This is a genomic window from Mycobacterium gordonae, from assembly GCF_002101675.1.
Classification (GTDB): Bacteria; Actinomycetota; Actinomycetes; order Mycobacteriales; family Mycobacteriaceae; genus Mycobacterium; species Mycobacterium gordonae.
Genome location: NZ_LQOY01000133.1, coordinates 1 through 45,627, shown reverse-complemented (window position 1 = coordinate 45,627; position 45,627 = coordinate 1). Strand labels below are relative to the sequence as shown.

General features: G+C 66.9%; 38 protein-coding genes and 2 pseudogenes. 24 read left to right on the top strand and 16 right to left on the bottom strand.

Annotated features, from left to right (window positions below):
• The 5 genes from AWC08_RS19680 to AWC08_RS19660 form a co-directional block, all read right to left on the bottom strand.
• On the bottom strand, positions 1 to 629 hold a 629-nt coding region (locus AWC08_RS19680), incomplete at its 3' end, for a PE family protein (protein ID WP_142283680.1).
• Positions 630 to 673: 44 nt separating this feature from the next.
• Positions 674 to 3,064, bottom strand: coding sequence for a PPE family protein (locus tag AWC08_RS19675; protein ID WP_065135283.1), 2,391 nt, complete (start codon positions 3,062 to 3,064; stop codon positions 674 to 676).
• A gap of 282 nt (positions 3,065 to 3,346) precedes the next feature.
• Positions 3,347 to 3,649, bottom strand: a complete 303-nt coding sequence (locus AWC08_RS19670; protein WP_065135282.1) for a PE family protein — start codon at positions 3,647 to 3,649, stop codon at positions 3,347 to 3,349.
• A gap of 104 nt (positions 3,650 to 3,753) precedes the next feature.
• Positions 3,754 to 6,612, bottom strand: coding sequence for an ATP-binding protein (locus tag AWC08_RS19665; protein WP_065135281.1), 2,859 nt, complete (start codon positions 6,610 to 6,612; stop codon positions 3,754 to 3,756).
• A 123-nt stretch (positions 6,613 to 6,735) separates the two neighbouring features.
• On the bottom strand, positions 6,736 to 7,965 hold the full coding sequence (locus AWC08_RS19660) for an alpha/beta hydrolase (RefSeq protein WP_216640304.1): 1,230 nt from the start codon (positions 7,963 to 7,965) through the stop codon (positions 6,736 to 6,738).
• Positions 7,966 to 8,216: 251 nt separating this feature from the next.
• Between AWC08_RS19660 and AWC08_RS19655 the strand changes: the two genes are divergently transcribed.
• The gene (locus AWC08_RS19655; protein ID WP_065135279.1) at positions 8,217 to 9,467 is read left to right on the top strand and encodes a KasA/KasB family beta-ketoacyl-ACP synthase; all 1,251 of its coding nucleotides are present in this window, start codon (positions 8,217 to 8,219) and stop codon (positions 9,465 to 9,467) included.
• Between the two features lie 10 nt (positions 9,468 to 9,477).
• Here the strand turns inward: AWC08_RS19655 and ctaD are convergent, their stop codons facing one another.
• Complete coding sequence (gene ctaD / locus AWC08_RS19650; RefSeq protein WP_065135278.1) at positions 9,478 to 11,223, bottom strand: aa3-type cytochrome oxidase subunit I; 1,746 nt, start codon at positions 11,221 to 11,223, stop codon at positions 9,478 to 9,480.
• A gap of 80 nt (positions 11,224 to 11,303) precedes the next feature.
• On the opposite strand from ctaD, the gene AWC08_RS19645 reads away from it, so the two are divergent.
• From AWC08_RS19645 to AWC08_RS19590, 13 genes and pseudogenes are all read left to right on the top strand, one after another.
• Positions 11,304 to 11,885 carry a mycothiol-dependent nitroreductase Rv2466c family protein gene (locus AWC08_RS19645; protein WP_065135277.1) on the top strand — a complete coding sequence of 194 codons (582 nt, stop codon included), beginning with the start codon at positions 11,304 to 11,306 and terminating at the stop codon, positions 11,883 to 11,885.
• A 65-nt stretch (positions 11,886 to 11,950) separates the two neighbouring features.
• Positions 11,951 to 13,288, top strand: a complete 1,338-nt coding sequence (locus AWC08_RS19640) for a phosphatase PAP2 family protein (RefSeq protein ID WP_069433834.1) — start codon at positions 11,951 to 11,953, stop codon at positions 13,286 to 13,288.
• Positions 13,289 to 14,110, top strand: coding sequence for an enoyl-CoA hydratase/isomerase family protein (locus AWC08_RS19635; protein ID WP_069433835.1), 822 nt, complete (start codon positions 13,289 to 13,291; stop codon positions 14,108 to 14,110).
• Positions 14,107 to 14,259, top strand: a complete 153-nt coding sequence (locus AWC08_RS37420) for a hypothetical protein (RefSeq protein ID WP_174900781.1) — start codon at positions 14,107 to 14,109, stop codon at positions 14,257 to 14,259. Before AWC08_RS19635 ends, AWC08_RS37420 begins: the two co-directional genes overlap by 4 nt.
• 40 nt (positions 14,260 to 14,299) lie before the next feature.
• Positions 14,300 to 15,724 carry a WS/DGAT/MGAT family O-acyltransferase gene (locus tag AWC08_RS19630; protein WP_065135274.1) on the top strand — a complete coding sequence of 475 codons (1,425 nt, stop codon included), beginning with the start codon at positions 14,300 to 14,302 and terminating at the stop codon, positions 15,722 to 15,724.
• 5 nt (positions 15,725 to 15,729) lie between these two features.
• A complete protein-coding gene (locus AWC08_RS19625; protein ID WP_065135273.1) occupies positions 15,730 to 16,377 on the top strand; it encodes a DUF1345 domain-containing protein in 648 nt (215 codons plus the stop codon).
• 11 nt (positions 16,378 to 16,388) lie between these two features.
• On the top strand, positions 16,389 to 16,805 hold the full coding sequence (locus AWC08_RS19620; protein WP_065135272.1) for a nuclear transport factor 2 family protein: 417 nt from the start codon (positions 16,389 to 16,391) through the stop codon (positions 16,803 to 16,805).
• Between the two features lie 35 nt (positions 16,806 to 16,840).
• Entirely contained in the window at positions 16,841 to 18,295 is a 1,455-nt protein-coding gene (locus AWC08_RS19615; protein WP_065135271.1) for an MFS transporter, read from the top strand.
• Between the two features lie 46 nt (positions 18,296 to 18,341).
• Positions 18,342 to 22,457: a SpoIIE family protein phosphatase gene (locus tag AWC08_RS19610; protein WP_085088118.1), complete on the top strand. Its 4,116-nt coding sequence runs from the start codon at positions 18,342 to 18,344 to the stop codon at positions 22,455 to 22,457.
• Positions 22,457 to 22,789, top strand: coding sequence for an STAS domain-containing protein (locus AWC08_RS19605; RefSeq protein WP_065135269.1), 333 nt, complete (start codon positions 22,457 to 22,459; stop codon positions 22,787 to 22,789). The genes AWC08_RS19610 and AWC08_RS19605 overlap by 1 nt, the downstream gene beginning before the upstream one ends.
• A 159-nt stretch (positions 22,790 to 22,948) precedes the next feature.
• Positions 22,949 to 23,974 carry an extracellular solute-binding protein gene (locus AWC08_RS19600; protein WP_069434385.1) on the top strand — a complete coding sequence of 342 codons (1,026 nt, stop codon included), beginning with the start codon at positions 22,949 to 22,951 and terminating at the stop codon, positions 23,972 to 23,974.
• Entirely contained in the window at positions 23,971 to 24,831 is an 861-nt protein-coding gene (gene cysT, locus AWC08_RS19595; protein WP_069434386.1) for a sulfate ABC transporter permease subunit CysT, read from the top strand. The genes AWC08_RS19600 and cysT overlap by 4 nt, the downstream gene beginning before the upstream one ends.
• Positions 24,828 to 25,645 (top strand): annotated as a pseudogene (locus tag AWC08_RS19590) (sulfate ABC transporter permease). The gene cysT and the pseudogene AWC08_RS19590 overlap by 4 nt, the downstream one beginning before the upstream one ends.
• Here AWC08_RS19590 and AWC08_RS19585 read toward each other — a convergent pair.
• Positions 25,602 to 26,564, bottom strand: coding sequence for a cupin domain-containing protein (locus tag AWC08_RS19585; protein ID WP_142283679.1), 963 nt, complete (start codon positions 26,562 to 26,564; stop codon positions 25,602 to 25,604). The pseudogene AWC08_RS19590 and the gene AWC08_RS19585 overlap by 44 nt on opposite strands.
• Positions 26,565 to 26,640: 76 nt before the next feature.
• Between AWC08_RS19585 and AWC08_RS19580 the strand changes: the two genes are divergently transcribed.
• Positions 26,641 to 27,321 carry a GntR family transcriptional regulator gene (locus AWC08_RS19580; RefSeq protein WP_069434388.1) on the top strand — a complete coding sequence of 227 codons (681 nt, stop codon included), beginning with the start codon at positions 26,641 to 26,643 and terminating at the stop codon, positions 27,319 to 27,321.
• 15 nt (positions 27,322 to 27,336) lie between these two features.
• On the opposite strand, the gene AWC08_RS19575 is transcribed toward AWC08_RS19580, so the two are convergent.
• The 3 genes from AWC08_RS19575 to galT all read right to left on the bottom strand — a co-directional run bounded on the left by AWC08_RS19575 (position 27,337) and on the right by galT (position 30,719).
• The gene (locus AWC08_RS19575) at positions 27,337 to 28,464 is read right to left on the bottom strand and encodes an endo-1,4-beta-xylanase (RefSeq protein ID WP_069434389.1); all 1,128 of its coding nucleotides are present in this window, start codon (positions 28,462 to 28,464) and stop codon (positions 27,337 to 27,339) included.
• 63 nt (positions 28,465 to 28,527) lie between these two features.
• Positions 28,528 to 29,631 carry a galactokinase gene (locus tag AWC08_RS19570; RefSeq protein WP_069434390.1) on the bottom strand — a complete coding sequence of 368 codons (1,104 nt, stop codon included), beginning with the start codon at positions 29,629 to 29,631 and terminating at the stop codon, positions 28,528 to 28,530.
• Positions 29,628 to 30,719 (bottom strand): galactose-1-phosphate uridylyltransferase, encoded by a 1,092-nt coding sequence (galT, locus tag AWC08_RS19565; protein WP_372513485.1) that lies wholly within the window; start codon positions 30,717 to 30,719, stop codon positions 29,628 to 29,630. The genes AWC08_RS19570 and galT overlap by 4 nt, the downstream gene beginning before the upstream one ends.
• 207 nt (positions 30,720 to 30,926) lie before the next feature.
• Here galT and AWC08_RS19560 point away from each other — a divergent pair, with 207 nt between their 5' ends.
• From AWC08_RS19560 to AWC08_RS19550, 3 genes are read left to right on the top strand one after another with little or no spacing between them, the layout of a single operon-like run.
• Positions 30,927 to 31,802 (top strand): SDR family oxidoreductase, encoded by an 876-nt coding sequence (locus tag AWC08_RS19560; RefSeq protein WP_142283678.1) that lies wholly within the window; start codon positions 30,927 to 30,929, stop codon positions 31,800 to 31,802.
• Positions 31,803 to 31,804: 2 nt separating this feature from the next.
• Complete coding sequence (locus tag AWC08_RS19555; RefSeq protein ID WP_069434392.1) at positions 31,805 to 32,515, top strand: acetoacetate decarboxylase family protein; 711 nt, start codon at positions 31,805 to 31,807, stop codon at positions 32,513 to 32,515.
• Positions 32,516 to 32,518: 3 nt separating this feature from the next.
• The gene (locus AWC08_RS19550; RefSeq protein ID WP_069434401.1) at positions 32,519 to 33,244 is read left to right on the top strand and encodes a hypothetical protein; all 726 of its coding nucleotides are present in this window, start codon (positions 32,519 to 32,521) and stop codon (positions 33,242 to 33,244) included.
• 8 nt (positions 33,245 to 33,252) lie between these two features.
• On the opposite strand, the gene AWC08_RS19545 is transcribed toward AWC08_RS19550, so the two are convergent.
• The gene (locus AWC08_RS19545; protein ID WP_069434393.1) at positions 33,253 to 34,749 is read right to left on the bottom strand and encodes a potassium/proton antiporter; all 1,497 of its coding nucleotides are present in this window, start codon (positions 34,747 to 34,749) and stop codon (positions 33,253 to 33,255) included.
• 80 nt (positions 34,750 to 34,829) lie between these two features.
• On the opposite strand from AWC08_RS19545, the gene AWC08_RS19540 reads away from it, so the two are divergent.
• Positions 34,830 to 35,522 (top strand): potassium channel family protein, encoded by a 693-nt coding sequence (locus AWC08_RS19540; RefSeq protein ID WP_065135285.1) that lies wholly within the window; start codon positions 34,830 to 34,832, stop codon positions 35,520 to 35,522.
• A 3-nt stretch (positions 35,523 to 35,525) separates the two neighbouring features.
• On the opposite strand, the pseudogene AWC08_RS39420 reads toward AWC08_RS19540, so the two are convergent.
• Positions 35,526 to 36,555: pseudogene (locus AWC08_RS39420) on the bottom strand (serine hydrolase domain-containing protein).
• Between the two features lie 20 nt (positions 36,556 to 36,575).
• Between AWC08_RS39420 and AWC08_RS19530 the strand changes: the two are divergent.
• A complete protein-coding gene (locus AWC08_RS19530) occupies positions 36,576 to 36,953 on the top strand; it encodes a nuclear transport factor 2 family protein (protein ID WP_069434394.1) in 378 nt (125 codons plus the stop codon).
• Between the two features lie 13 nt (positions 36,954 to 36,966).
• On the opposite strand, the gene AWC08_RS19525 is transcribed toward AWC08_RS19530, so the two are convergent.
• On the bottom strand, positions 36,967 to 38,334 hold the full coding sequence (locus AWC08_RS19525; RefSeq protein ID WP_069434395.1) for a flavin monoamine oxidase family protein: 1,368 nt from the start codon (positions 38,332 to 38,334) through the stop codon (positions 36,967 to 36,969).
• Positions 38,335 to 38,449: 115 nt separating this feature from the next.
• Here AWC08_RS19525 and AWC08_RS19520 point away from each other — a divergent pair, with 115 nt between their 5' ends.
• Entirely contained in the window at positions 38,450 to 39,424 is a 975-nt protein-coding gene (locus tag AWC08_RS19520) for an alpha/beta fold hydrolase (protein ID WP_065135255.1), read from the top strand.
• Here AWC08_RS19520 and AWC08_RS19515 read toward each other — a convergent pair.
• The gene (locus AWC08_RS19515) at positions 39,419 to 40,765 is read right to left on the bottom strand and encodes a flavin monoamine oxidase family protein (RefSeq protein WP_069434396.1); all 1,347 of its coding nucleotides are present in this window, start codon (positions 40,763 to 40,765) and stop codon (positions 39,419 to 39,421) included. The two genes, AWC08_RS19520 and AWC08_RS19515, sit on opposite strands and share 6 nt — an antisense overlap.
• Positions 40,766 to 40,838: 73 nt before the next feature.
• Between AWC08_RS19515 and AWC08_RS19510 the strand changes: the two genes are divergently transcribed.
• Positions 40,839 to 41,831, top strand: a complete 993-nt coding sequence (locus AWC08_RS19510; RefSeq protein ID WP_069434397.1) for a TIGR03617 family F420-dependent LLM class oxidoreductase — start codon at positions 40,839 to 40,841, stop codon at positions 41,829 to 41,831.
• Here the strand turns inward: AWC08_RS19510 and AWC08_RS19505 are convergent.
• Together AWC08_RS19505 and AWC08_RS19500 are read right to left on the bottom strand one after the other, a co-directional pair.
• Positions 41,814 to 42,938, bottom strand: a complete 1,125-nt coding sequence (locus AWC08_RS19505; RefSeq protein ID WP_065135252.1) for an Rv3169 family protein — start codon at positions 42,936 to 42,938, stop codon at positions 41,814 to 41,816. The two genes, AWC08_RS19510 and AWC08_RS19505, sit on opposite strands and share 18 nt — an antisense overlap.
• The gene (locus AWC08_RS19500) at positions 42,938 to 44,056 is read right to left on the bottom strand and encodes a phosphotransferase family protein (RefSeq protein ID WP_069434398.1); all 1,119 of its coding nucleotides are present in this window, start codon (positions 44,054 to 44,056) and stop codon (positions 42,938 to 42,940) included. The genes AWC08_RS19505 and AWC08_RS19500 overlap by 1 nt, the downstream gene beginning before the upstream one ends.
• 44 nt (positions 44,057 to 44,100) lie before the next feature.
• Here AWC08_RS19500 and AWC08_RS19495 point away from each other — a divergent pair, with 44 nt between their 5' ends.
• Both AWC08_RS19495 and AWC08_RS19490 read left to right on the top strand, forming a co-directional pair.
• Positions 44,101 to 44,703 carry a TetR/AcrR family transcriptional regulator gene (locus AWC08_RS19495; protein ID WP_065135250.1) on the top strand — a complete coding sequence of 201 codons (603 nt, stop codon included), beginning with the start codon at positions 44,101 to 44,103 and terminating at the stop codon, positions 44,701 to 44,703.
• Positions 44,700 to 45,497 carry an SDR family NAD(P)-dependent oxidoreductase gene (locus AWC08_RS19490; protein WP_069434399.1) on the top strand — a complete coding sequence of 266 codons (798 nt, stop codon included), beginning with the start codon at positions 44,700 to 44,702 and terminating at the stop codon, positions 45,495 to 45,497. Before AWC08_RS19495 ends, AWC08_RS19490 begins: the two co-directional genes overlap by 4 nt.
• Positions 45,498 to 45,627 lie beyond the last annotated feature (130 nt).

Below are 45,627 nucleotides of genomic sequence, written 5' to 3'. Positions count from 1 at the left end.
CCGCCGAGCAGGCCATTGGCCCCTCCTGCCCCGCCGCGTCCGCCTGATCCGCCGAAGAAGGGGAGGCCGGACCCGCCGGCCCCGCCGTCACCGCCGTGGCCCCATAAGCCCGCCGATCCGCCGTTCCCGCCGGCCTGCCCGGTGAAGGCCTTGCCCGAGCCCCCATTGCCCCCGTTGCCGATCAGCCACCCGCCGTTGCCGCCGTTCTGCCCGGTTCCCGGCGCCCCGTCCGCGCCGTTGCCGAACAGCGGGCGACCCGTCAACATCTTGACCGGGTCGTAATTGAAGACCCCCGTGGCCTGGATCTGACCGACCAGGCTCGTCAGCGGGTCCGCGACGGCCGCCGCATTGGCCGCCTCCGCGGTCGCATACGCCCCCGCTCCGGATGTCAGCGCCTGGACGAACTGCTCATGGAACACGGCCGCGTTCGTGCTGAGCGCCTGGTACTGCTGGCCGTAGGCGCCGAATAACACAGAGACCGCAGCCGAGACCTCGTCCGCTCCCGCCGCCAGTACCACCGTCGTCGAGCCCGACGCTGCCGCCTTGGCAGCCTGGAGCGCCGAGCCGACGTTGGCCAAATCCCCGGCAGCCGCACTAATTAACTCGGGTGCCACGGTCACAAACGACATCGTGTCCTACCTCCACATCAGCGCCACAGGAAACCGATACAGCACTAGGGCGTGGTGCCCTGCTGGAAGATGCCGGCGAGGTTGTGGCCGATGTTCTCCACGCCCGACACAAAGTTGTACGAAGCCCCGATGCCCAGTTCGCCGACGTTGGCGATGCCGGATACGGCGTTGCCGAGGTTGGAGAATCCCGAGGAAAGTTGGCCCGTGACGTTGAAGCCCGAGGTGCCGAAGTTCAAGAACGGGAACGGGTTCGTGTTCTGGTAGCCCGAGACGAAGCTGCCGGTGTTGAAGAAGCCGGAGCTGCCACCGGCGCCCGTGTTGAAGAATCCGGACGAGGGGGCGGCGGTGGTGTTGAAGAAGCCCGGCGCCGCCGGGATGTTGATCTGGGCGACCGTGACGGGCGCCGTCGTGACGCTCGGGACGTCAATGGCGGGCGCGTCGAAGGGGAAGATGTTGGCACTCGGAATCACCACCGTCGGCGTCAAGGGGCCGGGGGGGATAGTGATGGTCGGCGTGTCGAATCCGCCCAAGTTGATGGGTGGGACAGTAAATGGTTTCGTTGAAATAACCGGAGTGTCGTAGCCCCCAGGCGCTCCTATTGTGATGATCGGGGCGTTGAATGAAGTCAAACCGATCGTTGGCAGGTTAAAAGCGGAAATGAACCCATTGGAACCAAATTGAGTTATCTCGTTACCGCTGGAATTCATTGAATAGTACTTGATCGGAACCCCTGGATCACCGATGAGGATCGGTGGAATAAAAACGTTAGTGAGATTGATATAGGTGCCGAGGCCGTCCAATTTCCCGAATGTCTGGGCCGGGTCGCCACCGACTTCGAAGTTGGCGGCAAGGGGAAGATACATCGACGGCAGCTTGACGAAGGGCAGGTTGAACTGACCAATGGATATCGTGGGTGCCGTGAAACCGCCCACGGTGACCGGTGGTGTGGAGAACTGTGGAATATGTACACTCGGCAGGTTTATGCCGGGAATAGTGATCGACGGTGCCGCGAACCCATTTATATGGAATGAGGGTATCGTGAACTGGGAATTGTTGATGATCGACGGGATGACAATCTTCGGCGCGAAGAAGCCGCCAATGTGAGCGGACGGGATATGTATCGGAGGCAAGGTGAGGGCGGGTATCCCGATCTGGACGTGCAAACTGCCCTGGAAATTGCCGGTGTAGAACATCCCGTTGTTGAAATTGCCGCTGTTGAGGAAGCCGTTGTTGAAGTGGCCGGCGTTCAAAGCGCCGGTGTTGACGTTGCCTACGTTGTAGGTGCCGGTGTTGAAGCTGCCGATGTTGAAGTCACCGGTGTTCACCCAGCCGGGGTTGAAGGAGCCGGTGTTGTAACTGCCGGCGTTGAAGGCGCCGGTGTTGACAGCACCCGAATTGAAGATTCCCGTGTTGAGGTTCCCGGCGTTAAATAACCCGGTGCTGGCCAAGCCCGAGTTCGCGATGCCCGTGCTGAAGTCTCCCGAGTTGAAGAAACCGAAGCTGCCCTTGCCCGAGTTGAAGAATCCCACACTTCCGTCACCGGAATTGAACAAGCCAAAACTATTGGCGCCCGAGTTCAGCTGGATGCCGATCTGGTTGTTGCCCGTCAGCCCGATGCCGATGTTGTTGTTGCCCTTGTTGGCGATGCCGATGTTGGAGTTGCCGAGGTTGGCGATACCCTGGTTGTTGCTGCCCAGGTTGCCGAACAGGAAGTTGCGGCTGCCGATATTGGCCGAGCCGACGTTGCCCTCACCGATGTTCCCGGATCCGAGGTTGGAATTACCAAGGTTTGCGTTGCCGATATTTCCGAAGCCGAAGTTCCCCATGCCGATGTTGTTCATGCCGTTGTTTGCCAGGCCGATGGCAAAGTCAATCGACCTGGTGGTCGCGGCAGGTGCGGCCGCGGCGGTAGCGGCCGCCGGCGATCCGGCCATCGGCAGCAAGGCAGCAACAGCACTCGAGGCGTCGGCGTAATAGCCGACCATCGCGGCCACGTCCTGGGCCCACATCTCGGCGTAATCGGCCTCGACAGCCGCGATGGCCGGGAAGTTCAGACCGAACAGGTTCGTCCGCGCGAGCGATGACATCACCAAACGGTTCAGCGCGATCAGGTCAGGGTGAACCGTCGCCGCCTGCACCGTGTCGAACGCGGCCACCATGGTGCGCGCGGCTGCGGCTGTCTGATCGGCTTGCGCGGAAACCGCACTGAGCCAGCCGACGTACGGCGCAGCGGCCTCCATCATCGCCTGCGATGCCGCGCCCTGGTAGGACGCGCTGGTCAGTGCTGACGTCACTCCGTTGAAAGACGTTGCTGCCGAGCTTAATTCCGCAGCCAGACTGTCCCAGGCCTGCGCCGCGCCGAGCATCGGCTCGGACCCTGCGCCCCCGAATATCTGGGCCGAGTTGATCTCCGGTGGCAACACTAGGAAGCTCATCGCCTCAAACCTTCCTTCTCCCAGCACTTTCGGCGTGCAGCTCGCTGCAAGACCGCACCGAGCTTCCTCAGGGTTTCGCGATCGACCCCCGTGGTAAAGGGGTCGAAATACCCAATCAGCGGGGGTGGTGAGGGCTCGGGTCGAGTCGTGCGCGCGTTGCCGGCCGGCCGGGGTGGGTATTTGTGACGACGCGCTTGCCCGACAAACACAGCTCAACGGCCATGAGGGCAAACACATTGCCCCGCACAGAGTTCCAGGCTTGCCGAGGGAGCAAGCCCGGCGTCAGACAGTCTGCAGTGGCGAGGCGTTGACGGCCTCCGCGGCGGCATACGCGCCTCCGGAAGCATGAAGAATTTGCACGAACTTGTCGTGGAACGCTGCCGCCTGGCCGCTCACCTGTCGGTACGCCTGGGCGTGCCCGCAAAACAAGGTCGCGATGAAGGCCGACACCTCGTCGGCTCCCGCGGCTGCGACTTCAGTGATCGGGGCCGCGACGGCCCAGTTGGCGGTGTGAAGCTCCGAACCGATACGAAGCAGGTCTGCGGCGGCCGCAGTCAACGCAGCGGGCGCTGTAACGACGAACATCCGAAGCCACCTCACAATTCACGGGTTCACAGCGCTCACCAGAATGTCGCCCCTGCAACTCGTGAGAAAGGGGCCGAAATACCCAATCTTTAAGGCGTGGCGGCTCATCGAGCCAGGTGCAGACTCGCGGCCCCGGCGCGTGGGTATTTCTGCCCAACTTGCTTGTCCAGCAAGCCCAATTCAATTGCCAGCAGCGTCAACTGCGGACGACGTCGGCGCCCGGTCTTGTCGCGGATCCGATCCAGGTGGGATCGCACGGTCCGCAGCGAGATGACCAGGCTCTGCGCGATTTGCTGATCTGTCTTGCCGTGGGCGAGCAAAGCCAAGAGTTCCAACTCGCGCCGGCTGAGCGTGCGGGCGGGCTGGGCTGCTTCCGTCGACGCGGCCGCCGGCGCCGACCTGGCGGCCCCGGCGAGCCCGTTGCGGTAGCCCGCCGCGATCGCGCGGTAGCCCGCCGCCGCGGCGGCGTCGGCGGCCTCCCGGTACAGCGCGACGGCGCCCCTCGAATCACCGCGGTAGGCGGCGAGATCGGCCGCCGCACCCACCGCCAATGGGTGGCGGTCCGGACCGAGGGCGGCGCTCACACACTGCTCGGCCTCGGCTTCGGACCCGGCTGCCAGCAACGCGGGCACCACGATGCGCGCGACGAAGGGGTCGCTGGCCAGTACGGGCACCCGCTCCAGCAGGGTTCTCGCCGCATTGGCAGCGGCGGCAGGGTCCCCTCCCCGCGCCACGGCCAGTTCGACCCGGCTAGGGCCGCAGATGCGGTGCCACCACCCGTCGCGCGGCCCGAGGTCTTCCAGCAGCGCCTCGGCTTCGTGCAGCCGGCCCTGCTGCAGCCGCACCCACGCCAAGAGCTCCCGCCCGAGGAAGGACGACAACCCGGCGGGAACACCTTCACAGGCGTCGAGCACAGCCAGGGCGGCCGCCTCACATTGGTCGATGTCGCCCAGGAACCGGCTCTGTACCGCCTCGACGAGCAGAGCCAGCACCTCGGGGCCCGGGTCCAGGGTGCGGGCGTTGTTGCGGATCAGGTCGACCACCGCTGACAACTCGCCGGCCCGCATCGCCAAAGCCTTCTGGAAAACGCTGATGATGATTCCGGCGCCGAATTCTTCGGGCAACCTCAGCCGCATCGCCTCCGCGATCCCGCGGTCGATCACCGCCACACCCTCGTCGCGGCGCCCGAGCTCGCACAGCGCCGCACCACGGTAGATCAACGCCGCGGCGCGGGCATGCTTGGCATCGGACTCCTCGGCCAGCGCCAGCGCGCGATCGGCACAGGCCAGACCGGCCGCACCTTCGAGGTTGGAGTCGTGCCACATCGCCAGGCGCGCGTACAGCAAGGCCAGATCCGGACCCGGCAGCGAGGTTTCGAGTAACAGACGCGCCCGCTCGAATACATCCAGAGCGGCCTGATGCTCACCGAGGGCCAGTTGCACCGAACCCAGGACGATGAGAAGCTTTGCCATCAACGCATTTTCGGCTTCTCCCAGCAGTTCCACACCCTCTTGCAGCGGGGCGATCGCGGCCGCGGGATCTCCACTGGCGAGCAGCATGCGACCGCGCTCGCACAACAGATTCCCGCGCTCGACCGGGTCGACGACGTTGACGAGCGCGTGGTCATACAGCGTCGCCGCCTCGGCAAATGCTCCCGTCCGCGAGGTCAGCTCAGCCGCCTGGGCGCACAGGGGCGCGGCGTCGGCCGCACGCCCGGCGGCCAGCAGGTGACGGCTCCGCTCGATCACCGGCGCCGGCGGTATTGTCGCCGCGAGCGCGTCAGCAGCCCGGCTGTGCAAGGCGGTGGCTTCCCAGACCGGCACCGCGGCGCGCACGGCCTCATAGGTGAGAGCGTGCCGAAACCGGAGCCGGCCGCGGTGGGCCGGGTCGGTTTCCACCAGCCGCGCGCGCGTCGCTTCCCTCAGGGCAGCCCACACCACCTGGGGGCGCAGCCCGGTCAGCCCCGACAGCAACCCGGGATCGAAGGTGCTTCCCAGCACCGCCGCAGCCGTCACGACGCGCTGATAGTCGGGCTCCAGGCGATCGAGTCGCTGCACAATGCCGCCCGCCAGGGTGCTGGGCAGATGAAGCCCGGACAGCTCCGAACACTGCCATCCCTCGTCACGCCGGAATACATGCCCTGACCTGATCGCCGCTTCGAGCAACTCCTCGACCGCGTATGGCACACCCTCGCTGCGGTGCACCAGCATGTCGACCAACTTGCTGCTGACCCGTTCGACGTCGAGCCGGGCGCACACCAGACGCCGGACATCATGCCGGGTCAACCGCGACAAACGGAGCACGCCGGCCAGGTCGCCGCGCCGCCACCCATCGAGCATCATGCGCGCAGGGTGGGTCGCACCACCCTCATCGGATCGGTCGGTCACCACCAACAGCAACGGAAGCCTGCGGGTGCGCCGGGCAACGAAGTCGATCAGGGCGCGCGTCGACGCATCGGCCCAATGCACATCCTCGACCACCAGCAGCGCACCCGACCGGGCCGCCACGGTGCGCAGCACCGTCACCACGCCCTCGAAGAGCTGCAGCCGGACCGGCGCACCGAAAAGATCGTCCCGCGAGGGCAACCCGTCGGACAGTTCCGGGACGATCGCGCCCACCGCGCCGGCCGCCGGCCCGAGCCGCTCTCGAAACTCCGCCACATCGGCGGTAGCCAGATAGCTGGCGATTGCCTCGCAGAAGGGCAGAAACGGCAACGCAAGCTCCCGGCACCCACCCCACAGCGCGGCACAGCCACGCTCCTCGGCCCGGCGGCTGAGTTCGCGGGCCAGCCGCGTCTTGCCCATACCGGCATCGCCGGTCACCACCCGCACCCGCCCCGTTCCGCGTCGGGCATCTTCGAGTGCTTCCTCCAGCGCCGCAAGGTCTGCGTCCCTTGCGATCAGCGGGTTCACCAGATCCCGCCAGACATGCCGCTCCGGCTCAGAATCGCATTCGTGTTGCATGCCCGGTCCCTTCGTTGCACTTCCCGTGCGCAGTGCGGGTTGGGCAAGTCTTGACACCCCTGGCGGGCTACCGATCCCAACATGGCGGTGTTGGGACTAGCTGTCCGGCCATCGGGGCGGGATTTACGCCCTCCCAGGCCCTTTCTCATCAGGCTTGCCCAACCGCCCGGCCAGCCAGGGCAACGTCACCGCGAACGCTGCCGCCGCCGACGGCCAGTCATGTTTGCCCGGCAGCGCCGTCACCTCGCACGAAATGCCCTCAGCTCGACCCGCCGCACACAGCGACTCCGCCGCGTCCTGCCCGACGCCGTCGCGATCCGCTGATGTCCCGGGAACAGCGAAGAGGCCCGACAGGTCGGCGTACGGGCCGTGCCGGCTCATCACCGTCCTCGGGTCGAAGCGCCAGTACGCCTCGGCGTCACCGCCGAAGAGCCGGTCGATGGTCTGTTCCCGCGTGCCGGCATTCGGGCCGATGTCGCCGCCGATGTCTACGAACGCACTGAAGGTCTCGGGATGCATGACCGCCAGAGTGACCGCGCAGGTACCACCGGAGGAGAACCCGACGACACCCCACTTCCGTTGTCCGTCAACGCCGAACAGTGCGCCGACCGCCGGAACCACTTCCTGGGTCAGGTGCGCTGCGGCGTTCCCGCGCGGTCCGTCGACGCACTCGGTGTCGACGGCGAATCCGCCGGTGGCGTCGGCGAATACGGCGATCGGCGCAATGCCGTCGTGCGCCGCGGCATACGCATCGAGAGCACTTGTGGCATCGCCGACGCGAATCCAGTCCGCCGGTGTGCCGAATTCGCCCCCGATCATCAGGATCGCCGGAAGCTGCGCTCCGCTGAACCACGCCGGAGGCAGGTAAACCCACTCGCGACGGTGTGAAAACCCGGACACCCGACTCCCCGTGGTCACCGCCACCAATTTCCCGTGTTGCACCGCAACGTTTTTGCGCTGCATCCGGTAGGCGGTTCCGATGTGGACCTGATCCCGCAACGGCCTGTCGGTCAGCTGGCTCCATGCGGCGTCGACGGTGGGAAAGTAGCCCAGCCAGCCGTTGATCGTCAGACCGGCGCTGAGCAAGCAGAACGAGACCGCGAACACCGAGGCATTGCGTCGCCACCCGTTCGCACCGGGCCACCCGGCGATCAGGACCGCGGCGGCCAGCCCGAAGAGGAAGACCCACAGCCAAAGTTGCCACGGCGCCGGCTCACTTGCGATACCGAGCGTTTCGTAAGTCCAATGCGCCGCCGCGACACTCGCCGCTCCCACAATCACGCCCGCCACAACCAGCCGCCGGCGCCGACCGATGGCATAGAGCAGCGCCGCGATGGTGACCAATTGCACCACCGCGGGCACAATTCCGTGCATCAGCGAGGTCGACAGACCGGAAGTTTTACCCGCAGCCAGGTGCCGAAAACGTGGCGCGCAGCACCACAGAGTTGACGATGGTCTTTTCGGCTCCGGCGCCGCTGTTTATCATGATGCCGACTGCCGGTAACAGGTTTTCATCGGCACTTCTTGGGAAGTTGATATCTGTAGCGGGCGTGGCTCCTGGAGGGGGACGTGACGTCGATGTTCGACACTAGGCAGCGAGTGGCATGGCAGCGTTGAGAACCGGCGAGGGATTGCCCGACGTCGTCGTCACCGGGGTGGCGTCCACAACGGCACTTGCGCCGGATGCCGAGGAAACCTGGCAGCAATTGCTGCAGGGCAGCAGTGGTATTCGCAAACTGGACAAGGAGTTCGTCGAGGAGTTCGACTCGCCGGTGCGGATCGGGGGTGAGCTGCGCGAAGACCTGGACGAGCAATTCGGCCGCGTCGAGCTGCGCCGATTGGCGTTCATGCAGAAATTGTCCGCGGTGGTGAGCCGGCGGCTGTGGGAGCAGGCCGGCTCGCCCGAGGTCGACACCAATCGGTTGATGGTGTCGGTCGGCCTGGGCCTGGGCAGCACCGAGGACATCCCCCTGTGGCACAACATCTGGAAGGTCAAGGGCCTGCGCGCGATCTCGCCGATCTCGGTGCAGAAGCACATGCCCAACGCCCCCGCCGCCGCCATCGGGCTCGACCGCGAGGCCAAGGCGGGCGTGGAGACGTCGGTGATGGCCGACGCGTCGGGCACCGCGGCCATTGCCCAGGCCTGGCAGAGCATCGTCCTGGGCGAGGCCGACATGGCGATCTGCGGCGGCGTCGAGACCGTGATCGAGGCGGTGCCCCTCGCCACCTTCTGGCGCCTGGGCATGCTCTCGACCAACAACGACGACCCGACCGGCGCCTGCCGTCCGTTCGACAGACACCGTGACGGCATGGTGTTGAGCGAAGGTGGCGCGATGTTGCTGGTGGAAACCGAGGAGCACGCGAAAGCACGGGGCGCGCCGATCCTGGCCCGGTTGATGGGCGCTGCTGTCACGTCCGACGGATGCGACGCCGTGATGCCGGACCCTGCGGGCGAACGCGCCGGTGCCGCCATCACCCGTGCCGTGTATCTGGCCGGCCTGAACCCCGCGGACATCGACCTGATCAATGCGCACGCGGCCGGAACGACGTTCGGAGACGCGGCCGAGGCCCGCGCCATCCGTCGGGCCCTGGGTGACCACGCACCGGCGGTGTACGCGCCCAAGGCCGCGCTGGGCAATTCACTGGGCGCCGCCGGCGCGGTCGAGTCGGTGCTGACCGTGCAGGCTCTGCGCGACCAAATCGTCCCGCCCACACTGAATTTCGGTGAGTCCGATCCCGATATCGAGCTCGACGTGGTCGCCGGTGAGCCGCGCCGCGGCCACTACCGCTACGCCGTCAAGCAGTCGTTGGGACTCGGCGGAAACAACGTTGCCCTGGTGTTCGGCGCGGCGTAAGCGCCGAGAATCAGCTGCGCACCTCGACGTCGTCGATCCGCGTGACGTCCTTGTCTCCCGGACCGTGCGCGCGCCCGATGTGTGCTTCGGAACGCATGCGCTGCACCATGTGCGGGTAGTGCAGCTCGAAAGCCGGCCGCTCCGAACGGATCCGGGGCAATTCGGTGAAATTGTGCCGCGGCGGCGGGCAACTCGTCGCCCACTCCAGTGAATTGCCGTAACCCCACGGGTCGTCGACGGTCACCACTTCACCGTAACGCCAGCTCTTGAACACGTTCCACACGAACGGGAACATCGACAAACCCAGGATGAGGGCGCCGACGGTGGAGACGATATTGAGCGGCTGGAAGTTGTCGGTCGGCAGATAGTCGGCATAGCGCCGCGGCATGCCCGCGTCGCCCAGCCAGTGCTGGACCAGGAACGTGACGTGGAATCCGATGAACGTCAGCCAGAAGTGCAGTTTGCCCAAGCGCTCGTCGAGCAGCCGGCCGGTCATCTTCGGGAACCAGAAGTAGACGCCGGCGTACGTGGCGAAAACGATGGTTCCGAACAGCACGTAGTGGAAGTGGGCGACCACGAAATAGGAATCGGTGACATGGAAGTCCAGCGGCGGGCTGGCCAGCATCACACCGGTCAGCCCACCGAGCAGGAAGGTGAGCAAGAACCCGACCGAGAAGAGCATCGGCGTCTCAAAAGTCAACTGGCCCTTCCACATTGTGCCGATCCAGTTGAAGAACTTGATGCCCGTCGGAACCGCGATCAGATACGTCATGAACGAGAAGAACGGCAGCAGGACGGCTCCCGTGGCGAACATGTGGTGCGCCCACACCGCGACCGACAGGCCGCCGATCGACAACGTTGCGTAAACCAGTGTGGTGTAACCGAAGACGGGCTTCCGAGAGAACACCGGGATGACCTCGGTGATGATGCCGAAGAACGGCAGCGCGATGATGTAGACCTCTGGGTGGCCGAAGAACCAGAACAGGTGTTGCCACAACAGGGCTCCGCCGTTGGCCGGGTCGTAGATGTGCGCGCCCAGGTGGCGGTCGGCGGCGAGGCCGAAGAGGGCGGCCGTCAGCAGCGGGAACGCGATGAGCACCAGCACCGACGTCACCAGGATGTTCCAGGTGAAGATCGGCATCCGGAACATCGTCATGCCCGGTGCACGCATGCACACCACGGTGGTGATCATGTTGACCGCGCCCAGGATGGTGCCCAGGCCGGCGACGATCAGACCCGTGACCCACAGGTCGGCACCGGGGCCCGGCGAGTGGACCGCGTCGCTGAGCGGGGTGTAGGCGGTCCAGCCGAACTCTGCCGCCCCGCCGGGCGTGACGAAGCCCGCCAGCACGATCAGCCCGCCGAACAGGAACAGCCAGAACGAGAAGGCGTTGAGCCGCGGGAAGGCCACGTCCGGTGCGCCGATCTGCAGCGGCAGCACCAGGTTGGCGAAGCCGAACACGATCGGCGTGGCGTACAGCAGCAGCATGATCGTGCCGTGCATGGTGAACAGCTGGTTGTACTGCTCGTTCGACAGGAACTGCAAGCCGGGCGCCGCCAACTCGGAGCGCATCATCAGTGCCATGAGTCCGCCGATGAAGAACATCACGAAGCAGGTGACCACGTACATGATGCCGATCAGTTTGTGATCGGTGGTGGTGACGAGCTTGTAGACCAGATTGCCCGTGGGGCCGAGCCGGGCCGGGAAGGGGCGCCGTGCGGTGAGTGGGGCAGCCTGGGGCTCCGCGAGAGACATGGCGGTGCGGATTTCCTGCTTTTACCGCTTCAAACCTCACCGGCTGGTTTGAACGAGAACGCAGTGGTTAGGCGGAGCGGGTGACCACAATCGATCTCTACCTCGATCCGGTATGTCCGTTCTCCTGGGTGACGTCCCGTTGGCTGCTCGATGCGGCCGAACGCACAACACGGCCGGTCACGCTGCGCCAGATGAGCCTGGCGGTCCTCAATGAGGGCGAAGACGCCGACGCCGCGCATCAGCGGATGTTCGAACGGTCCCGACGGTTGGGCCGCGTCTTTGCGGCGGTCACCGATCGGCACGGGCCGCAGGCCTTCGCCCGGCTCTACGAGCCGATCGGTACCCGGCTGCACGATCAGAAAGACCAGGTCACACCCGAGGTCGTCGCCGATGTCCTTGAGGATTTGGGATTCGAGAAATCGCTGTCGGAGGCCCTCGACGATCCCGAATACGACGAGGCGGTCAGCCGGGCGCACGCAGCGAGCCAGGACGCCCTCGGCGACAAGGCCGGCAGCCCGATCATCGCGATCGACGGCCGTGCGTTCTTCGGCCCCGTCCTGACCGGGCTGCCCGATCCCGACGACGGCGTCGTGCTGCTCGACGCCCTAGTGAGCGCTAGCGGCGTTCGGGAGTTCGCCGTCCTGCAGCGCCCGCACGGGTAGACACACCGGGGTGGGCATCTGCAAGTACTCCCCGGAACCCCAATCTGACACTTATTATTCGTCCGGTGTTCATCGGCGAAGATCAGCGGGCGCAGTGGCGCGCTCAGGCGCCCCGCCTCGGGGCGGTGGCCGCCGTCGCGATGATCGCCGCCGTGCTGGTCGCGCTGCAGATCACGGCGACCGCCGCAGGGTTCGTGGGCCCGTTGCGCAGCCTGGCCGGCGACTACGTCGGAACCCCCACCTCGGTGACGGTGCCCTGGGTGGGTCTCGGCGTGGCGATGGTCGGGCTGTCGCAACGGCATCGGGTGTGGTCGTTGTCGCTGGCCGCGGGGCTCGATGTCATCTTCGCCGCGGTGCGGCTGGCGCGCGGCGGTGCCTGGACGCTCGGCAACGGGCCGCTGATCGTGCTGACCGGATTGGCGGTGATCGTCGGCTGGCGGCGCTGGGCCAGGGCCGAACGCACCACGGCGTTGCGGGGAGTGGCGTTCGGCCTGTTGCTCGTCATCGCGACCAAAGTCGGCGATGCCTGGTTGCGCATCACCGCGATGGTCCGGCCGGTGGTGCTGGACGAGTACGCCCTGTTGGCCGATCACGCGCTGGCACAACCGTCCTGGCTGTTGGGCCGGCTCGTCCATGCCGGCGGGCCATTCCTCAGCGCCGCGTTCCACTGGGTGTACATCGAGTTGCCCGTCGCGGCCATGGTGGTTGCCGTCTACCAGCTGCGCAATGTCAGCACCGGCGGCTGGCCGCGTCACTTCCTGATACCGACGTTCCTGGTGCTGGGCCTGATCGGGCCGCTGATCTACGTGTTCTTCCCACTGGTGGGCCCGGACTTCGCGTTCGGAAGTGCGGGCAAGGGATTCGAAGTCGGTGATTTCTGGCCGCATGCCGTGCCACGAATCAATCTGTCGCCCAGGGCAATTGCCTTCGACGGATCCACCCCGCGCAATTGCATGCCGTCAATGCACACCGCGTGGGCGCTGGCGGTGTTCCTGCACTCCCGCGGCGGACCCCGCTGGCTGCGGATGGGCGGCGCGTTGTGGCTGGTGTGCACCGTGGCGGCGACCCTGGGCTTCGGGTACCACTACGGCGTCGACCTGCTGGCGGGCGGGGTGCTGTGCCTGACGGTGGAGTCGGCGTTACGGGAGCCGGTGCGTGACCGGATCTGGTACCGGGTCGCGATGACCGCTTTCGGTGCGGCGTTCCTGGCGGCGCTGTTGGTGTGCTGCCGCTACTTCGCCCAGGAGATGGCGCGCTACTCGGTGCCCTTCGGGGTGGTCATCATCGGCACGCTGGTGGTCTTCAGCGCCGCCTTCTATGTGACGTATTTCGCCCGGCCGGCCGAACCGGCGACGGACAGAAGTTTGCCGGTTCCCGGCGTGTTCGTGGGCCAGGGGTCGTAAATGGACGAGTCACCAGCCCCCAGACCGCCCGCCGGCGACTGGCTGAGCACCCCGTACCTGAAGTTCACCCGCGAAGGCGCGTTCGGCGTCTGCACGCTGGACCGCCCGGAAGCGCGCAACGCGATGACGCCGGCGATGTACTTCGGCATCATGTACGCGGTCAACCACGTCGGCGCCGACCCCGATCTGGCGGGCCTGCTCATCACCGGCACCGGGGACGTGTTCGCGCCCGGCGGTGACATGGGCGGCGGCGGCAGCGACAACTGGCTGACGTTCGGCGCGGCGCTCGGCATGGACGCTCTGCCGTTCGACACCCTGCGGCAATCCGCCAAGCCGGTGGTCGCCGCGGTCAACGGACTGTGTCAGGGCGGGGGACTGCAGATCGCGCTGTGCGCCGACATGGCGGTGGTCAGCGACCGCGCCACGTTCCGGGTGCCCGAGCTCTACCGCGGGATCGCCGACACCTACTACAGCCAGATGCTCGCCCGGCTCATCGGCCCGGTCCGGACCCGGGATCTGATGTTCACCGGGCGCACCCTGACCGCCGCCGAGGCGCTGGACTGGGGGATGGTGGCGCGCGTCGTCCCGCACGACGAATTGGCCGATGCGGCAAGGGAAGTGCTGGCCCAGTGCTGCCGCACCGCGCCCGGCGCCCGCGCCGTGATCAAGTCCAGCCTGGACAACTACCTCGGCCTGTACGACCGGATCGGCATGCGGTCCAGCCTCGGCGCCCCCGAATCGATCGAAGGCTTCCTGGCCTTCAAGGAACGCCGGTCGCCGGCGTGGGTGCACCCGCAACTGCGGATCGAGGGACGGCTGTGAGCCTCGACGACTTGTTCGGGCTCACCGCCAGGGCCAAGCGGAGACACTCAGCCGAGATCGGCGCGGCCGTATTGTTTTTCGCCTCACCTTCGGCCCGCCCGATCACCAACCAGGTGCTGGCCGTCGACGGCAGATTTTCGGTGAGCTGAGGGTCTGGCGCCCGGCCTCGGCAAGGGGTGGAATAGGCGTGTGATGCGACTCAACGGTGTGGACGCCCTGATGCTGTACACCGAGACGCCCGAAATTCACATGCACACGCTGAAGATCGGCATCCTCGACGTGTCGAACATGGGGCAGGAGTTCAACTTTGAGCTGTTCCGCGCGGTCGGCTATCAGCGCCTGATGGCGCTGGAGCCGCTGCGCTACCAGCTGCTGGACATTCCACTGAAATTGCACCACCCCATGTGGGTGGTCAACGACGACATCGACCTCGACTATCACGTTCGCCGTGCCCGGGTGCCGGCGCCGGGCGGGCGCCGCGAGCTCGACGAGCTGATCGGCCAGATCGCGAGCACCCCGCTGCGCCGCGACCACCCGTTGTGGGAGATGTACGTCGCCGAGGGGCTGGCCGACAATCGGATCGCCATCATCCACAAGGTCCACCACGTGCTGGCCGACGGGATGGCTTCGGCGAACCAGATGGCGCAGGCGCTGTCGCCGCACCAGCCCGAACCGCGGCGGCTGCCGCATGAGGAACCCACCCGCTCCCACCTGATCAAGGCCGCCGCCCGGGACCATGTCGGGCTCCTCCGTAAACTGCCACGTCTGGTCAACGAGACGGCCTCCGGAGTGTCCCGGGTGCGGCGCAGATCCAAGGAGCGCGGCACACACCCCGACCTCGCCCGCAATTTCGCCCCGCCGCCGTGCTTCATCAACCATCGGGTCACTTCCGCGCGCCGGTTCGCCACGGCGCCGCTCGCCTTGGCCGACGTCAAGGAGACCAGCAAGCATCTCGGCGTCACGCTCAACGACGTCGTGCTGGCCACGGTGGCCGGGGCGCTGCGCCGACTGCTGCTGCGCTACGACGGGCACGCCGATGTTCCGCTGATCGCCGGGGTTCCGGTGAGTTACAACCCGTCACCAGAGCGCTTGGCGGGCAACGAGTTCACCTACATGACGCCGTCCTTGCCGGTGCACGTCGAGGACCCGATGCAGCGAGTACGGCTGACGGCGATGGCCACCCGCATCGCGAAGGAGAACCACCAGTTGCTCGGCCCGACTGTGCTGCCCGCCTGGATGTCCTATCTGCCGACGGCATTGGCGCCGCCGATCTTTCGGACGACGGCCCGCCGGATGGAGTCGGCAAACGTCATGAACCTGGTCGTCTCGAACGTGCCGGGGCCGCGTGAACGCGGCTGCATCGAAGGGGCGACACTCACCGAGATCTATTCCGTCGGGCCGGTCGTCGCCGGCAGTGGCATGAACATCACCGTGTGGAGTTACGTTGACCAATTGGCCCTCTCCGTGCTGACCGATGACCTCACCCTCAAAGATCCACACGAGGCCACCGATGCGCTGATCGACTCCTTCCGTGAACTGCGCAGCGCCGCCGGGCTTTCCGGCGGTCTCACTCCTGTCGCTGCGGCCCTGCCCCTGGCCGCGGCACTGAGTTGACGCCAATGCGACGACAGGGCTGGCGCAGGCACATCGCCATTCGGCTGATCGTGGCAGGAGCCGTCGGCGCCGCGGCAGTGGTGCTGTTCGTGGCCACCGCGGGATGGGCCTACGCACCAAGCGTGGGCTGGATGGCCGCGGCGCTGGTGTATCTGGTGTGGACGTGGATCGTCGTGTTGCCGATGGACGCCGAGCGCACCCGCGAACACGTGGTGCCCGAGGATCCGCCGACCGGCTGGGTGATTGACGTGGCGATCCTGTCGGCGAGTGTGGCGAGTCTGGCCGGGGTGGCGCATCTGCTCACCGCCAGCTCCAGGGCGGGGGTGGAGAAGAATATCGCCGCGGGAACCGGGGTGGTCTGTATCGCCGTCGCGTGGTGCGTCGTCCATACCGTGTTCAGCATCCGCTACGCCGACGTCTATTACTCGAACTCCGCCGGCGGCATCGACTTCGGCGGTACGGAGAACCCCCGGTTCCTGGATTTCTTCTACCTCGGATTCACCATCGGAATGACCTACCAGGTTTCCGACACCACGCTGCAGACCGGCCGAATGCGCCGCATCGCGCTGTGCCAGGCGCTGCTGTCCTACATCTTTGGGGCGGTTATTCTGGCCGTCACAATCAATCTGGTTGTTGGACTAAGTAATTCATGAAAGGAACGCTTATGGCCCGGCACTCGGGCAATGCCGACCAGCGCGCGCATCAACAGGCTCGCAAGGCCCGGGTCATCGAGCACATGCAGAGTGAGAACGTGCAGGACTGGGATCGCACGATGGCGACCTTCAGCCACCCCCGCTACGAACTTCCGGACGGCACGGTATTCGACGGCACCGACGAGGTGATGCGGTACTGGGTCGACGGCCGCGCGGTGGTGCCCGACCAGACCAACGAGCTGATCGAACTCACCCACCTCGACGACGGGCAGGTTCAGATCGAGTTCTGGCTGCGTGGCACCCCGACCACGGCGACAGAGCCGTTCGAGGTCCGGCTGTGGGCCGTCTTCGGCTTCGACGACTCCGATCTGATCACCGGTGAACGCGTTTTCGTCCAGCCGCCGACGGCTGAGCAGCTCGCGCGATGATGTTTCTGAAATCCATCTGACGGGAACGAGGACGTGTGCCGAATAGTGAGGAGTCAAGGGGTCCGATCCGCAGCCTGATCCCGGCCCGCATCGACCGCCTGCCCTGGTCCCCGTTCCACACCCGCATGGTGGTGGCGCTCGGCGTGGCCTGGATCCTCGACGGCCTGGAGATCACCGTGGCGAGCGCGGTGGCCGAGACGCTGACCGAACCGCAGACCCTTCATCTGTCGTCGGCCGCCGTCGGGTTCGTCGCCACCGTCTATCTGGCCGGGGAGGTGGCGGGGGCGCTGTTCTTCGGGCGCCTGTCGGACAAGCTGGGCCGCCGCAACCTGTTCATGATCACGCTGGGGGTGTACCTGCTGGGCAGCGCACTCACCGCCGCCACGCTCGGCAACAACCCGGCCTGGATCGCCTTTCTCTACCTCACCCGCTTCATCGCGGGGATGGGCATCGGCGGGGAGTACGCCGCCATCAACTCCGCGATCGACGAACTGATTCCGGCGCGCTTCCGCGGCCGCGTGGACATCGCGGTCAACGGCACTTACTGGGCCGGTGCGGTCCTGGGCACGTTGGGCACCTTCGTCTTCCTGCGGGCGATCGACCTGAGCCTGGGCTGGCGCCTGGCCTTCCTGCTCGGCCCGGTGCTGGCACTGGTGATTTTGCTGGTGCGGCGCAATCTGCCGGAAAGCCCGCGCTGGCAGGTCATGAACGGCCGCACCGACGACGCCGAGCGCACCATCAGCCACATCGAGGACGAGGTGCGGGCCACCGGAGCCACCCTGCCGCCGGTCGACGAATCCACCGCCATCGAGCTGCGGCCCGCCCAGGAGATCGGCTACGTCGCGTTGACTCGCGTGCTGTTCCGCGACTACCCGAGCCGTGCCGTGCTGGGCGCCGCGCTGATGATCAGCCAGTCGTTCCTGTACAACGCGATCTTCTTCACATACACCCTGGTGCTGGGCAAGTTCTACGGTGTTCCGTCCGCCTCGACGCCGCTGTATCTCATCGCGTTCGCCGTGGGCAACCTGCTGGGACCGCTGACCATCGGACATTTCTTCGACACCATCGGCCGGCGCAAGATGATCGCCGGAACCTACCTGCTGTCGGGGCTGCTGCTGGCGCTGAGCGCGGCCCTGTTCCAGGCGGGCGTACTCAACGCGATCACTCAAACCATCGCCTGGTGCGTCATCTTCTACATCGCTTCGGCCGGGGCCAGCGCGGCCTACCTCACCGTCAGCGAGATCTTTCCGCTCGAGGTTCGTGCCAAGGCGATCGCGGTGTTCTTTGCCATCGCCCAATGTTTCGGTGCGCTGGGGCCGGTCATCTACGGCGCGCTGATCGGTGACGGCTCCCGGCCGCTGCTGCTTTTTCTGGGATATCTGCTGGGCGCGGCGGTGATGATCGCCGGTGGCCTGGTCGCCTGGTTCCTCGCCGTCGACGCCGAAGGAAAGTCCCTTGAAGATATCGCCACACCGCTGGCGGCCAGGTGACGTCATACTGTGTGTCCACGGTCGAGACGACTGAAGAGGGACGCCGGTGGTCTTCCGCGCAGACCAGGAGATAGGCCGCGATCTCGCCGCTGTCGACTGGGCAGCTACTCCGCTTGGGCCAGTTGAAGATTGGCCGCAGAGCCTGCGCACCGCCGTCGACATCCTGCTGTCCTCCCAGTTCTCCATGTGGATGGGGTGGGGGCCGGAGCTAACCTTCTTCTGCAATGCGGCCTACCGCCGGGACACCCTCGGCCGCAAGTATCCGTGGGCACTGGGCCGGCCGGCCAGCGAAGTGTGGGCCGAGATCTGGGCGGATATCGCCCCGCGGGCCGAACGCGTCCTGACCGAGGGTGAAGCGACCTGGGACGAGGCACTGCGGCTGATACTGGGCCGGTCCGGCTATCCGGAGGAGACCTACCACACCTTCTCCTACAGCCCGCTGCGCGATGACGACGCCCGGGTCGTCGGTCTGCTCTGCGTGGTCAGCGAGGACACCGAACGGGTGATCGCCCAACGGCGCATGGCGACCCTGCGCGATCTGGGGTCGGACCCCAGTGTCATTCGCACGGAACGCCAGATGCTGGACTTCGCCGCGGACCAGCTCGACAAGAATCCCTACGATCTCCCTTTCACTCTGACCTACCTGTTCGGCGAGCAGGGCAGCGCACAGCTCGCCGGGGTGAGCGGCATCGCGCTCGGCCACCCGGCGGCCCCGCAAACCCTGCCGGTCGGTGTCGACTCGCTGTGGCCGGTGGACAAAGCGGCGGACGGCGAATGCGAGCTGATCGAACTCGACGGCGCCGCAATGGAACTGCCCACCGGCGCGTGGCCCGACCCGCCCAAGCAGGCGCTGGCGGTGCCGTTGCGGCAGCAGGGTGGCCCGCCGGTCGGATTCCTGGTCGCGGGGCTCAACCGGTATCGCGAACTCGACGACGGCTACCGCGGCTTCGTCGAACTGGTGGCGGGGTATCTGGCGACCGGGGTGAGCAGCGCGCGCAGCTATCAGGCCCAGCAGCAGCGCGCCGAGGAGCTCGCCGAACTGGACCGCGCGAAAACCACCTTCTTCTCCAACATCAGCCACGAGTTCCGTACCCCGCTCACCTTGATCCTAGGGCCGATCGACGAATTACGCAGCCGCACAGACGGATTCGGCGCGCGCGCTCGTCAGGAGCTGGAGTTGGTGCACCGCAACGCGTTACGGCTGGCCAAGTTGGTCAACACACTGCTGGACTTTTCGCGCATCGAGGCGGGCCGGATGCGGGCCCGGTTCGAGCCGGTCGATTTGGCCTCCGTCACCGCCGAACTGGCCAGCGTGTTCCGCTCCGCGATCAACCAGGCCGGACTGACGTTCACGGTGGACTGTCCACCGCTTGACGAACCGGTGTACGTCGACCGCGAAATGTGGGAAAAGGTGATGTTGAACCTGCTCTCGAATGCGTTGAAGTTCACCTTCGACGGCGCGATCACCGTGCGGGTGGCTCGCGACGACGGACAGGCGGTGGTCACGGTCTCCGACACCGGGGTCGGGATCTCCGCGGCCGAAATGCCGCGGCTGTTCGAACGTTTCCATCGCATCGAGACCATGCGGGCGCGGTCCACCGAGGGCAGCGGTATCGGTCTGGCCCTGGTGCTGGAACTGGTCGGCTTGCACGGCGGCAGCATCGCGGCCGACAGCACCGAGGGTGCGGGCACCACCTTCACCATCCGGTTGCCCTTCGGCGCCGGCCACCTGCCGGCCGACGAACTGGCCGAGCCGCAGGACACCAGCCGGGCCGCCGGACCGGCATCCGAGCCGTACGTGCAGGAGGCCCTGCGGTGGCTGCCGGGGGAGTCCGGGATGACGGCGCCCGTGCTGGCGCCATTACCCGCCCAAGGCGGCGGCACGGGCTTGCGGGCGCGGGTGCTGGTCGCCGACGACAACGTCGACATGCGCGACTATCTGACGAACCTGCTGGGAGCCGCCGGTTACGCGGTCACCGGCGTGGGGGACGGGCGGCAGGCGCTGGAGGCCATCCGTGCCCAGGTCCCCGATCTGGTGATCAGCGATGTGATGATGCCCGGGCTGCATGGGCTGCAGCTGCTGTCCGCACTGCGCGCCGACCCGCGCACCGCGGCGTTGCCGGTGCTGCTGCTCTCGGCCCGGGCCGGACAGGAGGCGTCCATCGAGGGTCTGTTGGCCGGGGCGGACGACTACCTGGTCAAGCCCTTCGTCGCCGCAGAACTACTGGCCCGGGTGCGCGCCAACGTCGAGTTGGCGCGGATGCGCAATTATCACGCCCGGTGGCGCACCGCACTGGTGGACTCCCTGCAGGAAGCCTTCTTCGTCATCGACGAGGACGGCTCCGTCATCGAGATGAACGCCGCTTTCGCCGACATCCTCGGCTACGGTGCCGAGGGGCTCCCGTATCGGACACCCCACTCCTGGTGGCCGGACCCCGACGTCGATCTCGCGGCGCGCCGGCTGGTCGAGGACGAATTCGCCAAGGCGCTCAACCAATCTCAGGGTGGCCTGGTCATCCCGGTCACCCACCGCGACGGGCACCGGCTGTGGATCGCGGTCACCTTCAACCACGCGCACGATCCCGACTCCGGGCGCCGGGTCATGGTCGGCGCGTTCCGCGACGTCACGGCTGAGCACTATGCCGTGCAGAGCCAGAGCGCCCTGGCTGAGCTCAACGCGCAACTGGTACAAGCCGATACGCTCACCGACGCGCTGCAAGGGGCCGCCGAAGTGCTGCGCGGAGTGTGGCAGGCCCGGCGGGTGCTGGCCGTGACCTTCGCCAATGGCCCGGCCACCGAACTACCACCGCACGTGGTCTGCGCCGGGGAGCCGGCCGAGTGGGCCGACCTGTCCCGGCAACAACGGGAGCAGATCGAGTCGCTTCGGGAAACGGACCTGCTCAGCACCGTGACCGTCGATGCGGGTGCGGCCGGTATCGCCTCGCAGCATCCCCGGGGGCTCCTGGTCATCTGGGTTGAACTGTCCGAACACCGGCGGTTCACCCGGGAGGATCAGACGTTGCTCGCGGTGCTGGCCGGCCGGCTGGGTCAGGGGCTCCAACGGGTCTTCCAGCTGGACGAGCAACGGGAAACCGCTGTGGCGCTTCAGCATGCGATGCTGGGCCCGGCGAGGCTGCCCGACGGTTTCGCGGTGCGCTATCTGCCCGCCAGCCACCCGTTGCAGGTGGGCGGCGACTGGTACGACGTCGTCGACCTCGGCCAGGACCGCGTCGCGTTGATCGTCGGCGACTGCGTCGGTCACGGTCTGGCGGCGGCTACCGTGATGGGCCAGCTGCGCAGCGCCTGCCGCGCGCTGCTGCTCGAGCGACCCAACCCCGGCGCCGTACTCACCGCCCTGGACCGCTTCGCCGCGCGCCTGCCCGGCGCCCGTTGTACGACGGCGTTCTGCGCGGTGCTCACTATGGAGACCGGTGAACTGGTCTATTCCAGCGCGGGCCATCCGCCACCGATCATGGTGTATGCGGACGGCACGACGGAGCTGCTGGGCGGTGAACACGGGCTTCCGCTGGCGCTGCGCCCCAATTGGCAGCGGCCGGAGGGCCGGGTCACCATGCCCCCACGCGCGACGCTGTTGCTCTACACCGACGGTCTGGTGGAACGACGCGGGCATTCGCTGGACGACGGCATGACGCGGGCGGCCGGCCTGGTGCAAAGTGGGCGGTCGCAGGCTTTGGAAGACGTGGCCGACCGGCTGATGTCCCAGCTGGAGCCCGGCGGGGGGTATCCCGACGACGTGGCCATGTTGCTCTACCGGCAGCCGGCGCCGTTCTCCCTGGAGTTCCCCGCCGACGTCAGCAACCTCGCCGGCAGCCGAAATGCTTTGCGCGGCTGGCTCAACCGGGCCGGTATCGAGCCCGACCAGGTCCAGGACGTGCTCATCGCGACGGGTGAAGCCGTGGCCAACGCGATCGAGCACGGACACCGCGATCAGCGGGTGGGCACCGTGTCGCTGCGCGCGACCGCGATCGTCGACCGGCTGCAGGTGACCGTCACCGACACCGGTGCCTGGAAGACGCCGAACCAGGTCGCCGAATTCAGCCGCGGGCGCGGCATTTCTCTGATGCGAGTCCTGATGGAAGACTGCAGCATTCAGTCCAGCGAAGCCGGCACGACAGTTTCCATGCAGGCAAGGATCACGTAATGGCCACACCGCTCACCTTGAACACTGACCGCGACGCCGACGGGAGCAACCGCGTGACGGCGGTGGGCGAGATCGACCTGAGCAACATCGAGGTGTTCAAGCGGGCGCTTTCCGACGCGAACGCGGGTACCCGCGATCCGATCACCATCGATCTCAGTGCGGTCAGATATGTCGACAGCGCCGGCATCAACGCGTTGTTCGATCAGGCCGACGCGGTGGACACGCTGCACGTGATCGTGCACCCGTTGCTCATTCGCGTGCTCGCGGTCAGCGGGTTCAGCAAAATCGCAAACGTCGAGGCGGCGACCGAGCCGCCGGGCGTGGGCGGCTGAGTCTTGCGATCACAGTGACTTTTTGGGCGGTGCGGGCGCGCGCACTCTGCTAACTTCTCGCGCATGTACTCGACGGTCGGTGCGGTCGGACTCCGCGTCGTCGCGTGCTGTTGTCGCTGACTCGTCATCCCAGTTGTCAGCGCCCGGAAGGTCTTTCGCATGTTCATCGCCAGTCGCTGGCGTCAGGTCGTCGGCCTGACGCTGACAGTCGGTGTCATCGCGGCGTGCCACGGCGGCGCCAGCGACGCCGTGGACGGCGGCGGCTTGCGGGACGTCGACACCAACATCACGCTGGTCGCCTACTCGGTACCGGAGCCTGGGTGGACCAAGGTGATTGCCGCGTTCAACGCCTCCGAGGAAGGCCGCAGCGTCCAGGTGATCACCTCCTACGGAGCCTCCGGTGACCAGTCCCGCGGGGTGGTGGCGGGCAAACCCGCCGACATCGTCAACTTCTCGGTGCAACCCGACATCACCCGACTGGTCAAGGCCGGCAAGGTCGCGCCGGATTGGGATACCGAAGCGTCCAAAGGCATCCCGTTCGGGTCGGTGGTGACGCTGGTGGTGCGCAAGGGCAACCCAAAACACATCCGGGATTGGGATGACCTGCTGCAGCCCGGCGTGGAGATCATCACGCCCAGCCCGCTGAGCTCGGGCGGGGCGAAGTGGAATCTGTTGGCCCCGTACGCGGTCAAGAGCGGCGGTGGCCGCAACCGGCAGGCCGGTGTGGACTTCATCACGAATCTGGTCCGTGATCACGTCAAGCTGCGCCCGGGATCGGGCCGGATCGCCACCGACGTGTTCATCGAAGGCAGCGGCGACGTCTTGATCAGCTATGAGAACGAGGCCATTGCCTTCGAACGCCAGGGCCATCCGGTGGAGCACATCAACCCGCCGCAGACCTTCAAGATCGAGAACCCGGTCGCGGTGGTGGCGACCAGCCCGAACCTGGAAGCCGCCGTCATGTTCAAGAATTTCCAGTACACCGCTGTGGCGCAGCGGCTTTGGGCCGAGGCGGGATTCCGTCCCATCGATCCGGCCGTCGCCGCGGAATTCCGCAACCAGTTTCCGACGCCGGTGAAACTCTGGACCGTCACCGATCTCGGTGGGTGGGGCAGTGTCGATCCCCAGTTGTTCGACCGCAGGACCGGCGCCATCACCAAGGTCTACCTGGAGGCGACGGGATGACGGCCGCGGTGGCGACCACCCCGGGCCAGGCGGCGCCCGCGGCGCCCAAGGTCGTCGTCCCGGAGGCCCCGGGCAGCACCGCACTGCGGGTCGGCGTGGTGACGCTGTGGCTGTCGGTGATCGTGCTGCTGCCGCTGGCCGCGATCGCCTGGCAGGCCGTCGGCAGTGGCTGGCAGCACTTCTGGCTGGCGGTGACCTCGCATGCCGCGCTGGAGTCGTTCAAGGTGACGCTGATCATCTCGGTGGTGGTCACCGTCTTGGACGTGGTGTTCGGGGTGCTGGTGGCCTGGATGCTGGTCCGCGACGAATTCGCCTGGAAGGGCCTCCTGGACGCCGTCATCGACCTGCCGTTCGCCCTGCCGACCATCGTCACCAGCCTGGTCATGCTGGCGCTCTACGGTCCGAGCAGCCCGATCGGTTTGCACCTGCAGCACACTCCGCCGGGCGTGGCGATGGCACTGGGGTTCGTCACCTTGCCGTTCGTGGTGCGTGCCGTCCAGCCGGTGCTGCGGGAGATCGACCGCGAGGTCGAAGAGGCCGCCGCATCGCTGGGCGCCGGCGGACGGAAGGTCTTCACCTCCATTGTGCTGCCGTCCCTGCTGCCGGCGGTGCTTTCCGGCGCGGGACTTGCGTTTTCCCGCTGCATCGGTGAGTTCGGTTCCGTGGTGACGATCGGTGGTGCCGTGCCCGGCAGCACCGAAGTCTCGTCGCAGTGGATCCGGTCGTTGATCGAGAACGACGACCGGCCAGCGGCGGCCGCGATATCGATTGTGCTGCTGTCGGTTTCGTTCAGCGTGTTGTTCGTGCTGCGGATCATCGGCGGGCGCACGGCCAGACGCGAGGAGCGCGCCAAGTGAGCGCGGTCGCCCCGGCTGCCTGGACGCGGTACCTGATCCGCTATCTGGCCTCGGGCTACATCATCGTGATGCTGATCGTGCCGGTGTCGCTGATCTTGTGGCGGACCTTCCGCCCAGGCTTCCACCAGTTCTACATCTGGATCACCACGCCCGCCGCGATCTCGGCTCTGCAGCTGTCGCTGCTGGTCTTGGCCATCGTGGTGCCGCTGAACGTGCTGTTCGGTGTCCCGGCGGCACTATTGTTGGCCCGCAACCATTTTCGCGGCAAAGGAGTGCTGCAGTCCATCATCGACCTGCCGTTCGCGGTGTCACCGATCATCGTCGGCGTGGCGCTGATCTCGGCGTGGGGATCGGCCGGTGCGCTGGGGTTCATCGAACGGGACACCGGCGTGCGGATCATCTTCGGCGTTCCGCGCATCGTGCTGGCCAGCATCTTCGTCACCCTGCCGTTCGTGGTGCGCGAGGTGAAACTGGTGCTCACCCGAGGACCGAGCAGGAGCAAGCGGCGGCGACGCTGGGTTCGAGTTGGTGGCAGACGTTCTTGCGCATCACCCTGCCGTCGATCCGGTGGGGCCTGGCCTACGGCGTGGTGCTGACCGTGGCGCGCACGCTCGGCGAGTTCGGCGGCGTCATCAAGGTGTCGTCCAATCTGCCGGGCCGCACGCAGACCCTCACGCTGCTGGTCAACGACCGGTACAACCGCGGGCACGTCTATGGCGCCTACGCACTGCCGTCGCTGATGATGGCCGCGGCCATCGCCTATTTGATCGTCAAGGTGATCCTGCACCTGCGCCGGGCCCGGAAGGCCGGCTGAACTGCATGTCCAGACTGCGCAGGTAGGTCTGCAACCCGGCGTCTTGCACGGGGATCAGATGCGCCGGTGCGCCGGATTCGTTGTAGTGCGCGTGCCACATGCCCGGCGGCGTCGTGAAGGCTCCGCCGGCTTGCCAGTCCACCCGAATCGGGTCGGCGATCCGGCCGCCGGCATCCAGCCGGGTGCCCAGGAGTGTGTAGCACCCCGGCTGAGCGTCCAGGATCAGGTCGAGCGCGACCGACTGGTGCCGGTGCGGGCGCTGCTCCTGGCCGGGCGGCAGCACGCCGAACATCGCCCACAACACATGCGTCAGCGTCAGGGTCTGCTCCTGCTCGGCGTTGGCCAGCAGCACGCTGACCCGGTTCTTGTCGTTGGCGTCCGGTCGGGAAGCGATGTGCTCGAGCTCGGCGACCACGTCCGCGCCGCGATATTTGGTCGGGCGGAACCGGGGTTCGGACGCCCGGACGCCGAGCTGGCGAAGCAGTGGCTCGTCATGCACCCAGTACATGGCCGCGTCGTCGTCGGCGTGGAACTCCGCCCTGGTGGCTGCGGGCAAGGTCAGGAAATCACCCTTTTCCCAGCGCATCGGCCGGCCGTCGACCACCACCGTGCCGCGCCCGCAGAGCACGAAGTACAGCTGCGACGTGGCGTTCGGGCAGGTGTCGATGTGCTCGCCCGCGCGAATCCGCAGGAAGTTCGCCAGCAGCGCCGGACTGGTGGCAGCGCCGTTGCCGATGCCGAGATCGGCGGACAGGTCCAGCGGAACCACGCCGGTGGGCTTGTCGAGGTAGATGTCGGGGCTGAACTGGGCGATCGGCACCCGGGGCGTGTGGCCGGATCCGATGGGATCGGCGGCCTGGGTGTACTCGAAATATCGGGCGTCGCGAGTCCATGTCGACATGTCCAGGGTGGCGGCCATGTCTATATCGTATCTATCTTGTATCTAAGCTGCAAGCCGTTAGAGTTTGCGATACCACTCGGCAGCAGGGAGGGCCATGACGTCGGAGGCCGCCAACGGTCGCGCCGCGGCCAAGGACCGCGCGCTCGACTACGTCAAGGCCAAGGTGCTGACCGGGGAATTCCCGGGTGGGGAACTGATCAGCGAGGGCGAGGTCGCCACCGCACTGGGCATGTCGCGCACCCCGGTCCGGGAGGCTTTCCTGCAATTGGAGGCCGCGGGGCTGTTGCGGCTGTACCCCAAGCGCGGAGCCCTCGTGGTTCCGGTCTCACCGGATGAGGTGCGGGCCGTGCTGGAGGCCAGGATGGTGCTGGAAGAGTTCGCCGTGCGAGCGGTCATCCAGCGCGGTCCCGACGCGTGCGCGGCTGTCTACGAACGGCTCTCGGCCCAGGTGCAGCGTCAGCGCGAGGCCGCGGCGGCCTCCCGGCTGCACGAATTCCTGGACTCCGACCGTGCCTTTCACAACGTCACGCTGGAAGCGGCGGGCAATGCCATTCTGGCCGGCTTCTACTCGAGCCTGCGCGACCGGCAGATGCGGATGATCGGCGAATCGGCACGCAACCCGCAGCGTCTGGCCACCATCATCGAGGAGCACGAACGCATCGCCCGGGCGCTGCGCGACACCGACGCCGACGCGGCGCGAGCGGCGGTGCGGGCACACCTGGCGGGCACCATGCGGGCGCTGGGCTTGGCCGTTGCGGGGGAGCTGGGACTCTAGCCGAAGCCTCCGCGGTCAGACTGGCCCGCTCAGGTCACTGATGGTTTGAATCTCGCTGTCTCGGTATGGTTTTCCATCCGGCTTGACCAGGTCCTGAAACCAGGTCTCGGGAGCCGTCGGGTACGGATGATCCCATGAGTCCCAGGGCAGGTAGGTCTGGGTCTTCCCGGCGACGAATCCCCAGTTGATTGCACCTACGTTGTAGCGCTTAGCAATTGGCAATATTGCCTCGACGGTGTTGCCGAGCGTCCGGGCCAGGTACTCGGTGCAGATGATCGGCCGCCCCAGCGGGGAGAGTTCGGCGATCCGAGCCTCAAAAGCCGCTGGTTTGTCATAGGAGTGAAATGTGATCACATCGGAATTGTCCAGTTGTATGTTGGCGATCGTGCTGCGGCGCTGAGGATTTCCCCATTCGCCTTGCCACACGGCACTGGTCAATGGCTGACTCGGATCCACCGAACGTGCCCACCCGAACACCAATGAGAGCAGGTCGGCGACCCGCTCCTGCTTGTCTTTCCGCTCGACCTTGCGGTATGCGCGTGCTGGATTGTCGGGCTCATTCCACACGTCCCAAGCCAAAATTCGATCGTCGTTGCGGAATTGCGTCAACACTCCAGTCACATAGTCACGCAGCGTGCGGCGGTAGTCGAGGTCGTCGAGGTGTTCAGCCCCCGGACTTTGCACCCAACCGGAGTTGTGGACGCCGGGCGTCGGCGCGCGCTGCGGACCCAGTTTCGGAAACGGATCCCAACAGGAGTCGAAGAAGACAAACATCGGCTTGATGCGATGCTTCGCCGCGATGGAGACAAATTCCGCGAGACGCATTCGGAAGCCCCAGGGATTCTGCGCCCAGAGCTGATCGTGCAGGAATACCCGCACCGTGTTGAGCTTGTGCGACTGGGCCCAGCCGAGCTCGACATCGATGCGGTGTGGGTCGAAGGTGTCGGCCTGAAACATCTCGAGCTGGTTTATGGCGTTCGAGGTGATGTAGTTGGCGCCGACGGGCCAGGGTTGAGCTTGATACCAGCGGTTGGCTCGATCAGGCGACCACCGGCTTTGCTCTGCGGCGGCGCCGGGCACGCCCGTCAGTGTAGGCCCCGCCGCCAGTAGCGCAGGTAGCTTCAGCACCGTTCGACGACGCACGTAGTGACCATAATTCGCCGGGTGAGCTGATTGCGCGGCTTTGCGCCAATGCTTCCGGATCGCTCACTGGAGCGCCGCGGCGCCCGCGGCAGCCCGGGTTCGGGTGATCGCCGGCCGCGCGAACCCGGCGTCACACGCCGCCCGGCGCACCGCGTCGCCGACCATATCCGCCCGGCCGATCGGCACCAGGGCGATCACGCAGCCCCCGAACCCACCGCCGGTCATCCGGGCGCCCAAAGCGCCCGCATCGACGGCGGCGTCGACAATCAGGTCGATGTGCGCGGTGGTGATCTCGAAATCGTCGCGCATCGACGCGTGCGATGCGCTCATGATCCGGCCGGCTTGGGAGAAATCCGAATCACCGAGTGCGGCAACAAAGTCAAGCACCCGGCGGTTCTCGGTCAGCACATGACGGGCACGACGGGCAGCGACCGGGTCGGTCACCGCAGCCAAGACCGAAGGCGGGCGATCCTGAACCTCGCGCAGTGATGACACCTCGAGATCGGCAGCCGCTTTCTCGCACGATGCGCGTCGGGCGGCGTACTCTCCGCCGGCATGACGGTGGCGTGCTCGGGAGTCGAGCAGCAGCAGTGCAACGCCGGCAGCGTCCGGGTCGAATGCGACGGGCGTGACGGTGACGCTGCGAAAATCGATCAGCAGCGCCGTGGCCGGTTCACCGAACAGCGATGCCAGCTGGTCAAGCAAACCCGTTGGCGCACTGACATAGTCGTTTTCTGCGCGCTGCGCAAGCCGGGCCTGTTCGATGCGTTCGATACGTGCATCGGTGGCCGACGCGATCGCGCCCAGCACCGCGCACTCCAACGCGGCCGACGAAGACAGGCCCGAACCGATCGGCACTTCGCTGGTGATCGACATCGCGCCGCCGGGCACCGGGTGGCCGGCTTCACGCAGCGCCCAGACCACCCCGGCGATGTAGCCGGCCCAGCCCGCTATGTAGCTGTCGGGGTCACCGGGTGCGGTGCCCAGCGGAATGCGCACGGAGCCGTCCGCGCGATCGCTGCTGACGGTAATCGCTTCGCTGTGGTTGGGGGTGAAAGTGGCCGTCGTGCGCAGCGGTAGCGCGATCGGCAGTGCAAAGCCGAGGTTGTAATCGGTGTGCTCCCCGATCAGGTTGATCCGCCCGGGTGCGGCGAACCGGACCGTCATCCGAGTTCCCGTAGCCGCTGGGCCACGCTTTCCGGCGTGACGTCGCTGATGAATGCCCCCATCGCAGACTCGGAGCCCGCCAAGTATTTGAGCTTGGTGGCGCTACGCCGGATTGACATCAACTCGACGTGGAAATAGCCGTCGGCCTGGGTGTCGGTCACGGCGAACTGATGCAGGGCCGAAATGTAGGGCAACGGACCACAACTGGGTGCATACATGCGGTCGAACCGCCCCAGCACATCGAGGTAGACCTGCGCGAACCCGTCCAGTTCGTGGTCTTCGAGATCGACCAGATTGCGCACGAACCGGTTCGGGTAGATGTGCACCTCGACCGGCCAGCGCGCCGCGAACGGCACAAAGGCGGTGAAGTGCTCGGTGCGTGCCACCACGCGACTGCCGTCGGCGACCTCGCGCGCTAGCAGGTCGGCAAAGAGGTTGCCGCCGTAGCGCATACGATGCTCGCGCGCCTGCCCCAGCATCGCAGTGAACCGCGGCGTCAGAAAGGGATAGCCGTAGATCTGGCCGTGCGGATGGGTCAGCGTCACCCCAATTTCCTCGCCCCGGTTCTCGAAACAGAACACCTGCTCGATGCCCGGTTCGGCCATCAGGTCAGCAGTGCGGTGGCGCCACGCGTCGACGACCAACCGGGCATGGGCCGGCGCCAAATTCGCGAACGACCCGGCGTGTTCGCTGGAAAAGCAGATCACCTCGCACCGGCCGTGGCCCGGCGCGGACACAAAGCCGCCACCGGCAGGCAACGGGATCGAGGGGGAGGTGCCGGACAGGCTCGGAAACCGGTTCTCGAAAACGACAACGTCATAGTCGGGGGCGGGCACCTCGCTGGTCAGTCCAGTCGGACCTGGACACAGTGGGCACTGGTCGGCAGGCGGCTTGTAGGTGCGGTCTTGACGCAGCGCGGCGACGATAACCCACTGGCCGGTTGACTGGTCGAACCGCAACTCCGACTGGTCCGGGTCTTGCTTGGGCAACGGCCGGCGATCCGGAACCGGCGCTGGACGGTGCCCGGGCAACGCGAAGAACAGCAGGTCACGGCCATCGGTCAGCTTTGCCCGCGTCGGCGATTCCACGACATTGAAGATTAGCGTGGCCGCTGCGAACGTAGATCAGGTAGCGGCCACCACGGTGCCCGCACAGCCAGAGCGGCTCGCACCTCACCCGGCTGGCGCGACGAAGGCGCCCGCCCTGGCTGATTCGCCAATTCCGTTGTGCGCTATCCCGTTAAGGGGAGGGAATGCAGATGGCAGGGCAGCGGCGTCCACCAGGTGGACACCACCATGGCGCCAGCCGGGAAGAGCCGGTATGAGATTCTGGGCCGCATGCCGAAACTGCGGGGCCGACGGGTGGCCATCACCGGTGGGGCGCAGGGCATCGGCCGGGCGATCGGCGAGGCGCTGATCGCCGCCGGCGCCACCGTGGCCCTGGGCGATGTCCAGGAAGCCGCCGTCCGGCAGACCGCCACCGAGATCGGGGCGACTGGCTCTCACCTCGACGTCACCGATCCGGCGAGCTTTGAGACATTCCTCGACCGGGCGACCGGCGATCTCGGCGGGCTCGATGTCCTGGTCAACAACGCGGGCATCATGCCGATCGGGCCGTTCCTGCAGGAGAGCCGCAGCGTCACCCGGCGCACGATCGAGATCGACGTGCTGGGCGTGCTGACCGGCACCCGGTTGGCCGGCGCCCGCTTCGCCGAACGCGGATCGGGCCACATCGTCAACATCGCCTCGGTGATGGGCACGCTGGCATCGCCGAACGCGGCCACCTACTGCGCGTCCAAATACGCCGTCGTCGGCTTCAGCGAGGCGCTGCGTCAGGAGTGGCGGGGCAGTGGTGTCCAGATCTCGGCGATCTGCCCGGGGTTCGTCCGCACCGAGTTGATCGCCGGGATGTCCGCACCCGGCCCGCTGGAGCGCTTTCTGGTGGTCAACCCCGAGGACGTCGCCACCGCCGTGGTCGCCGAACTGGCCAAGGGGGCGTCGCGCACCGTCTTCGTCCCCAAGCTGGTGGGGCTGGTGTCGCGCGGTAGCGCCACCCTGCCGGCGGGCCTCGTCGACGCGGCCTTCCGGGCGTCGGGTGGGAACAAGGTCACCGCGGAGCTGGACCGCGAACAGCGCGCCGCCTACCAGGCGCGCATCGAGAATCAGGAGTAAGCGTGGGGGACAACGACACTCGCATCGAGCTGACCGGTCTGGCCGGCGTGCCGGAAAGCGCGCTCAGCCAGGCGCTGGTGGCGACGCTGCCAACCAACCAAGCGCCCGCGCCGTGGGAGTGCCGCTGCTCGGCGCTGCTATGGCTGGGCCGCGGCGGTCGCGCCGCCGCCTCGGTGCTGCCGTCGGCGCTGGCCGGTAGCCCGGCGCTGGTCACCCTCGGCGCCTTCGTCCGCTACACCGACACCCCGGTCGGCGCGTATGACGAGGTGCTCGGCATTGTCGGTTCGCGGACCGGTCTGCGCCCCTGGGGCAACGTGGCCTTCATGTCGGTGGATTCACAGACCAGCCTGGTCGGCGGCCGCACCAACTGGGCGATGCCCAAGACGCTGGCCCGCTTCGACGGTGAGCTGGCCGACGGGCAACTCATCACCGGCAGCAGCAGCGACGAGCCGTCCTGGACGGTGAGCGCGACCCCTCGGATCAAGGGGCCGTCCCTTCCGCTGAAAGTCAAGGGCAATGCGCGCCAGCAATTCGCCGACGGCCGGGTGGGTGACTCGCTGCTGACGTTCAACGGCCGGATCCGGCCTGCCCTGGTGACCGTCGGCGTGTCGTCGTCGGGTCCGCTGCCGACGTGGCTGCGTCCCGGACTGCATCTGGGTGCGTTCGTCGAAGAGGCGACGTTCACCCTGGGTGAGCCGACCTTCCGGGGCTAGGTGATGACCGAGAGCTTGATCCGCATCTTCGACGCCCACGGTGGGCTGGACTACTGGCGTTCCCTGGCGGCTGTCGAACTCAAGATGTCGGCGTCCGGCTTCCTTTTCAACGCTAAACATGTTGCCCCGCAACGCCACGTCAGACTGACCATCAGCACTCGCAGGCCGGAGGTCGTGCTGCACGACTACCCCGAGACAGGGAAGCGGGCTGTGCTGCATGGCTCGGACCGCATCGAGATCTGCGATCCGGGCGGCGCCGTCATTGAGTACCGTTCGCGCCCACGAGACTCGTTCGGACTTGGCCGACGCACACTTTATTGGGACGCAATGGATTTCGCGTACTTCTCGGGGTACGCCATGTGGAATTACATTAATCTGCCGTTCCTGATCACCGAACCGGGTTTCACCGTGGAGGAGTCACCGGCCGCGGACGGCACGACCCGGCTGACGGTCGGTTTCCCGCCCGGATTGCCCACTCACTGCCCGACCCAGGTGTTGTACTTCGACGCCACGGGGAGGCTGACTCGGCATGACTACACCGCGCAGGTCGTCGGCTCCTGGGCCAGGGCAGCACACCTATGCGGGAATTATCAGCGGTTCGGCCAGTTGTGGCTGCCTACTCGCCGACGGGTATACCCCAAGGGCCCGCTCAACCGCCCGCTGCCGGCACCCACCTTGGTCGCCATCGACATCCACGACGCCCGGCCGCTGCTCTGTGTGGACACATGAGTCGAGAGCTATTCCAGCTCGCCGTATTCGTCGAACCAGTGCGCGAGCTTGCCACGCCGGCTGACCGCGCGGAGTCTGGCTTCGGCCGCGGCGCGGGTCTTGCTGGTGGTGATGATCAGTAGCTCGTCGCCGCTTTCGATGCGGGTGTCGGGCTCCGGGACGAAGGTGTGGCCGTCGCGGATGATCAGGGTGATGACGGCCGGGTCCGGTAGGCGCAGTTCCAAAATGGTGACGTTGTGCAGGCGTGACGGCCGCTGCACCGTCATGGTCAGCAGTTCGGCGTCGAGCATGTCCAAGGGGGCGGCTTCCACTTGAATCTCGCGGGTGGCCTCGCGGGAGATCAGGCCCAGCATGTGGGCGATCGGCCGCAGACTCGGACCCTGGATCAGGGTGAAGACCACGACCAGCACGAACACGATGTTCAGGAGCCGGGAGCTGTCCGGGACGCCTGCCACGATCGGGAATGTCGCCAGCACGATCGGCACCGCACCACGCAGCCCCGCCCACGACAGAAACGCCTGGTCGCGCCAGGGCACCCGGAACCAGATCAGCGTTCCGACCACCGACAGCGGCCGCGCGACCAGCAGCAGCACCAGCCCGATCACGATCGCCGAGATCACGTCGACGGCCAATTCACTCGGGTCGACCAGCAGCCCGAGCAGCACGAACAGGCCGATCTGGGCCAGCCAGCCGACCCCTTCGGCGAAGGAGCGGGTCGCCGAGCGGTGCGGTAGCCCCGAGTTCGCCAACACCACGGCGGCCAGGTAGGCGGCGATGAATCCGCTGGTGTGGGCATCCCCGGCCGCGGCGAATGCGACCAGACCCAGCCCGAACGTCGCGATCGGGTACAGCCCGGAAGCCGGCAACGCGATACGTCGCAGCCCGAACGCCCCGAGATAGCCGATGACCAAGCCGATCGCGGAGCCACCGGCCAGTTCATAGATCAAGTCGGTGAAGGCGTGCTCGGGTTTGAACACGAACGGCACCACGCTGAACATGAGCACCAGGATCACGCCGGGGGCGTCGTTGAAGCCCGATTCGGCTTCCAGTAGTCCCGCGAGGCGGCGGGGCAAGGGCAGTACACGCAACACCGAGAACACCGCCGCGGCGTCGGTGGAGGCGATGATGGCCCCGAGTAGGAGAGCCAGCTGCCAGTCGAAGCCCAGCAGCAGACGCGCGCCCACCGCGGTGATGACCGTGCTGATGATCACACCGACGGTGCCCAGGGTGACCGCCGGTGCCAGCACCTTGCGGATGTCGCTGAAGCGCGTGGTCAAGCCGCCTTCGACGAGGATGACCGCCAGGGCCGCGGTGCCGACATTGCGGGCCAGGATCACGTCGTCGAACTGCAGGCCCAGGCCGTCCTCGCCGATCGCGACACCGACCAGCAGGAACAGCAACAGACTGGGAAAACCCACGACCGTGGCCACACGCGTGCCGACGATGCTGGCCAGCAGCACCAGTCCGCCGATGGACACGGTGAGGTACAGCTCTTCAAGGGTCATTGGGTTGTCAGTATTTCAGCCTGCCGCCGGGGCAGCGCGCGCTGCACATAGGCAAAGATGGTCATGTGACCAAGCGGAAGTTGCGGATCGGGATTGCCGGAGCCGGTAATGTCGGCCGCTCGGTCGCCCAGGAGTTGCTCGACGCCGGCCACAAGGTGCTGCTGATCGAGCGGCAGCGACGGAACTTTCAGCCGCAGAAGGTGCCGGAGGCGGATTGGTTCAACGCCGACGCGTGTGAGATGTCGGCGTTGCAGGAAGCCGGCGCCCAGACCTGCGACGTGGTGATCGCGGCTACCGGCGACGACAAGGCCAACCTGGTGGTGGGACTGCTGGCCAAGTCGGAGTTCGGCGTGCCCCGGGTGGTGGCCCGGATCAACGACGTCCGCAACGAGTGGCTGTTCGGGCAGGCGTGGGGGATCGACGTGTCGGTCTCGACGCCGGGTGCGATGGTCGCCGGAATCGAGGGCGCCATCGACGTCGGTCACCTGGTGCGGCTGATGGGACTTCGCGAAGGCCGGATGGCCTTGACGAAACTCACTCTGCCCGAAGACAACCCGTTGGTCGGACAATCTGTCGGTGGGCTCGGACTACCGGCGAACACCGCATTGGTCACCGTAATCCGCGGCGGCACCGTCATAGTCCCGCAAGCCGACGATGTGCTGGAAGCGCGCGACGAAGTGCTCTTCGTCGCTGACAACGCCCGGGAGGGTGCCCTCAGAGCTGCCATCAACAGGATCCGGATCTCCGGCACACTGCCGCGCTCCCGGGCGTGAATTTCAGGCCCAGAGCGGCGCCAGCGCGTCGGCTATGGCCGCAGGATCCTGGTCCTCCGTGTTGCAGCTGACAGCCAGGGACTTGCGTCGGTCCTTGCTGATGTGGAACGCCGTGACGAATCCTGCCCAGCGACCGTCGTGATCGAGCATGCCGTTGGCGCGCAGGTAAATTCCGGCGCCGTAGCGATCCCCACCACCGGGCTCGGTCGGCATGGCCCCGGCCAACTGCTCTTCGAGTAATTTGGGGCCGCCCAACTTGCCGGTTCGGTAGTTGTCCGCCCACCGCACCAGTTGAGACGGACTGGTCATGACGCCGCCGTCGCCGATCTGTTCCCAGGGGGAGTCGGGCACGGCGTTGCCGTGTTCGTAGGGCGTCGCCCGATCGCGAGCGCTGCCGGCGAGGTCCAAGGACATGGCCAGATCCAGCGGTTGGAAGATGTTCGCACTGAGGAACTGTGGCAGCGACTGCCCGGATACTCGCTGGACGACCTCGCCGAGCAGCATGTAGTTCGAGTTGGAGTAATCGAAACGGGATCCGGGCTCGAACTCCAATGCCGGCACCGTCGTCAGCACCTGCACGGCTTGCGCCTATCCCGCTTGCTTGGTGCATCAGTTGCGCGATGCTGACGGTTGCGGCCCATGGCGGCAACTCGTGCACGTGGGCAGACAGCGGGTCGTCGAGTGACAGCTTGCCCCCGTCCGCCAGTAGCAGGGTCGCGGTGGCGGTGAATTGCTTGGAAACAGAAGCGATATCGAACCGGGTGTCCGGGTTGATCTTGGTCCCGTTCGCCATATTGGCCATGCCCCGAACGCCGGTCCATACCACTTTGCCGTCGATACCCACCGCAGCCGAGCAGCCCGGCTGGTCGGCCTTGATGCGGCTGTCCAGCACGTCCTGACTGCGCGCGTCGATAGCGGATTCGGCCGTCGTGGACTCCGGCGGGGGTCCTGCGGCGCCCCGGGTGCCGTCCTCGTCGTCGCAGGCACTGAGTAGCAGCGCAACCGCGACGATGGGCCTTGACTGCCCCGGCAATCGGCCATAACTTGCCGCACATGTCTGTTGCGCTGCTGCGGGAGATGTTCGAGCGGATGGTGGTCGCCAAGAACGGCGACCTGATCGAGCATTACTACGACCCCAACTTCGTGATGTGCTCGGACGGGCTGACGCAAGGCTTCGCCGACTTTCGCGACAGCCACCGCAAGCTGTACGCCACGCCCATCGCATACTCGGTGGAATACGACGAGCAGGCCTGGGTGGAAGCGGCGGACCGGATCGCCGGGCGGGTCTGGATCACCACGTCACGGCCCGGCGAAGAGCCGACCCGAATCGAGGTGGTGCTGATCGCCACCTACCGCGACGGGCGGATCCACCGAATATGGGAGACCACCTGGCCGAGCTGGCGCGGCGTCGGCGCGCTGGAAAGCTATTGAGCCACAACCGCGGTCAGGGTTTGGGCAGGCGTTGCATGAGTTCGGCGGCGGCGTGGCGGCCGCTGAGCAGGGCGCCGTGGACGGTGGCGGGGTTGTCGGCTCCGACGGCCTCACCGGCCAGGTAGAGCCGGTCGCCGATCGGTTCCTGCAGCCGGCGCCGGTCGTCCAGGCCCGAGCCTGGTGCGTGGTAGGAATAGGAGCCCAGCGCGTAGGGATCGGTGGTCCAGCTCGACGACCGCACCTCGACGACGTCACTGCCGAAAAGTTGCCGGGCGATGGGCCGTGCGCCGGCGACCAAATCGGCTGGGGCCGTGGACTCTACGCTGCGGCCGCGGGACCCGGGGTTGAACGCCAGCACCATCGGGCCGGCGGCGGCGGGCAGCGTGAACCACTGCGCCCACAAGCCTTTCTCGGAGCCCAGGTACTCATAGAATGCGTTCTCGGTGTCCCACGTCCGCTGCTGGAATCGGAAGTAGCTCTTGGACAGGACGCCGAAGCCCAGCGCGTTCACCGCATGGCCATGTCCCTCTGGCAGCGGTGGGTCGAAGCTGATGCTCGCGGCCTTGAGGACGCCGAGCGGCACCGTGACGATCGCCGCGGGGCCTTCGAAGGTCCGGTCACCGGCGCGGACCGTTACCGAATTACTCTGGTGCGAAACGGAATTGACGGGGGTACTCAGTACGATCTGAAGTCCGTCGGCCAGCAGCCGCGGTATCGCGTCGTACCCGCTGGTGATCACCGACTGCGACCCGTCGGTGAACCTGCCCACGTCGAACGTCGTGGCCGACAGCTGGCCGGCGTCGGCGGCATACTCGTCCTCGATCTCGGTGGTGACGTAGAAGTCCAGTTCGGCACGCTCCCGGTCGGTGAGCTCCTCCCGGTCGGCCTGGGCGGTGATGGCCGCGCCCAGCGTTCCGCCGGTCACCTCGTCACGGGCCTCGGAGACCAGCCGGCGCCAGGCCTTGGGGTTGAACGTCATGGGCAGCAGCCGGGGGTCGATCACCAGTTTCGACGAGTCGTCGTAGTCGGTGGGCACGACGTCGGCGTGGACTCGCCGCGCCAACTCCACCAACGGATTGTTGGTGGTCCCGTGAATCCAGGACGCACCCATCTCCAGCGGCACGCCCCAGTCGCGGCTGGTGTGCACCCGCCCGCCGATCCGGTCGCGGGCTTCGATCACCCGCACCGGCCAGCCAGCGTCAGCGAGGCTGCGGGCGGCGGCCAGACCGGCCATTCCGGCGCCGATCACCAGCACCGACTTCGTCTCCGGCGGCGTGGTGGTGGGTGTTCTGGGCGGCTGGGCCGGCCGGGTAGGGGATGCACAAGCCCCGGTCAGCAGGGTGGCTGCCGTCAAAAAACCCCGGCGGGATAACTGTGGCACGGTTTCGCCGTTATCTGATCGTGTTCTGGTTTGTGACGGACCGCACATTACGGTCAGGTAAAGTCGCCGGCAACTGGATGGCGGCAACGGAGCCGCGACCAAGGCGGGAGCGGTGATGAGTGCTCGGATGACTACCCGTGAAAGACCGGTTCGGCAGCTGCCTGCCGAGTTGCCGCCGAGTCGCACCGTCAAGGTCCGCGCGGCCGACGGCACCGCACTGCACGCGGAGGTGTTCGGCCCGGCCGAGGGTTACCCGATCGTCCTGACGCACGGATTCGTCTGCGCAATCCGGGCGTGGTCGCATCAGATCGCCGACCTGGCCACCGATTACCGCGTGATCGCATTCGACCACCGCGGCCACGGCCGCAGCGCCGTGCCGCGGCGCGGCGGTTACAGCCTCAAACACCTTGCTTCCGACCTGGACTGCGTGCTGGATGCGACGCTGGCCCCGCACGAGCGCGCGTTGATCGCCGGCCACTCGATGGGCGGCATGACCATCCAGGCCTGGTCGGAGCGCTACCGCCACAAGGTGCGTCGCCGCGCCGACGCCGTCGCGCTGATCAACACCGCCAGTGGGGACCTGCTGAGCAAGATCAAGTTGTTGTCGGTGCCGCGCGGCCTGTCGCCGGCCCGGGTGGTGGCCGGGCGGACCCTGATCAGCGCCGTCGGCGGGTTGCCGTTGCCGGGAGCGGTCCGGATTCCGAGCCGGTATCTGGTGTCGATGATGGCCGTCGGGGTCGGCGCGGACCCGGCGGTGGTCGAACTGGTCTATGAACTGTTCGCGCAGACCTCGCCGATGGGTCGCGGCGGCTGCGCGCGGATGCTCATCGAGGAGATCGGCTCCCGGCATCTCGATCTCGAGGGCTTGACGGTGCCGACCCTGGTCATCGGCAGCGAGCAGGACCGGCTGACGCCGATCAGCCAGGCCCGCAAGCTGGCCCGGACCGTGCCCAACGTCGTCGACCTGGTCGAGTTGCCGGGCGGGCACTGCTCGATGCTGGAACAGCCCGACGAGGTCAACCGGCAGTTGCGCGGACTGGCCGAGGCGGCGATCGACCGTCAGGCCCGGGTCTCGCTGATCAGCTCATAACAGCGCGGCGACCTCCGCGGCGGCCCGTTGGCCGGAGCGGACGGCGCCGTCGAAGTATCCGGTCCATTCGTCGGCGGTCTCGGTGCCCGCCCAGTGAATCGGGCCGACCGGTCGACGCAGCACCTTGCCGTACTTGGTCCACGATCCCGGCGGCACCGCCGCGGTAGGGCCGCCGGGTGCGAATTCTTCTACGCCCCAACGGAAGTCGGTGTAGTCGAGTGGGTTGAGCGCTTCCTCGCCGTAGAGCGAGGCGAAGCAGCGCAGCGCGTCGCGGCGGCGCAGGTCGGCGGGCAGCGAGTCGAAGGCGCGGGGGTCGACGAAGCCCAGCAGGACGCCGGGGCCGTCGGCGTGCGGGCTGACATCGAAGGTGATGAACACCGGTCCGTTATCCAGCAGGGCTTGGCCGGAGAATCCCTTGGCCCGCCAGAACGGCGTCTCATAGGCCGCGTAGGCCTTGGTCAGCCGGCCCTGTGGCCAATGCTGGGTGAGTTCGGTGTACTCGGGTGGCAGCGGGGGATCGAATTGGATGCCGGCGCGGTGGGCGGGCGGAATCGCCACGATGACGAACCCGGCCTCGGCCTGACCCTGATCAGAGGTCACTGTCACCCCCGACCCGTGCCGTTGGATGCGCCGCACGCAGGCGTCCAGCACCACGCGATCGCCGAGTTCGGCCGCCGCCCGATCGGCGATCTGCTGGGTGCCGCCGGGGATCAGGTCCTGCTGGGCGCCGTTCTCGGTGTCGAGCAGCCGGTCGAGTCCGCCGGCCGCGCGCACATAGCGGGCCGCGTGCAGCATCGACACGTCGTCGGGCTCGCACCCCCAAGTCACGCGGGTCATGATCGCCATCAGGTCCCGGGACGACGCGGTGGCGCGCACCATGGTCAACCACTGGCCGAGCGAGACGCCGTCGAGTTGGCGGGCGCGCTTGGCATGCCACGGCGCCGCTATCGGAACGGTGCGCGAGATCCGCTCGAACTGCCACTGCAGCCGCCCGATGTCGAGCAGCCCGAGCAGGGACAGCCGGGGGATCGTGCCGCTGTACGCGCGCGCCGCGCCGCGCCAGTGGATCACGTTCTTGCCGTCGTGATAGGTCGGAACGGTAGGCAGCCCGAGCTCGCTGATCAGCTTGAGCACCGCGTCCTGGGTGGGGCCCACGAACGAGCCGCCCCGGTCGATCGGCAAGCCGGCGACGCTGCCGCTGAACGAGCGGCCGCCCACCCGGTCGCGTCCTTCCAGCACCAGCACGTCCTGACCCTGTTGCGTGAGTTCCCGAGCTGCGGCGAGTCCGGCGAGGCCGGCCCCCACCACGACAACGTCGACATTCCAGGGTGGGTGAGGCACGTGCTCCAGTGAACAGCATCGGCCGCCGGTTCCGTAGGGTTACCCGCGTGCCGAATCTTGAGGCAGGCGTGCTGTGAAGGTATTCACCGCTTTGTATGGTCTGACGGACGCGGCCGACCGGGCGCGTGAATTGCGCGACGCCGGCGCCGGCGGCGTGGCCACCTTCGAAGGCCCGCACGACGTGTTCGCGCCGCTGACCCTGGCCGCCACGGTGGGTGGTTTGGACCTGATGACCAACGTGGCGATTGCGTTTCCCCGCAATCCGATTCACCTGGCGCACCAGGCCAACGACCACCAGCTGCTCAGCGGTGGACGTTTCCACCTGGGCCTGGGCACACAGATCCGTCCGCAGATCGAGAAGCGGTTCGGCGCCCAGTTCGATCGTCCGGTGCAGCGGATGACGGAGCTGATCGCCGCCCTGCGCGCGATCTTCGAGGCGTGGAACACCGGCGGACGCTTGGACTTTCGCGGCGAGTTCTACCGGCACACGCTGATGACCCCGACGTTCAATCCGGGTCCGAACCCGTATGGCCCGCCACCGATTTACGTGGGAGCGCTCGGGCCGCGGCTGACCCGGGCCACCGCCGAGCACGCCGACGGTCTGCTGGTGATGCCGTTCGGATCGAAGCGTTTCCTGCACGGCAGCACCATGCCGGCGGTGCGGGAGGGCTTGGCGGCCAGCGGTCGTCGCGCCGAGGATTTCCGGATAATCCCGGAAGTCATCGTCTCGGCCGACGATGACGCGGCTATTGCGGGCACCCGGCGGCTGCTGTCGTTCTACGGGTCCACGCCGGCGTATCGGCCGGTGCTGGCCGCGCACGGCTGGGAGGACCTGCAGCCCGAGCTCAACGCGATGTCCAAACAGGGCCGCTGGCAGGAGATGGGCTCGCTGATCACCGACGAGATCATGCACACCATCGCCGCATGCGGCACGCCCGCGGAAATCGCCGCACACATCCGGGACCGCCTCGACGGCGTCTCGGACACCGTGTTCCTGTATCAGGCGGCGCCGATCGGGGTGTCCACGCTGGCCGAGATCATCGACGAGTTAGGGCGCGACGGTTAGCCAGTCGGCGAATCCCGACGGGTCGTGCCGGCCCAGCGCGCCGTGCTCGTACAGGCCCCAGCCCTCGACCGGGTCGCCGTCGCCGTCCCGGCACACCGCGCGCCCGACGTGGTCGATGACGCCGAAGCCGGAGCGGGCGATGATCCCGGGATCGGTCATGTCGTAGGTGAGCCGCTCGGTGAACTTCTCGCCCTTCCATAGTCCGTGTGTCCAGTCCGAGTCACCGCCGTAGCCGCCACCGACGTGGATCGGCACCGGCAGCTTGGACTCCACGTCGAAGTGGACCGGGGTGCCGTCGGGTGCCGTTGCGTCGATGGTGGCGCCGGTCGGGATCCGGGTGCCCGAGCGGTAATGAATCTTGACTCGCGGCCAGCCGAGCTGCTCAACCCTGCCGTCGCGCCATACCCGCGTGCAGTCGTTGAGCGAGCGGAACCCGTTGGGCTCCTCCTGGATGATCAGCACGATCGCGAAGTCGTCGAAGGCCATCGGCACGTACAGCCACCACATGCCCTCGAACGGCGGGTCCGCCGGGCGGCCGGCCGGCTCGGGCTCACCGATCGGGCGGATGCCCCAGGACCGGTCGCGGCTGCCGATCCAGACCGACGGGTCGACGGTGATGTCCTCGCCGTCGACGTGCAGCTGTCCGCTCCAGCTGCCGAGCTGGGCGAAGCGCTGGGCGTTCAGCGTGACCCGGTTTCCCGACCGCAGTATGTGCGGCTGTTCCTGGACCACGTCGAACAGGCCCTCCCAGGTGAGATCCGCTGCGATGCCCTCGGTTTCGTCGAGCACGATGCGCAGTTTGCGCAGTGGCTCGATGACCTCGACGCGGTAGCCGTTGACATGCTGGTTCAGCCGGTCCTGGTCGATGGCGTCCGAAAGGTGCACCGCGGTCTGGGTTTGTCCACGCCGGACGAGCAGGAACGCGTCCTTGACCCCGAGGTTGGGGTAGTAGCCCAGACCGGTGATGAGGAAGATGTCGCCGGTGCGGTCGTGGGCGTTGAAGTAGGAGCGGTCGTAGAAGTTGCGGTCGGAGGAGCCGGGCCAGGCGATCGGTTGGGGGATCTGGTGTACCGGGTATTCGTCGAGCGGTCCGAGTGATTGCGGCATTAACTTTCCTCTCCGATAAGACGTTTCATCAGTCCGGCGTGATAGAACAGCGTCTCCACGTCCTCGGGTTTCTCGACCTCGCCGAAATGCACGCGCCGCGCACCGGTGCGCATGAACACACACGCCCACATCACACCGGAGTACACGTAGAACCAATTGAGGTCACTGAGCTCCACCCCCGTGAGCTTCTGATACGTGGCGCGCACGTCGTCCTCGCGCATCACCCCGGGCAGGCCGGGTAGGGTCGCCAGCCCGGCGAGCTCTTGGAAGACTTTGTGCGCGAATATCATCCAGGCCACGTCGAGCTCGCGTGGGCCGAGGGTCACCATCTCCCAGTCCAGCACCGCCACCGGTTCGAAATCGCGGTACAGCACGTTGCCCACCCGGGCGTCGCCCCAGTTGAGCACCGGCTCACGAGCGTCGGCATCGGTTGGCCAATTGTCCTGCAGCCATCCGAAGGTGCGCTCCACCAAGGGGGATCGGCCGATGTCGGGGACGGCGAAGTCGTACCACGACTTGACCCACCCGAAGTGTTTGCGCAGCGCCGTTTCGCCGGTCAGGTCTTCGGTCAGAAATCCAAAAGTGCTCTCGGCGTTCGGAATCGAATGCAGGGAGGCCAGCACGTTGACCGAGGCGTCCTGCAGCTTGCGTTGCTGCTCGGCCGGTGCGTCGGCGAACCAGTTGCCGCCAAAGGTGTAGGGCATGACGTCGGGCGGCACCACACCGTCGACGTAGTCCATCAGAAAGAACGGCGCCCCCAAGACCTCCCCGGTGTTCTCGATCCAGCGCACCCGCGGTACCGGCACGTCGGTCAGTTCACCGACCTGGCGGATCACCTCGAACTGGTGGTCCAGGCGATACGTCGGGAAAACCGGAACGTCCTGGGTGGTGGGTGCGACCCGGGCGACCAGCTTCTGCTCGTTCCCGTCCCAGCGCGCGGTCAGGATGATGGTTTCCGAGGACATGCCCGTCGAGTCCACGCCGCTTTCCACGGTGACCTCGGGCGTTGCCGAGAGTTTGGTCGACAACCATTGAGATATCAGGGCCGGGACGGTGGCGGTATCGCGGCTCGAGCGTTGCATGCGGCCCACATCTTCGAGAGCCGGTTCATTAGCCACGGGTGCTTCCTTTGCGGGGTAATTACGATACGGTAGGTAGCGTTATGAAAGCAGACCCGTCAACCCTTGACAAGATCCCCGGCGCCGGGCGGCCGCGGGATCCACGCATCGACTCTGCCATCCTGGCGGCAACCGCGGAACTGCTTGTCAACATCGGATATTCGAATCTCAGCCTGGCCGCGGTGGCTGAGCGGGCCGGAACGACGAAGTCGGCGCTGTACCGCAGGTGGTCGAGCAAGGCTGAACTGGTGCACGAGGCGGCGTTCCCGGTGGCCCCGACGGCATTGGTGGCGCCGGCCGGTGACTTCGCCGCCGACATCCGGATGATGATCGGGGCCACCCGCGACGTGTTCACCACTCCGGTGGTGCGCGCCGCGTTGCCGGGGCTGGTGGCCGACATGACCGCCGATGCCGAGTTGAACGCGCGGGTGATGTCGCGCTTTGCCGGGGTGTTCGCCGCGGTGCGGACGCGGCTGCGTGAGGCGATCGACCGCGGGGAGGCGCACCCCGACGTCGACCCGGACCGGCTTATCGAATTGATCGGAGGCGCCACGATGCTGCGCATGATGCTGTACCCGGACCAGACGCTGGACGACACCTGGGTGCAGCAGACCGCCGCCATCCTGGTGCACGGAGTGACCCAGTGACCGCCATCGTCACCGGTGCCAGTCGCGGTCTGGGGCGGGCGATCGCGCTGGCGCTGGCGGCCGACGGTGAGGCGGTGGCCGTCGTCGGACGCACCGAGGCCGTCTGGGACGAACGGCTGCCCGGAACCATCGGGGAGACGGTCGCGGACATCGAGGCGACCGGCGGACGGGCAGTGGCGATCCGGGCCGATCTCACCGAGCACGACGACATCGTCCGACTGGTCGACGAAGCCCGAGATGCCTTGGGGCCCATCGAGATTTTGATCAACAACGCCGCGTTCACCGCGCCGGGGCGACCGGGTGGCACGCCACGCGTCAAGAAGGCCGCGGCGGACAAGGCCCGGTACCCGGGTTTCGTCAGTGTCCCGCTGGCCGCCTACCGGCGACACTTCGAGATCGCGGTCTTCGCCGCGTATGAACTTATGCAGCTGGTCAGCCCGGACATGATCGCCGCCGGCGGCGGCTCGATCGTCAACATCACCTCCATCGCCTCGCGCCTGGGCGGTGGATTGCCCGGATACGGCGGCTCCAAGGCAGCGCTGGAGCACCTCACCGGCTGTGCGGCGCTTGACCTTGCCGACCACAACATTGCGGTCAACGCCCTCGCGCCGTCCAAGCCGATCATGACGCCGGGCCTGTCCTACTACGCCCACGGCTTCGACGACGAAAGCACCGCCGAGGAATTCGCGCAGGCGGCGCTGCAACTCGCACGGGTGAGCCCGAGCGTGGTGACCGGCCGCACGATCGGGCACCTGCAGGTGCTCGACGGCAGCTTCGCGCCGTTCATGGTGTAGACCCTCAGGCGACATGGCGGTCGATGAGTCGGATGCCGATGGCGTCTTCGACCTCGCTGATGTCGATGCGCGGGTAGATCGGTGGTGCGGCGGATCGGTATCGGGCGTCGGTGGGGGTGATGAATTCGGT

Excerpts from the sequence above, each read along its gene's own strand:
- AWC08_RS19570 (WP_069434390.1), bottom strand. The coding sequence starts at position 29,631 with ATGACGGTCCGGTTCGCCGCACCCGGGCGGATCAACCTGATCGGGGAG.
- AWC08_RS19605 (WP_065135269.1), top strand. The coding sequence starts at position 22,457 with ATGGCCACACCGCTCACCTTGAACACTGACCGCGACGCCGACGGGAGC.
- AWC08_RS19665 (WP_065135281.1), bottom strand. The coding sequence starts at position 6,612 with ATGCAACACGAATGCGATTCTGAGCCGGAGCGGCATGTCTGGCGGGAT.
- AWC08_RS19495 (WP_065135250.1), top strand. The coding sequence starts at position 44,101 with ATGAAAGCAGACCCGTCAACCCTTGACAAGATCCCCGGCGCCGGGCGG.
- AWC08_RS19675 (WP_065135283.1), bottom strand. The coding sequence starts at position 3,064 with ATGAGCTTCCTAGTGTTGCCACCGGAGATCAACTCGGCCCAGATATTC.
- AWC08_RS19545 (WP_069434393.1), bottom strand. The coding sequence starts at position 34,749 with ATGACCCTTGAAGAGCTGTACCTCACCGTGTCCATCGGCGGACTGGTG.
- AWC08_RS19655 (WP_065135279.1), top strand. The coding sequence starts at position 8,217 with ATGGCAGCGTTGAGAACCGGCGAGGGATTGCCCGACGTCGTCGTCACC.
- AWC08_RS19625 (WP_065135273.1), top strand. The coding sequence starts at position 15,730 with ATGCGACGACAGGGCTGGCGCAGGCACATCGCCATTCGGCTGATCGTG.
- AWC08_RS19505 (WP_065135252.1), bottom strand. The coding sequence starts at position 42,938 with ATGCCGCAATCACTCGGACCGCTCGACGAATACCCGGTACACCAGATC.
- AWC08_RS19600 (WP_069434385.1), top strand. The coding sequence starts at position 22,949 with ATGTTCATCGCCAGTCGCTGGCGTCAGGTCGTCGGCCTGACGCTGACA.
- ctaD (WP_065135278.1), bottom strand. The coding sequence starts at position 11,223 with ATGTCTCTCGCGGAGCCCCAGGCTGCCCCACTCACCGCACGGCGCCCC.
- AWC08_RS19550 (WP_069434401.1), top strand. The coding sequence starts at position 32,519 with ATGACCGAGAGCTTGATCCGCATCTTCGACGCCCACGGTGGGCTGGAC.
- AWC08_RS19530 (WP_069434394.1), top strand. The coding sequence starts at position 36,576 with ATGTCTGTTGCGCTGCTGCGGGAGATGTTCGAGCGGATGGTGGTCGCC.
- AWC08_RS19620 (WP_065135272.1), top strand. The coding sequence starts at position 16,389 with ATGGCCCGGCACTCGGGCAATGCCGACCAGCGCGCGCATCAACAGGCT.
- AWC08_RS19670 (WP_065135282.1), bottom strand. The coding sequence starts at position 3,649 with ATGTTCGTCGTTACAGCGCCCGCTGCGTTGACTGCGGCCGCCGCAGAC.
- AWC08_RS19585 (WP_142283679.1), bottom strand. The coding sequence starts at position 26,564 with ATGGCCGCCACCCTGGACATGTCGACATGGACTCGCGACGCCCGATAT.
- cysT (WP_069434386.1), top strand. The coding sequence starts at position 23,971 with ATGACGGCCGCGGTGGCGACCACCCCGGGCCAGGCGGCGCCCGCGGCG.
- AWC08_RS19580 (WP_069434388.1), top strand. The coding sequence starts at position 26,641 with ATGACGTCGGAGGCCGCCAACGGTCGCGCCGCGGCCAAGGACCGCGCG.
- AWC08_RS19520 (WP_065135255.1), top strand. The coding sequence starts at position 38,450 with ATGAGTGCTCGGATGACTACCCGTGAAAGACCGGTTCGGCAGCTGCCT.
- AWC08_RS19635 (WP_069433835.1), top strand. The coding sequence starts at position 13,289 with ATGGACGAGTCACCAGCCCCCAGACCGCCCGCCGGCGACTGGCTGAGC.
- AWC08_RS19560 (WP_142283678.1), top strand. The coding sequence starts at position 30,927 with ATGGCGCCAGCCGGGAAGAGCCGGTATGAGATTCTGGGCCGCATGCCG.